Origin of the sequence: Pseudonocardia sp. HH130630-07 (genome assembly GCF_001698125.1) — a bacterium.
In the GTDB taxonomy this organism is placed as follows: domain Bacteria; phylum Actinomycetota; class Actinomycetes; order Mycobacteriales; family Pseudonocardiaceae; genus Pseudonocardia.
This window is the reverse complement of the sequence record NZ_CP013854.1, coordinates 4,610,143-4,666,387: the sequence shown is the minus strand read 5'-3', so window position 1 is coordinate 4,666,387 and position 56,245 is coordinate 4,610,143. Positions and strand designations below refer to the sequence as shown.

56 protein-coding genes and 3 pseudogenes (2 of these 59 running past the window's edge) are annotated in these 56,245 nt (G+C 74.4%); 39 read left to right on the top strand and 20 right to left on the bottom strand.

Annotated elements, in window-relative coordinates:
• Positions 1-481, bottom strand: partial view of an SDR family NAD(P)-dependent oxidoreductase gene (locus AFB00_RS22130; protein WP_068798786.1) — the 5' portion only. The gene continues 569 nt to the left of window position 1, outside the view; only the first 481 of its 1,050 coding nucleotides appear in the window; it begins with the start codon at positions 479-481; its stop codon lies beyond the left edge, outside the window.
• Between the two features lie 123 nt (positions 482-604).
• Between AFB00_RS22130 and AFB00_RS22125 the strand changes: the two genes are divergently transcribed.
• Positions 605-1,009 carry a MerR family transcriptional regulator gene (locus tag AFB00_RS22125; RefSeq protein WP_068798785.1) on the top strand — a complete coding sequence of 135 codons (405 nt, stop codon included), beginning with the start codon at positions 605-607 and terminating at the stop codon, positions 1,007-1,009.
• 150 nt (positions 1,010-1,159) lie between these two features.
• A complete protein-coding gene (locus tag AFB00_RS22120; protein WP_068798784.1) occupies positions 1,160-1,342 on the top strand; it encodes a YegP family protein in 183 nt (60 codons plus the stop codon).
• A 127-nt stretch (positions 1,343-1,469) separates the two neighbouring features.
• Here AFB00_RS22120 and AFB00_RS22115 read toward each other — a convergent pair whose 3' ends face one another.
• From AFB00_RS22115 to AFB00_RS22095, 5 genes are all read right to left on the bottom strand, one after another.
• Positions 1,470-2,267, bottom strand: a complete 798-nt coding sequence (locus tag AFB00_RS22115) for an SDR family oxidoreductase (RefSeq protein ID WP_068800557.1) — start codon at positions 2,265-2,267, stop codon at positions 1,470-1,472.
• Between the two features lie 265 nt (positions 2,268-2,532).
• On the bottom strand, positions 2,533-3,111 hold the full coding sequence (locus tag AFB00_RS22110) for a type 1 glutamine amidotransferase domain-containing protein (RefSeq protein WP_068798783.1): 579 nt from the start codon (positions 3,109-3,111) through the stop codon (positions 2,533-2,535).
• 92 nt (positions 3,112-3,203) lie between these two features.
• A complete protein-coding gene (locus AFB00_RS22105; protein ID WP_068798782.1) occupies positions 3,204-3,764 on the bottom strand; it encodes a hypothetical protein in 561 nt (186 codons plus the stop codon).
• A 70-nt stretch (positions 3,765-3,834) separates the two neighbouring features.
• Positions 3,835-4,587, bottom strand: coding sequence for an ABC transporter permease (locus tag AFB00_RS22100; RefSeq protein WP_068798781.1), 753 nt, complete (start codon positions 4,585-4,587; stop codon positions 3,835-3,837).
• Positions 4,584-5,507 carry an ABC transporter ATP-binding protein gene (locus AFB00_RS22095; protein ID WP_068798780.1) on the bottom strand — a complete coding sequence of 308 codons (924 nt, stop codon included), beginning with the start codon at positions 5,505-5,507 and terminating at the stop codon, positions 4,584-4,586. The genes AFB00_RS22100 and AFB00_RS22095 overlap by 4 nt, the downstream gene beginning before the upstream one ends.
• Positions 5,508-5,621: 114 nt before the next feature.
• Between AFB00_RS22095 and AFB00_RS22090 the strand changes: the two genes are divergently transcribed.
• The 3 genes from AFB00_RS22090 (at position 5,622) to AFB00_RS22080 (ending at position 7,747) form a co-directional block, all read left to right on the top strand.
• The gene (locus AFB00_RS22090) at positions 5,622-6,743 is read left to right on the top strand and encodes a sensor histidine kinase (protein ID WP_068798779.1); all 1,122 of its coding nucleotides are present in this window, start codon (positions 5,622-5,624) and stop codon (positions 6,741-6,743) included.
• Positions 6,740-7,405 carry a response regulator gene (locus AFB00_RS22085; protein WP_068798778.1) on the top strand — a complete coding sequence of 222 codons (666 nt, stop codon included), beginning with the start codon at positions 6,740-6,742 and terminating at the stop codon, positions 7,403-7,405. The genes AFB00_RS22090 and AFB00_RS22085 overlap by 4 nt, the downstream gene beginning before the upstream one ends.
• 141 nt (positions 7,406-7,546) lie before the next feature.
• Positions 7,547-7,747 (top strand): three-helix bundle dimerization domain-containing protein, encoded by a 201-nt coding sequence (locus AFB00_RS22080; RefSeq protein WP_068798777.1) that lies wholly within the window; start codon positions 7,547-7,549, stop codon positions 7,745-7,747.
• Positions 7,748-7,757: 10 nt separating this feature from the next.
• On the opposite strand, the gene AFB00_RS22075 is transcribed toward AFB00_RS22080, so the two are convergent.
• Complete coding sequence (locus tag AFB00_RS22075; RefSeq protein WP_083275743.1) at positions 7,758-8,531, bottom strand: FadR/GntR family transcriptional regulator; 774 nt, start codon at positions 8,529-8,531, stop codon at positions 7,758-7,760.
• A 253-nt stretch (positions 8,532-8,784) separates the two neighbouring features.
• Between AFB00_RS22075 and AFB00_RS22070 the strand changes: the two genes are divergently transcribed.
• From AFB00_RS22070 to AFB00_RS22035, 8 genes are read left to right on the top strand one after another with little or no spacing between them, the layout of a single operon-like run.
• Positions 8,785-9,309 carry a MaoC family dehydratase gene (locus tag AFB00_RS22070; RefSeq protein WP_068798776.1) on the top strand — a complete coding sequence of 175 codons (525 nt, stop codon included), beginning with the start codon at positions 8,785-8,787 and terminating at the stop codon, positions 9,307-9,309.
• Positions 9,306-10,517 (top strand): CaiB/BaiF CoA transferase family protein, encoded by a 1,212-nt coding sequence (locus AFB00_RS22065; protein ID WP_231974023.1) that lies wholly within the window; start codon positions 9,306-9,308, stop codon positions 10,515-10,517. The genes AFB00_RS22070 and AFB00_RS22065 overlap by 4 nt, the downstream gene beginning before the upstream one ends.
• Before the next feature lies 1 nt (position 10,518).
• Positions 10,519-11,682, top strand: coding sequence for an acyl-CoA dehydrogenase family protein (locus AFB00_RS22060; protein ID WP_068798774.1), 1,164 nt, complete (start codon positions 10,519-10,521; stop codon positions 11,680-11,682).
• Positions 11,679-13,250, top strand: coding sequence for an amidase (locus AFB00_RS22055; RefSeq protein WP_068798773.1), 1,572 nt, complete (start codon positions 11,679-11,681; stop codon positions 13,248-13,250). The genes AFB00_RS22060 and AFB00_RS22055 overlap by 4 nt, the downstream gene beginning before the upstream one ends.
• A gap of 38 nt (positions 13,251-13,288) precedes the next feature.
• Positions 13,289-14,677: an MmgE/PrpD family protein gene (locus AFB00_RS22050; protein WP_068798772.1), complete on the top strand. Its 1,389-nt coding sequence runs from the start codon at positions 13,289-13,291 to the stop codon at positions 14,675-14,677.
• A 44-nt stretch (positions 14,678-14,721) separates the two neighbouring features.
• Positions 14,722-16,830, top strand: a complete 2,109-nt coding sequence (locus AFB00_RS22045; protein WP_068798771.1) for a hydantoinase/oxoprolinase family protein — start codon at positions 14,722-14,724, stop codon at positions 16,828-16,830.
• The gene (locus AFB00_RS22040) at positions 16,827-18,638 is read left to right on the top strand and encodes a hydantoinase B/oxoprolinase family protein (protein ID WP_083275742.1); all 1,812 of its coding nucleotides are present in this window, start codon (positions 16,827-16,829) and stop codon (positions 18,636-18,638) included. The genes AFB00_RS22045 and AFB00_RS22040 overlap by 4 nt, the downstream gene beginning before the upstream one ends.
• Complete coding sequence (locus AFB00_RS22035) at positions 18,631-19,698, top strand: LLM class flavin-dependent oxidoreductase (RefSeq protein ID WP_068798770.1); 1,068 nt, start codon at positions 18,631-18,633, stop codon at positions 19,696-19,698. The genes AFB00_RS22040 and AFB00_RS22035 overlap by 8 nt, the downstream gene beginning before the upstream one ends.
• A gap of 39 nt (positions 19,699-19,737) precedes the next feature.
• Here AFB00_RS22035 and AFB00_RS22030 read toward each other — a convergent pair whose 3' ends face one another.
• Positions 19,738-20,568 (bottom strand): HpcH/HpaI aldolase/citrate lyase family protein, encoded by an 831-nt coding sequence (locus AFB00_RS22030; RefSeq protein WP_231974022.1) that lies wholly within the window; start codon positions 20,566-20,568, stop codon positions 19,738-19,740.
• 122 nt (positions 20,569-20,690) lie between these two features.
• On the opposite strand from AFB00_RS22030, the gene AFB00_RS22025 reads away from it, so the two are divergent.
• From AFB00_RS22025 to AFB00_RS22005, 5 genes are read left to right on the top strand one after another with little or no spacing between them, the layout of a single operon-like run.
• The gene (locus AFB00_RS22025) at positions 20,691-21,941 is read left to right on the top strand and encodes an amino acid ABC transporter substrate-binding protein (protein ID WP_197519620.1); all 1,251 of its coding nucleotides are present in this window, start codon (positions 20,691-20,693) and stop codon (positions 21,939-21,941) included.
• A complete protein-coding gene (locus AFB00_RS22020) occupies positions 21,938-22,822 on the top strand; it encodes a branched-chain amino acid ABC transporter permease (RefSeq protein WP_083275739.1) in 885 nt (294 codons plus the stop codon). Before AFB00_RS22025 ends, AFB00_RS22020 begins: the two co-directional genes overlap by 4 nt.
• A gap of 25 nt (positions 22,823-22,847) precedes the next feature.
• Entirely contained in the window at positions 22,848-23,975 is a 1,128-nt protein-coding gene (locus AFB00_RS22015; RefSeq protein WP_068798768.1) for a branched-chain amino acid ABC transporter permease, read from the top strand.
• Complete coding sequence (locus tag AFB00_RS22010) at positions 23,972-24,727, top strand: ABC transporter ATP-binding protein (protein WP_068798767.1); 756 nt, start codon at positions 23,972-23,974, stop codon at positions 24,725-24,727. Before AFB00_RS22015 ends, AFB00_RS22010 begins: the two co-directional genes overlap by 4 nt.
• Positions 24,708-25,472, top strand: a complete 765-nt coding sequence (locus tag AFB00_RS22005; protein WP_068798766.1) for an ABC transporter ATP-binding protein — start codon at positions 24,708-24,710, stop codon at positions 25,470-25,472. Before AFB00_RS22010 ends, AFB00_RS22005 begins: the two co-directional genes overlap by 20 nt.
• A gap of 6 nt (positions 25,473-25,478) precedes the next feature.
• Here AFB00_RS22005 and AFB00_RS22000 read toward each other — a convergent pair whose 3' ends face one another.
• The gene (locus AFB00_RS22000) at positions 25,479-25,871 is read right to left on the bottom strand and encodes a DUF5313 family protein (RefSeq protein WP_068798765.1); all 393 of its coding nucleotides are present in this window, start codon (positions 25,869-25,871) and stop codon (positions 25,479-25,481) included.
• Between the two features lie 48 nt (positions 25,872-25,919).
• Between AFB00_RS22000 and AFB00_RS21995 the strand changes: the two genes are divergently transcribed.
• The 3 genes from AFB00_RS21995 to AFB00_RS21985 all read left to right on the top strand — a co-directional run bounded on the left by AFB00_RS21995 (position 25,920) and on the right by AFB00_RS21985 (position 27,929).
• Entirely contained in the window at positions 25,920-26,384 is a 465-nt protein-coding gene (locus AFB00_RS21995) for a MarR family winged helix-turn-helix transcriptional regulator (RefSeq protein WP_068798764.1), read from the top strand.
• Between the two features lie 104 nt (positions 26,385-26,488).
• Entirely contained in the window at positions 26,489-27,349 is an 861-nt protein-coding gene (locus AFB00_RS35050; protein WP_231974021.1) for an excalibur calcium-binding domain-containing protein, read from the top strand.
• Positions 27,350-27,395: 46 nt separating this feature from the next.
• Complete coding sequence (locus AFB00_RS21985) at positions 27,396-27,929, top strand: isochorismatase family protein (protein ID WP_231974474.1); 534 nt, start codon at positions 27,396-27,398, stop codon at positions 27,927-27,929.
• On the opposite strand, the gene AFB00_RS21980 is transcribed toward AFB00_RS21985, so the two are convergent.
• Positions 27,922-31,458: an indolepyruvate ferredoxin oxidoreductase family protein gene (locus AFB00_RS21980; protein ID WP_068798762.1), complete on the bottom strand. Its 3,537-nt coding sequence runs from the start codon at positions 31,456-31,458 to the stop codon at positions 27,922-27,924. The genes AFB00_RS21985 and AFB00_RS21980 overlap by 8 nt on opposite strands.
• 201 nt (positions 31,459-31,659) lie before the next feature.
• Here AFB00_RS21980 and AFB00_RS21975 point away from each other — a divergent pair, with 201 nt between their 5' ends.
• The 3 genes from AFB00_RS21975 to AFB00_RS21965 all read left to right on the top strand — a co-directional run bounded on the left by AFB00_RS21975 (position 31,660) and on the right by AFB00_RS21965 (position 34,106).
• Positions 31,660-32,103, top strand: a complete 444-nt coding sequence (locus AFB00_RS21975) for an Lrp/AsnC family transcriptional regulator (RefSeq protein ID WP_068798761.1) — start codon at positions 31,660-31,662, stop codon at positions 32,101-32,103.
• Positions 32,104-32,190: 87 nt separating this feature from the next.
• Positions 32,191-33,384, top strand: a complete 1,194-nt coding sequence (locus AFB00_RS21970; RefSeq protein WP_231974020.1) for a glycosyltransferase — start codon at positions 32,191-32,193, stop codon at positions 33,382-33,384.
• Entirely contained in the window at positions 33,381-34,106 is a 726-nt protein-coding gene (locus AFB00_RS21965; RefSeq protein WP_231974019.1) for an alpha/beta fold hydrolase, read from the top strand. Before AFB00_RS21970 ends, AFB00_RS21965 begins: the two co-directional genes overlap by 4 nt.
• Before the next feature lie 9 nt (positions 34,107-34,115).
• Here AFB00_RS21965 and AFB00_RS21960 read toward each other — a convergent pair whose 3' ends face one another.
• From AFB00_RS21960 to AFB00_RS21945, 4 genes are all read right to left on the bottom strand, one after another.
• Positions 34,116-34,613 carry an Rv2732c family membrane protein gene (locus tag AFB00_RS21960; RefSeq protein WP_068798759.1) on the bottom strand — a complete coding sequence of 166 codons (498 nt, stop codon included), beginning with the start codon at positions 34,611-34,613 and terminating at the stop codon, positions 34,116-34,118.
• A 221-nt stretch (positions 34,614-34,834) separates the two neighbouring features.
• Positions 34,835-35,230, bottom strand: a complete 396-nt coding sequence (locus AFB00_RS21955; RefSeq protein ID WP_068798758.1) for a zf-HC2 domain-containing protein — start codon at positions 35,228-35,230, stop codon at positions 34,835-34,837.
• A gap of 50 nt (positions 35,231-35,280) precedes the next feature.
• Complete coding sequence (locus AFB00_RS21950; protein WP_068798757.1) at positions 35,281-35,934, bottom strand: GntR family transcriptional regulator; 654 nt, start codon at positions 35,932-35,934, stop codon at positions 35,281-35,283.
• Positions 35,935-36,366, bottom strand: coding sequence for a VOC family protein (locus AFB00_RS21945; protein WP_068798756.1), 432 nt, complete (start codon positions 36,364-36,366; stop codon positions 35,935-35,937).
• 456 nt (positions 36,367-36,822) lie between these two features.
• On the opposite strand from AFB00_RS21945, the gene AFB00_RS21935 reads away from it, so the two are divergent.
• Genes AFB00_RS21935 through AFB00_RS21920 form a run of 4 tightly spaced genes read left to right on the top strand, consistent with a single transcriptional unit; the run spans position 36,823 to position 38,573 of the window.
• Positions 36,823-37,311, top strand: coding sequence for a hypothetical protein (locus tag AFB00_RS21935; protein ID WP_068798754.1), 489 nt, complete (start codon positions 36,823-36,825; stop codon positions 37,309-37,311).
• Entirely contained in the window at positions 37,290-37,742 is a 453-nt protein-coding gene (locus AFB00_RS36400) for an IS5 family transposase (protein WP_442965817.1), read from the top strand. The genes AFB00_RS21935 and AFB00_RS36400 overlap by 22 nt, the downstream gene beginning before the upstream one ends.
• On the top strand, positions 37,666-38,187 hold the full coding sequence (locus AFB00_RS36395) for an IS5 family transposase (RefSeq protein ID WP_414706231.1): 522 nt from the start codon (positions 37,666-37,668) through the stop codon (positions 38,185-38,187). The genes AFB00_RS36400 and AFB00_RS36395 overlap by 77 nt, the downstream gene beginning before the upstream one ends.
• An 11-nt stretch (positions 38,188-38,198) precedes the next feature.
• On the top strand, positions 38,199-38,573 hold the full coding sequence (locus AFB00_RS21920) for a glycosyltransferase (RefSeq protein ID WP_068798753.1): 375 nt from the start codon (positions 38,199-38,201) through the stop codon (positions 38,571-38,573).
• A 47-nt stretch (positions 38,574-38,620) separates the two neighbouring features.
• On the opposite strand, the gene AFB00_RS21915 is transcribed toward AFB00_RS21920, so the two are convergent.
• Positions 38,621-39,097: a shikimate kinase gene (locus AFB00_RS21915; RefSeq protein WP_231974018.1), complete on the bottom strand. Its 477-nt coding sequence runs from the start codon at positions 39,095-39,097 to the stop codon at positions 38,621-38,623.
• 1,201 nt (positions 39,098-40,298) lie between these two features.
• On the opposite strand from AFB00_RS21915, the gene AFB00_RS21910 reads away from it, so the two are divergent.
• The 3 genes and pseudogenes from AFB00_RS21910 to AFB00_RS21900 form a co-directional block, all read left to right on the top strand.
• Positions 40,299-40,562, top strand: a complete 264-nt coding sequence (locus AFB00_RS21910; RefSeq protein WP_197519595.1) for a transposase — start codon at positions 40,299-40,301, stop codon at positions 40,560-40,562.
• A 194-nt stretch (positions 40,563-40,756) separates the two neighbouring features.
• A pseudogene (locus AFB00_RS21905) lies at positions 40,757-42,021 on the top strand (IS256 family transposase).
• Between the two features lie 59 nt (positions 42,022-42,080).
• Positions 42,081-42,992, top strand: a pseudogene (locus AFB00_RS21900) (IS3 family transposase); the annotation flags it as partial.
• A gap of 308 nt (positions 42,993-43,300) precedes the next feature.
• Here AFB00_RS21900 and AFB00_RS21895 read toward each other — a convergent pair.
• Together AFB00_RS21895 and AFB00_RS21890 are read right to left on the bottom strand one after the other, a co-directional pair.
• The gene (locus AFB00_RS21895; protein ID WP_068798752.1) at positions 43,301-44,449 is read right to left on the bottom strand and encodes a fatty acid desaturase family protein; all 1,149 of its coding nucleotides are present in this window, start codon (positions 44,447-44,449) and stop codon (positions 43,301-43,303) included.
• A 24-nt stretch (positions 44,450-44,473) separates the two neighbouring features.
• Complete coding sequence (locus AFB00_RS21890) at positions 44,474-45,604, bottom strand: ferredoxin reductase (protein WP_068798751.1); 1,131 nt, start codon at positions 45,602-45,604, stop codon at positions 44,474-44,476.
• A gap of 187 nt (positions 45,605-45,791) precedes the next feature.
• On the opposite strand from AFB00_RS21890, the gene AFB00_RS21885 reads away from it, so the two are divergent.
• On the top strand, positions 45,792-46,628 hold the full coding sequence (locus tag AFB00_RS21885) for a MerR family transcriptional regulator (RefSeq protein WP_068798750.1): 837 nt from the start codon (positions 45,792-45,794) through the stop codon (positions 46,626-46,628).
• Between the two features lie 175 nt (positions 46,629-46,803).
• Positions 46,804-47,391, top strand: a complete 588-nt coding sequence (locus AFB00_RS21880) for a L,D-transpeptidase (RefSeq protein WP_068798749.1) — start codon at positions 46,804-46,806, stop codon at positions 47,389-47,391.
• 44 nt (positions 47,392-47,435) lie between these two features.
• Here the strand turns inward: AFB00_RS21880 and AFB00_RS21875 are convergent, their stop codons facing one another.
• A complete protein-coding gene (locus tag AFB00_RS21875; protein ID WP_068798748.1) occupies positions 47,436-48,869 on the bottom strand; it encodes a DHA2 family efflux MFS transporter permease subunit in 1,434 nt (477 codons plus the stop codon).
• A 158-nt stretch (positions 48,870-49,027) separates the two neighbouring features.
• Complete coding sequence (locus AFB00_RS21870; RefSeq protein WP_068798747.1) at positions 49,028-49,675, bottom strand: TetR/AcrR family transcriptional regulator; 648 nt, start codon at positions 49,673-49,675, stop codon at positions 49,028-49,030.
• Positions 49,676-49,930: 255 nt separating this feature from the next.
• On the opposite strand from AFB00_RS21870, the gene AFB00_RS21865 reads away from it, so the two are divergent.
• From AFB00_RS21865 to AFB00_RS21840, 6 genes are all read left to right on the top strand, one after another.
• Positions 49,931-52,102, top strand: a complete 2,172-nt coding sequence (locus AFB00_RS21865) for a WD40 repeat domain-containing protein (protein WP_068798746.1) — start codon at positions 49,931-49,933, stop codon at positions 52,100-52,102.
• A gap of 71 nt (positions 52,103-52,173) precedes the next feature.
• Positions 52,174-53,442, top strand: coding sequence for a S8 family serine peptidase (locus tag AFB00_RS21860; RefSeq protein ID WP_156819678.1), 1,269 nt, complete (start codon positions 52,174-52,176; stop codon positions 53,440-53,442).
• 3 nt (positions 53,443-53,445) lie between these two features.
• Positions 53,446-53,676, top strand: coding sequence for a hypothetical protein (locus AFB00_RS21855; protein ID WP_068798745.1), 231 nt, complete (start codon positions 53,446-53,448; stop codon positions 53,674-53,676).
• 183 nt (positions 53,677-53,859) lie between these two features.
• Positions 53,860-54,063: a three-helix bundle dimerization domain-containing protein gene (locus AFB00_RS21850; RefSeq protein WP_068798744.1), complete on the top strand. Its 204-nt coding sequence runs from the start codon at positions 53,860-53,862 to the stop codon at positions 54,061-54,063.
• A gap of 3 nt (positions 54,064-54,066) precedes the next feature.
• Complete coding sequence (locus AFB00_RS21845; RefSeq protein ID WP_068798743.1) at positions 54,067-54,531, top strand: VOC family protein; 465 nt, start codon at positions 54,067-54,069, stop codon at positions 54,529-54,531.
• Positions 54,532-54,589: 58 nt separating this feature from the next.
• Positions 54,590-55,279, top strand: coding sequence for a DUF899 family protein (locus tag AFB00_RS21840; protein WP_068798742.1), 690 nt, complete (start codon positions 54,590-54,592; stop codon positions 55,277-55,279).
• 343 nt (positions 55,280-55,622) lie between these two features.
• Here the strand turns inward: AFB00_RS21840 and AFB00_RS35045 are convergent.
• Positions 55,623-56,245, bottom strand: a pseudogene (locus AFB00_RS35045) (MFS transporter) (its annotated part continues 319 nt past the right edge of the window); the annotation flags it as partial.

The window sequence follows — 56,245 nt, the reverse complement described above, 5'->3', positions numbered from 1 at the left end:
TGAACGCCAGCACCCGGGACCGCAGTTCGCCGTAGGCGTGCTCTCCGGACGACGGGTCCCCGGTGAGACCGGCGACGTTGAGGACGCCACCCCGGCCGCGCCCGCCCATCGTCGCGACGGCCACCCGGGTGAGCCGCACCAACGCGGCGACCTTGCCGTCGACCTCAGCGGCGCGGTCACCGGCCGGCGCGACGGCGGGCCTGCCGTCGCACTCCACGCCCGCGTTGTTCACCAGCAGCTCGATCGGCAGGTAGCGGTCGACGAGGCGGTGCTCGACGGCGGCGATCCCGGCCGGGTCGGCCAGGTCCGCCACCAGGGTCTCGACGATGGCGCCGGTGGCCCGCCCGACCCGCTCGGCCGCGGCATCGAGGGGTGCGCGGTCGCTCCCGACGAGGACGACGGAGTACCCGCGTTCGCCGAGCTCTCGGGCGTACGCCTCTCCGAGCCCGCGACTTCCCCCGGTGACCAGTGCTGTCGGCATGGGGATCACCGTAGGAACCGCTCGCTGTGCGAGCACTGAGAACGACGCCCCCGCTGAGAGCCCGCTGAACGCCGGCGCCGGACCGCGACGGTACCGTCGCCGTTCGCCTGCGAGGAGGGACGCGTGCAACAGATCGGCGAGGTGGCGGGCCGGGTCGGCCTGTCGTTGCGGACGATCCGGCACTGGGACGAGCTGGGCCTGGTGACACCGTCGGCGCGCAGCGCGGGCGGTTTCCGCCTCTACACCGAGGACGACGTGGAACGGCTCCGCTTCGTCAAGACGTTGCGCCCGCTCGACCTCGACCCGGAACAGATCCTCGACCTGCTGTCCACGATGGACGCGGCCAGGACCGAGCTGCGGGCCGGTGGCCCGGTGGACGACGACCGCCGTCGCCGGATCGAGCTGTACCGGACGGCCGCCGAGTCCCGGATCGAGGCCCTGCACGCCCGGATCCACGGCCTGGAGCTGCTCTCGCGCGAGCTGCGGGCGCTGACCCGTCCCGACGACGGCGCCGGCCGCGCCGGATGAGGAACGTCGGCTGCACGATCGTGCGTCACCCGAAAGGTATCCCGCACGGGCGGCCGTTCCGACCCGCATCGTTAGGCCGAATGGCCTAACGTCCAGGTCCGTCGACAGGAGCGACAGCCATCGCTCCGCACGAGGACGAGGAGGCCCGTCATGGCAGGCAAGTTCGAGGTGTACGAGGACCGCGGCGGCAAGTTCCGGTTCCGGCTGAAGGCCACCAACGGGCAGGTCGTCGCCGTCGGCGAGGCCTACGAGACGAAGGCGGCCGCGAAGAAGGGCTGCGAGTCGGTCCAGCGCGCGGCCGAGGGCGCCGAGATCACCGAGACGGACTCCTGACCCACCTCCCACACCCCGCCCCGGTTCCACTCATGGAGCTTCGGCCTCGGGTGACCGGGCCGAAGCTCCATGAGTGCGGGATCGGGCGGGAGCGGGGGCGGGTCGGGGAGAGCGGGGCCCGGTGGGGTCAGCCCGGCATGGTCTCGCCGCCGACCGGGGCGAGTACCTCGCCGGTGTAGTAGGACGACAGGGCCGGGGCGGCGAAGAACACGTACGACGGGGCGATCTCGTCGGGCTGCGCGGCCCGGCCCATCGGCGTCTGCTCGCCGAAGCCGGCCACGGTGTCCGCCGGCATCGTCGCCGGGATCAACGGTGTCCACACCGGACCTGGAGCCACGCAGTTGACCCGGATCCGGCGCCCGGTCAGCGACTGCGCGAGCGAGTGCGTCAGTGACTGCACCGCGCCCTTGGTCGCCGAGTAGTCGATCAGCGTCGGGTTGCCGCGCAGCCCGTTCACCGACCCGGTGTTGATGATCGCCCCGCCGTCCGGGAGATGGTCCAGCGCGGCCCGGGTGACCCGGAAGAAGCTGTGGATGTTCACCTCGAACGTGCGCAGCCACTTCTCGTCGGTGATGTCGGACAGCGAGTCGTACGGCTCCTGGGTGGCGACGTTGTTCACCAGCACGTCGAGCCGGCCCAGCTCGTCCACGGTGCGCCGGACGATCTCCGCGCAGTGCCCGGCGTCGCCGAGATCGCCGCGCAGGGTCAGGCAGCGCCGGCCCTGGGCCCGGACGAGCTCGGCGGTGTGCTCGGCGTCGCCGTCCTCGGACAGGTAGGCCAGCGCGACGTCGGCGCCCTCCTTGGCGAACGCCACACACACCGCGCGGCCGATCCCGGAGTCGCCGCCGGTCACCAGCGCGACCTGGCCGGCGAGCAGGTCCCGGCCCCGGTAGTCGCGCATCTCGTCGCGCGGGTGCGGGTTCATCGGTCCGGTGCCGCCGGGCGGGTCCTGCTGCTGGGCGGTCGGGTTGTCGGGCACGCGGTCTCCTCGCGGTCGTCCGTCCGTCCGATGGTCACCACGGACGAGTGCCGGCGGGTGCGGGCGGGGGGGACGGCACCGCACCCACCGGCACCACGGTCGGCTACCCGGCGGGCCACCGGGCAAACGGCCCGGAACACCGAACGGCCCGGAACACGGAACGGCCCGGATCCCGTGACCGGGACCCGGGCCGTGCCCGTACCGCCGTCGCTCAGGCGGTGGCTCCCTCGCGCAGCACCGGGTGCTTGCCCTCCTCGAACTCCTCGATCAGCTTCGCGCAGAACGCGTCGAGGTCGTCGGGGTTGCGGCTGGTCACCAGGCCCTCGTCGCAGACGACCTGCTCGTCGACGACCGTCGCGCCCGCGTTGCGCAGATCGGTGCGGATGCTCGGGAACGAGGTGAGCGTCCGGCCCCGCACCACGTCGGCCTCGATCAGGGTCCACGGTCCGTGGCAGATCGCGCCGACCGGCTTGCCCGCCCGGAAGAACGCCTGCACGAACGCCACCGCCGCGGCGTCGGTCCGCAGCGTGTCCGGGTTCATGGTGCCGCCGGGCAGCACCAGCGCGTCGTAGCCCTCGGCCGACACGTCGCCCACCGCGTGGTCGACGTCGAACGTGTCCGCCTTGTCGATGTCACCGTTCATCGCCTGGATCGACCCGGTGGACAGCGACACGAGATCGACCCGTGCCCCCGCCGCCTGCAGCTCCTCGCGGGGCTGGGTCAGCTCCACCTGCTCGACCCCGTCCGTGGCCAGGATCGCCACCGTCCGGCCCTCGAGTTCGTTCGCCACCGTGGATTCCTCCGTCGCGTTCGGGTCGTGTGCTTCCGACCGCAGCGTTCCCGTTCCGCGGCCGTCCAACCCTGCGCCGCGGGACGGGCGGATCAGCGGCCGCCGGCGGGCGAGACCCGCTCGGTGACCCGCTGCGCGGCCTCGACGCAGCTCGCCGCCCGGACCACACCCGGCGACGACGGGTCCAGGGCGTAGATCCGCGGGCCCGGCAGGCCCGGTGACAGGGCCCTGGCGTCCTCGGTGACGGCGGCGAAGCCCTGCCGGCCGTAGGCCCAGACCGCCCGGTCGCCGTCGTTCTCACCCTCGGTCCCGACGATCGGGGCGGCGAGCAGGACGACCTCGCCGTCGGCGACGGCGTAGCGCGCCTCACCCGCCCGTGCCCCCGGCGGCAGCGCCCCGGCGAGCGCGTCGAAGTCGGTGCCGCGGGCCGGGCTGCACGACACGAGCGCGGCACGCGGGTCGGTCTCGGCGAGCCGGGCGAAGTCCCGCGCCGCCACCGCGGCGGTGTCGATCTGCTTGTCCGCCTCCGCCTCGGCCGGTCCGACGAGCGCCCCGAAGCCCACGACGGCCGCGGTCAGCACGGCGGCGCCCACCAGCACGGCGCCGGCACACCAGGCCACGGTCCGCAGGACCAGCGACCCGGTTCCGCTCATGGATCCCAAACTAGCCCGGTTCGGCGCCCGTGGCCCGATGACCACCGGATCGGTGGCACCGCCGGGCACATCAGTCCCAGCGGAACCAGCGGACGGCCCCGAGCCCGGCCAGGACCGCCGTGCCCAGGAGCCCCAGCACCGGCGCCACCCCCGGCGGGACGCCCTGCCAGGCCGCGCCGAGCAGCTGCACGGTCGCCCCGAACGGCAGCACCCGGCCGGCGTCGGCGAGCGGGCCGGGCAACGCCGCCGGGTCGCCGAACATGCCGCCCAGCGCCCCGGTGCCGAGGAACAGCACGAGGCCGGCGGCGATCGCCGCGTTCGCCGTACGGGCCAGCGCCGCGACCAGCGCGCCGAGCCCGAAGAAGGCCGCCGTCGCCAGCAGCAGCCCGCCCGCCGCCGTCCACGGGGCCGCCGGCAGCCCGGCCCCGAACCCCGCCACCGCGACGACCAGTGCCAGCCCCGCCCCGGCGAGCACCTGTCCGAACCCGACGACCGCCTGCGCGACGAGCACCGGCACCGGGCCGGCCGGGGTGACACCGAGCCGGCGCAGCACCCCGCTGCGCCGGTAGGTCGCCAGGAAGCTGGGCACGTTGACGATCCCGACCAGGCCGAGCACCGTCGCGATCGCCAGCGGCAGCCCCGTCACCTCCAGCGCGGTGCCGTCGCCGAGGGCGGCGAAGCCGACCATGGTCAGGATCAGCAGCGGGAGCGCGAGCGGGACGACCAGGCCCGCGGTGTCCCGGGCGACCATCCGGGTCTCGGCACCGACCAGTGCGAGCCACCCGGCCGCCGGCAGCCCCCCGGTACGGGTCCCGGCCCTCATGCGGGCACCCCGGCCTCGGGCAGCTCCCGGCCGGTCAGGGCCAGGAACGCGTCGTCCAGGCTCGGACGCTGCTCGCGCAGGCCGGTCGCGAGGACCCCCTGGCGCACCAGCTCGGGGCCCACCGCGCCGAGCAGGTCGCCGTCGCCGGAGACCACGATCTCCTCCCCCACCCGCTCCAGCGCGCGGACGCCGGGCAGGGCCCGCAGCGCCGGCCGGTCCAGCGGGCCGGTCGTCCGGAACCGCACCCGGACGGCGACGCCGGCCGCGGCCACCAGCTCGGCCGGCGCGGCGTCGGCGACCACCCGGCCGCCGTCGAGCAGCAGCACCCGGTCACAGAGCCGCTCGATCTCGTCGGTCCGGTGCGTGACCAGCAGGACCGTCGTCCCGCTCGCCGCCAGCCTGCGGACGAGATCGAGCACCTCCTCCCGGGACCGCGGATCCAGGCCGGTGGTCAGCTCGTCGAGGATCACCACCCGTGGGTTCCCGACCAGCGCCAGGGCCACCGACAGCCGCTGCTGCTGGCCGCCGGAGAGCCGGTCGAACCGGGTCGCGGCGACGTCGGTGAGCCCGACCGCGGCGAGCAGCCGGGCCGGGTCGGCGCCGTCGCGGTGCAACGCCCGGTGGGTGCGCACCAGCTCCCCGGCGGTGAGCATGTCGTGCAGCGCCGCGGCCTGCAGCTGCACGCCCAGCACCGCACGGACCGCCCGGCGGTCCCGGCGCGGGTCGAGTCCGAGCACCCGGACGTGCCCGCGGTCGGGCCGGCGCAGCCCGGCCACGCACTCCACGGTGGTCGTCTTCCCGGCACCGTTGGGCCCGAGCACGCCGGTCACCGATCCGGCCGGGACACCGAAGCCGATCCCGTCGACCACGGTCCGGTCGCCGTAGCGCTTGTGCAGGTCGTGCACCTCGATCGCGTCCATGACCGGAGATCGTGGCGGCGGGGACCCGGCCGGCGGCAGTGCCGGACGTCGTGCGAACCGCCCATGACTTCCGGCACTGACCCCTCGCCGCCCGGTCGCCCTACCCTGTCCGTCGTGCGCCGGATCGAACCCAGCATCGTCGCCGGAGCGACCATGACCGTGCTCTGCGCCGTGCTCGCCGTACCGGTCGCGCTGGAACAGCTGGCCGACGGCGGCGGCCGCACCCTCGGCCCCCCGTGGCTGTGGTGGTCGGTCTACGCGGTGTTCCTCGGCGGGCTCGTCGTCGCGGGCTGGCTGGAGGACGTCGTCGGGCGCGGCCCGGCCCGCGCCGTGCTGGCCGTGCTGGTGGCCGCGGCCGCGGCGCTGGTCCTGCTGGCGCCCGGGTTCGGCTGGGTCCCGATCCTGCTCGTGGTCACCGCGGCGCTCTCGGTGCACCTGTGCCCCGGCCGGGTGACGGCGGCGATCGTGCTGGTCAACGTCGGCGTCGTCGCGCTCGCGGGGGTGCTGTCCGGCAGCGGCCCGGTCGCCGTGCTCACCGTGGCCGTGATCTACCTGATGCTGCAGACGGCGTCGGTGCTGCTGACCGTCGCGCTCGTGCGCGAGGAGGCCGCCCGGCGCGAGCTCGCCGTCGCCCACACCGAGCTCGCCGCCGCCGGCGCCGCGCTCGCCGAGTCCAGCCGCGCGCAGGAGCGCCTGCGCATCGCCCGCGAGCTGCACCACCTGGTCGGGCACCAGCTCACCGCGCTCACCCTCGAACTGGAGATCGCCGCCCACGGACGGGACACCGCCGAGCACGTCGACCGGGCCCGCGGGATCGCCCGCGAGCTGCTCGCCGACGTCCGGTCCACCGTCGGCGAGGTGCGCCGCCGGGCACCCGACCTGGCCACGACGCTGCACCGGATCTCCGCCCGGCTCCCCCGCCCGGTCGTGCACGTCCGGGTCGCCGACGGCGTCGAACCCGACGAGGACCGCACGGTCACCGTCGTCCGGTGCGTGCAGGAGATCCTGACCAACGCGATCCGGCACGGCGACGCCGCCACCGTCTGGATCGAGGTCGACGCCGAGCCCGGCGGCGGCCTGCGCCTGCGCGCCCGCGACGACGGCCGCGGCGGCCCCGTCGGGGTCCCCGGCAACGGCCTGCGCGGGATCTCCGAGCGCGCCGCCGCTCACGGCGGGACCGCCGAGTACGGACCGGCCCACCCGACCGGGTTCGCGGTGACGGCGGTGCTGCCGTGACCGTCCGGGTGTGCCTGGTCGACGACCAGACGCTGGTCCGCCACGGCATCCGCGGCCTGCTCGGGCTGGCCGAGGGCATCGAGGTGGTCGGCGAGGCCGGGGACGGCGCCGAGGGGGTGGACGCCGTCGTGCGGCACCGGCCCGACGTCGTCCTGCTCGACCTGCGCATGCCCCGTCACGACGGGCTGTGGGCGCTCGGCGAGCTCCGGGCCCGCGGGATCGACGTCCCGGTGCTGGTGCTGACCACGTTCGACGACGACGAGCTCGTCCTGCGCGCGCTGCGTGCCGGTGCCCGCGGCTACCTGCTCAAGGACGTGACCCTGGAGCAGCTCGTCGGCGCGGTCCGCACGCTGGCCGACGGCGGCACCCTGATCAGCCCGGCGGTGACCGAGCGCCTGCTGAGCGCCGTGCGCGAGACACCCCCGCCCCCCGACGACGCCCGGGTGCAGCCGCTGACCGGCCGCGAGCTGGAGGTGCTGCGGCTGCTCGCCGCCGGTTACGCCAACCGGGAGATCGCCCGGACGCTGTTCCTGGCCGAGGGGACGGTCAAGAACCACGTCTCGAGCGTGCTGCTCAAGCTGGGCACCCGGGACCGCACCCGGGCCGTCCTGCGCGCGCTGCACCACGGGCTGCTCGATCCCGATCATCGGATCGGCGGTTAGACCGTCGCCGGACGGGGTACCCCACCACGGACGAACGAGCTTGTCGGCGATGGAGGTCTGTATGTGCGGAACACGGTTGCGACTCGGTTCGGACCGGTTCCCTGTTCCCTCCCGCCCGGCGGCGCTGCCGCGGAGCGGCCGGTGACCCCGGACCTGGCGCTCGCCACGGACGCCGTGGCCCGGCTCCTCGAGGAGCTCGGCCCCGGTACCTGCCCGGACGCGGTGACCGCGGCCGTCCGGCAGGCCTGCGACGACCTGCGGGGCAGCCCGGTCGGCGCACTGCCCGAGCTGGTCGAGCGGCTCGCCAGGGTGCGGCTGTCCCCCGCCACGGCGGACGTGTGAGCGTGCGCGCTCAGTCCGCCTTCCAGGCCCCCGGCCGGGAGTAGAGCTCCCGCAGGTCGAGCAGGTGGCTGCGCATGGCCTCCTCGGCCTCGGCCGCCTCGCCGCGGGCGATGTGCTCGGTGATCTCGGCGTGGCAGGAGTCCACCTCGGTCCACCGTTCCGGCGCCACCGCGGCGCGGTCGAGCCGGGTGCGGAGCACGTCGCCCACCGGCTGGCCCATCATCGTCAGCATCAGGTTGCCGGTCGCCATCAGCACCGTGGTGTGGAAGTCCATGTGCTCGACGAAGCCACTGGGGTCCCGCGGGTCCCGCGGTGAGGACGCGGCGATCCGCAGCGCCTCGATCGTCTCCGGGGCCGCCCGCTGGGCGGCGAGACGGGCCGCGGCCGGTTCGAGCAGCAGGCGCGCCTCCAGCAGGTCGGACATCCCCAGCCGCGGCGTCGCGACCAGCACGCCGAGCGCGCCGCCCACGTCCTCCACGACCTGGGCGGGGTCGGGCGCGGCGACGAACGAGCCACCCTGCACCCCGCGCCGGGTGTCGATCAGGTGCTGGCTGGTGAGCACCCGCAGCGCCTCGCGCACGGTCGACCGGCTCACACCGAACATCCCGGTCAGCTCGGACTCGGCAGGCAGTCGCGTGCCGGGCGCCAGCGCGCCGCGCATGATCTGCGAGCGCAGCTCGTCGGCGACCTGCCGGTAGGCCGGGCGGACCCGCTGCACCTGGAGCCGCGCGGCCGGCGGACCGGCGGGTCGCGCGGTGCCCGCGCCGTCCGCACTCGGGCTCATCGTCACGCTCCGCGGTTCGCTCTCCGTCCCGCCGCACGCCGGTGGGAGTGCCCAACCCTACCGAGTCCGCCCCGCCGACGCCGACCGGACACGGGCAATCATCAGACTTCACTCCACCAGGCTCGTCATGGCTCCTTACTGGGCTTTCGACGAGGACGACCCCTTGCGACGAAAGTGTCTGACGTTTAACGTCCGAACTCGGTCCCGGTGGCTGTGACGGCGCCGGGGACGCGACGACGAAGGGGTCGAGCACGTGACGATCAAGCCGGGCTGGCAGGGACGGTTCTTCGAGGACTTCGAGGTGGGCGACGTCTACCAGCACCCCCTCGGGCGCACGATCACCGAGACCGACAACACCTGGTTCACCCTGCTGACGATGAACACCAACCAGGCGCACTTCAACGCCCAGGTGGGTGCCTCCTCGGAGTTCGGCCGGATGCTCGTCGTCTCGCCGTTGACGATCTCCATCGCGATCGGGCAGTCGGTCACCGACCTCACCCAGAACGCGTTCGCCAACCTCGGGCTCGACGACGTGCAGCTCACCGCCCCGGTGTACGCCGGGGACACGCTCTGGTCGGAGTCGATCGTGCTGGAGAAGCGCGAGTCGCGGTCCCGGCCGACGGCCGGGATCGTCACCGTCCGGACCCGCACCCTGAACCAGGACGCGGCCGAGGTGCTGGGCTTCCGCCGGACCTTCTACGTCCACAAGAGCTCGGCCGAGGGCGCGGCGTCGTTGTTCCCGCAGGCCGAGAAGCCGCTCACGGTGGAGGACGCATGAGCATGCGACCGCTGGCCGACATCCGGATCGTCTCCCTGGAGCAGTACGGGGCCGGGCCGTTCGGGTCGATGCACCTGGCCGAGCTCGGCGCCGAGATCATCAAGATCGAGGACCCCGCGGCGGGGGGCGACGTGGGCCGCACGGTCCCGCCCTACACCGCGGACGCCGACTCGCTGTTCTTCCAGTCCTTCAACCGGGACAAGGCCTCGATCACCCTCGACGTGCGCACCACCGAGGGACGCCGGGTGTTCCACGATCTCGTCCGCGGCGCCGACGCCGTCTACTCCAACCTGCGCGGCGACGTCCCGGCCAAGCTCGGCATCCGCTACGCCGACCTCGCCGAGATCAACCCGCGGATCGTGTGCTGCTCGCTGACCGGGTTCGGGATGACCGGGCCGCGCGCCACCGAGCCCGGCTACGACTACGTGCTGCAGGCGCTCGGCGGCTGGATGTCGCTGACCGGCGAGCCGGGCGACGCCCCGCAGAAGACCGGCCTGTCGCTGGTCGACTACTGCGGCGGCTACGTCGCGGCCATCTCGCTGCTGGCCGCCGTGCACGCGGCCCGGCGCGACGGCGTCGGCACCGACTGCGACCTCTCGCTCTACGACACCGCGATCAGCCTGCTGACCTACCCCGGGACCTGGCACCTGACCGAGGGCTACGAGCCGGGCCGCACCCGGCGGTCCGCGCACCCGTCGCTGGTGCCGTTCCAGGCGTTCGAGAGCGCCGACGGCTGGCTGGTCGTCGGCTGCGCCAAGGAGAAGTTCTGGCAGCGCCTCACCGTCGTCCTGGACCGCCCGGACCTCGCGCAGGACCCGCGGTTCGCGACGTTCGCCGAGCGCGGCCGGCATCGGGAGCAGCTGATCCCGCAGCTCGAGGCCATGTTCCGGACCCGGACGACCGACCAGTGGCTGGCGCCGCTGTACGCGGCGTCCATCCCGTGCGCCCCGATCCGGGACGTCGCCGGCGCCCTGACCGACCCGCACACGCTCGAGCGCGACCTCATCGCCGAGACCGACCACGAGGCGTTCGGGACGGTCCGCACCCTGCGCAGCGCGGTCCGGGTGGGGCCACCCGGCGCCGACCGCGCCCCGACCCGACCGGCACCGGCGATGGGTGCCGACACCGACCGCGTGCTGCGCGGGCTCGGCTACGACGACGCGACGATCACCGCGCTCCGCGACTCCGGTGCGCTGGGGAAGGACTGAGATGGACTTCCGCCTCACCGACGAGCAGCGGCTCTACCGGGAGACCCTGCGCGGCTTCGTCGACAAGGAGATCGTGCCGGTGGCCCGGGAGTGGGAGCACTCCGGCCGCTACCCGACCGAGATCGTCGAGGGGATGAAGCAGCTCGGCCTGTTCGGGCTCGCCGTCCCCGAGGAGTTCGGCGGTCTCGGCGCCGACACCGTCTCCTTCGCGCTGACCTTCGAGGAGATCTCCCGCGGCTGGATGGGCATCGCCGGGATCCTCGGCAGCCACTCGGTGTCCTGCTTCCTGCTCGCCCGGCACGGCACCGACGAGCAGAAGCAGCGCTACCTGCCGGAGCTGGCCACCGGGGCGCGGCGGACCGGGATCGCGCTGACCGAGCCGGGCGCGGGCACCGACCTGCAGGGCATCCGCACCACCGCGCGCCGCGACGGGGACGACTACATCGTCGACGGCACCAAGATGTGGATCACCAACGCCCGGCACGCCGATCCGCTCCCGGTGCTGGTCAAGACCGATCCCACCGTCTCCCCCGCGCACAGGGGCATGAGCATCCTGCTCGTCGAGGCCGGCACCCCCGGCTTCGAGGTCACCGCGGACATCGGCAAGCTCGGCTACAAGGGCACCGAGTCCTGCGAGGTGGTGCTCTCCGGGGTCCGGGTGCCGTCGTCGCAGCTGCTCGGCGGGGTCGAGGGCCGGGGCCTGCAGCAGGCGCTGTCGTCGCTGGAGACGGGGCGGATCAACATCGCCGCACGCAGCGTCGGCATCGCCCAGCGGGCCTACGACGAGGCGCTGGCCTACGCCCGTGACCGCACCGCGTTCGGCCAGGCCATCGGGGAGTTCCAGGCCGTCCAGCAGCGGATCGCCCAGGTGGCGGTGCGGCTGCAGGCGGCCCGGCTCATGACCTACTGGGCGGCGTCGCGGATGGACGAGGGCGTCCGGATGGACACCGAGTCCGGCATGGCCAAGATCTTCGCCTCCGAGCAGGCGCTGGAGTGCGCGATCGACGCGATGCGCATCCACGGCGGCTACGGCTACTCCACCGAGTTCGAGATCGAACGCCTCTACCGGGACGCACCGCTGATGTCGATCGGCGAGGGCACCAACGACGTGCTCCGCGGCGTCGTCGCGAAGGCGCTGCTGGCCGGGAAGGCGACCGTGCGGTGACGACCGCCGACGAGATCGGCGCGGTCGCGGCCCGGCTCGGCTACACGCTGTCCCCGGACCAGCTCGCGACGGCCGCCGAGGCGGTCGCCGGGGCCGAGCCCGCGCTGGCCGCACTGCGGGCGGTGCCGGTCCCCGCCGAGGCGGTCGACCCCGCGTACGGCGACGCCTGGCTGCGCCCGGACCCGGGTGCCTGCGGCGCCGCGGCGCCGGGGCCGGACCCGCACGCCGCGACGCTGCGGGCGGCCTGGACCGGGCGCGCCGAGGAGGCGGTCGCGGCGCTGGAGCGCCTCGACGCGCAGCTGCACTGCACCATCCGGCTGCTGCCCGGGCGGGTCCGCGACCGGCGCGTGCCCGGCGGGCCGGCGCGGCCGCTGGAGGGCGTGCCGTTCTCGGTCAAGGACGTCATCGACGTCGCGGGCGCGCCGACCACGGCCGCGTCGCGCACCCGGGCCGATCGGGCCCCGGCCACGGAGTCGGCGACGGCCGTCGCCCGGCTGGAGGCCGCCGGGGCGGTCCCGGTGGCGAAGGACGCCACCACCGAGTTCGCCGTCGGCGGTCCGCACGCCCCGCTGACCGGGGCCTGCCGCAACCCGTGGGACCCCGCGCGGTGGGCCGGCGGGTCGTCCAGCGGGACGGCCGCGGCCGTCGCCGCCGGGGCCGTGCCGTTCGGGCTGGGCACCGACGTCGGCGGCTCGATCCGGCTGCCGGCCGCCTGGTGCGGTCTCACCGGGCTCAAGCCGACCGCGGGCGCGGTCCCGCGGACCGGTTCGGTGCCGCTGTCCCCCACCACCGAGACGATCGGCCCGCTCGCCCGCGACGCCCGCACCGTCGGGCTGGTGTTCGGCCTGCTGCGCGGCCCGGACGGCCGGGACCCGCGGGTGCCCGCCGCGCTGGCGCCGCGGCCCCCGACCACGGTTCCCGCCGACCTGCGCGGCCTGCGGATCGCCCGGCCCGGCGGGTACCTGACGGAGTTGTGCGACGGCGCCGTGCGGGCCGGGGTCGAGCACCTGCTCGACGTGCTGACCGACGCCGGGGCCGAGTCCGTCGCCGGGGAGGTCCCCTCGGCGCGGTGGGCGCTGCCGGTCGGCTACCAGCTCGTCTTCACCGAGGCCGCGGCCGTGCACCGGGCCGGGGCGGACCGGTGGGGTTCCTACGACCCGGTGACGGTGGCCCGGATCGCCCAGGGCGTCGCCACCCCCGCCGTGGACCTGCTGCGCGCCCACCGGTTCCGGGCCGAGCTGCAGGCCGAGCTGGACGCCGTGTTCGCCGGCGCCGACCTGATCGTCGTGCCGACGACCCCGGCGACCGCGCCGCGGCTGCCGGACTGCACCGTCGTCGTCGACGGGCAGGAGTACCCGCTCTACGCCGCCCAGTCCCGCGCCACCATGCTCGCCAACCTCACCGGGATCCCGGCACTCGCCGTCCCCACCGGCCACGGCCCGGACGGCTGCCCGGTCTCGGCACTGCTGATGGCCCGCCCGCACCACGAGCACACGGCGCTGCGCGCCGCCGCGCTGTTCCAGGACCGCACCGGGCACCACCGGCGCATCCCGCCGGTCCACGCCTGAGGACATCCCGCACCCGTCCCACGACCCGGAGGTCGACGATGAACCCGGATCCGTCGCAGCCCGACCACCTCGCCGCCGCGGTCGGCGCGTTCGCCGCCCGCACCACGCTCGACGACGTGCCGCCCGAGGTCCTGGACCGGGCCCGGCACCTGGTGCTCGACGCGGTCGGGCTGGCGTTCGCCTCCACCGCCTACCCGTTCTCCGGCGTCGCGGCCCGGGCGCTGTCCGCGTTCGGCACCGGGGACCAGGCCGTGCTCGGGCTGCCCGACCGGCTACCGGCCCGCGACGCCGCCGTGCTCAACGGCGTGCTCATCCACGGCATGGACTTCGACGACACCCACATCCCGGCCGTCACCCACGTCTCGGCCGCCGCGCTGCCCGCCGCGCTCGCGGCCGCCGTCGCCGCCGGGGCGGACACCCGGGAGCTGCTGCGCGCCTACGTCCTCGGCGTCGAGGTCTCGGCCCGGGTCGGGATCGGCGGGGCGGGCGGCTTCCACGACGTCGGGTTCCACCCCACCGCGGTGGCCGGTGCGTTCGGCGCCGCGGTCGCCGCCGGGACCGCGTCCGGGCTCGACGCCGCGACGCTGACCACGGCCCAGGGCGTCGTCGGGTCGATGAGCGCGGGACTGCTGGAGTTCCTCGCCGACGGGGCCTGGACCAAACGCCTGCACCCGGGCTGGGCGGCGATGTCCGGACTGACCGCGGCCGGGTTCGCCGCCGCCGGCTGGACCGGCCCCGGCGCGGTCTACGAGGGCCGGTTCGGGCTCTACAACACCCATCTCGCCGGCCGCGAGACCCGGCCCGAGGCGGTCGTCGACGGGCTCGGGGAGCGCTGGGAGCTGATGCGGACCGCGGTCAAGCCCTACCCGGTCTGCCACTTCGTGCACGCCTTCGCCGACGCCGCGCTGCTGCTCCGGCCGCAGATCGGCGACACCGCGGTCACCGGGATCCGGTGCGCCATCCACCCGGTTCCCGGCAAGGTCGTCTGCGAACCGCCGGAGTCGAAGTGGGCCCCGCGCGACGAGTACGACGCCAAGTTCAGCCTCCCCTACGTCGTCGCGACCGCCCTGCTCCGCGGCCGGTTCACCCTGGCCGAGCTGGAGGACGAGGCACTCGCCGACCGCGAGGTGCTCGACCTCGCCCAGCGGGTGCGGGTCGGCGAGGACCCGGACAGCGCGTTCCCGGCCGCCTACTCCGGCGCGATCGAGATCGAGCTGGCCGACGGCCGCGTGCTCCGGCACCGCGAGCAGGTCAACCGCGGGCACGACGAGCGCCCGCTGAGCGACGACGAGATCGTCGCGAAGTACCGCGGCACGATCGGCCGGGTCGCCCCGGACGACGTCGCCGACCGGGTGCAGGCCGCCGTGCTCGGCCTGGGGGACGCCACCCCGGCCGCGGACTTCGCCGAGGCCTGCCGGGGCCGGTAGCTCCCCGCGGCACCCGACCACCAGCTGATCAAGGAGGACCGGCCGTGAAACGAGTCGGAGTCGATGTCGGCGGCACGTTCACCGACATCATGTACAGCAGCGACGACGGCGGGATCGCCGTGCACAAGGTGCCCTCGACACCGCACGACCCGTCGGTGGCCACCGTCGACGGGGTGCGCGAGCTGGCCGACCGGCTCGGCGTCGGGCTCGGTGAGCTGGACCAGTTCCTGCACGGCACCACGGTCGCGACGAACATCGTGCTGGAGCACAACGGTTCCGACGTCGGGCTGATCACCACCGAGGGTTTCCGCGACATCCTGCACATCGCCCGCAAGAAGCGGCCCTACAACTACTCGTCCTACCAGGACCTGCCGTGGCAGAAGTGGCAGCTGGTGCGCCGCCGCAACCGCCGGGTGGTGCCGGAGCGGGTGAACGCCGCGGGCGAGGTCCTCGTGCCGCTCGACGTCGACGCCGTCCGCGAGCAGGTCCGGGTGCTGCGGGACAACGGCGTCGCGGCGGTCGCGGTGTGCTTCCTGCACTCCTACCGCAACCCCGCCCACGAGCAGATCGTGAAGCGGATCCTCGCCGAGGAGGCCCCGGAGGTCTTCGTCTCGCTCTCCAGCGAGGTCGCCCCGCAGTACCGCGAGTACGAGCGGTTCTCCACGACCGCGCTGAACGCGTTCGTCGGGCCGAAGGTCTCCGGTTACCTGAACCGGCTGGCCGAGACCACCCGGTCGGCCGAGGTGCGCGGCGACGTCGGCCTGATGACCTCGGCGGGCGGCCTGGTCACCGCGCGGCGGGCCGCGGAGAACCCGGTGCTGCTGCTCACCAGCGGCGTGGTCGCCGGACTGCTCGGCGGCTGCGCGATCGGGAAGGCGTCCGGGTACCCGAGCGTGATCACCCTGGACGTCGGCGGCACCTCGGCCGACGTCGGCGTCGCACCGGACGGCGGGCTGCGGATGAAGCACCTGCTGGACACCCGGATCGGCGACTACCACGCGATGGTGCCGATGGCCGAGGTCGACACGATCGGCGCCGGCGGCGGGTCGGTGGCGTTCGTCGACGAGGGCGGCATGTTCCGGGTCGGGCCGCGCAGCGCGGGCGCCACCCCCGGCCCGGCCTGCTACGGCCGCGGCGGCACCGAGCCGACCAGCACCGACGCCATGGTCGTGCTCGGCTGGCTGCGCGCGGACAGCTTCCTGTCCGGCAGCATGCGGGTCGAGCCGCAGCTGGCCGGCAAGGCGGTCGGCGAGCACGTCGCAGACCGGCTCGGCACCTCGGTGCCGGAGGCCGCGGTCGGCATCTTCCAGATCCTGGCGCACGCCATGACCGAGGCGATCAGCCTGCACTCGGTGCGCAAGGGCTACGACCCGCGGGACTTCTCGCTGGTCGCCGAGGGTGGCGCCGGTCCGCTCTACGCCTGGCACATCGCCGAGCAGCTGGGAATCCCGCGGGTGATCGTGCCGCACCACCCGGGCATCGCCTCGGCGATGGGCCTGCTGGCCACCGACATCCGCTCGGAGATCCCGGCGACCGTGTGGACCTCCAGCGACGACCCGGACATCGACCGGATCACCGCCGAGTTCGACCGGCTGGCGGCCCAGGCCGTCGAGCAGCTGGGCGCGGACGGGCTGGACCCGGCCGACGTCGTCGTCGAGCGCAGCCTGGACTGCCGCTACCTGGGCCAGGGATACGAGCTGCGGGTCCCGGCACCGGACGGGCCGGTGGACGCCGGCTGGGTGGCCCGCGCCGCCGAGGCGTTCCACGAGGTGCACGAACGCACCTACCGGCAGCGCTTCGACGACAAGCCGGTGCACATCGTCAACGTCCGGGTCACCGCGATCGGTGCGGTCGGCGAGGTCCCGCTGAGTGCGGTGCAGACCGGCGGGCCGGACCCGTCCGGCACGGTGAAGTCCACCGTGGACGCGATCTTCTGGACGGCCGGGAACCGGGTGTCCACGTTCCCCACCACCGTCTACGACCGGGACCGGCTGCGGGCCGGGAACGTCCTCACCGGACCGGCGATCGTCGAGCAGTTCGACTCGACCACGATCGTCGGCCCCGGTCAGCGGGCCGAGGTCGACCACGTCGGCCATCTCGTCATCACCACCGGGGACGCCCGGCAGCAGCAGGACGGAGGGGATCAGCTGTGACCGCACTGGACCCGCGCGGGGTGTCCCTCGCCGGCGAGGCACCCGGTATCCACCGCACGGTCGAGGTCGACCCGATCACGCTGCGGGTGATCGGCGGCGGGCTGAACTCCATCGCCAAGGAGATGGCCCAGATCCTCTACCGGATGGCGTGGTCGAGCCTGATCCGCGAGTCCGAGGACCTCGGCGCCGGCATCTTCGACGTCAACGGCCGCGAGCTCTGCGAGTCCGACTCGACACCGATGCACTGCGGCTCCATCCCCGCCTACATCCGGGGCATCGACCGCAAGCTCGCCGGCACCTACCGGCCCGGCGACGTCATCCTGCACAACCACCCGTACCACGGGGCGGCGCACAGCCCGGACTACGGCGTCGTCGTGCCGATCTTCGTCGACGACGTGCACGTCGGGTTCGCCGGCTGCACCGGGCACGTGTCCGACATCGGCGGGAACTTCCCCGGCCTGTGCATGGACGTCGTCGACGTCTGGGCCGAGGGCAAGCTGATGGACTCGCTCAAGATCTACGACGCCGGCGTCCGCAACGACGTGCTGATCGGGCACATCCTGGACAACGTCCGCACCCCGGAGCAGAACCTCGGTGACCTCGAGGCACTGATCGCCTGCGCCCGGCTCGGCGAGCGGCGGTTCACCGACCTGCTGGCGCGCTACGGCCTCGACGTCGTGATGTCCGCGGCCGAGCGCTGGATGGACTACTCCGAGCAGATGCTCCGCCGCCGCATCGCCGAGTTGCCCGACGGCGAGTACGCCGCCCCGGTGTCCTACCTCGACGACGACGGCAAGAACCGCGACGAGCCGCTGGCCGTCGCGGTGACGGTCCGGGTCGACGGCGAGGAGATCGTGGTCGACCTGACCGGCTCGCACCCGCAGGTGCCGACCGCGTTCAACGTCCCGTTCGAGGGTTCGGTGCTGCCCACCGTCGCCTCGGCGGTGCGGACCCTGCTGCTCGACGAGGCACTGTCGGAGGAGTTCGTCCCGCAGAACGACGGCTGCTTCCGCCCCGCCAAGGCGTACGCGCCGGAGGGGACGCTGTTCAACCCGGACTTCCCGGCGTCCTGCTTCGCCCGGTTCTCCCAGATCAACCGGATCTTCGACTCGATCAACCTGGCGCTGGCCGACGTGCTCCCGGAGCGGGCGGTCGCCGGGTCCTCGGCGGCGCTGTGCGCGATCGCCTACTCCGGCCTGGCCCCGGACGGGCGGTCGTACTGGGTCTACATCGAGATCAACGAGGGCTCCTACGGAGGGCGCAACGGCAAGGACGGCATGGACTGCGTCGACTCGCTGATGGCGAACACCCGCAACAACCCGATCGAGGAGCTGGAGCTCAACCACGCGATGCTCGCCGAGCGCTACGAGCTGCGCGACGAGCCCCCGGCCCCCGGCGAGTTCCGCGGGGGCATCGGCAGCGTGAAGACCTGGCGGATGCTCACCGACACGTTCATCGGCTCCGAGGCGGACAACCGCACCGACCCGCCGAAGGGGCTCGACGGCGGGCACGACGGCGTCGCCGGGTCGTTCGTCCGCAACGCCGGCACCGACCGCGAGGAGCCGCTGTACTCCAAGGTCACCCAGGAACGGTGCGCCGCGGGCGACACGCTGGAGATCCGGATGCCCTCGGGTGGTGGCTACGGCGACCCGCTGCGCCGCGACCCGGCCGCCGTCCGGGAGGACGTGCTCGACGACTACCTCTCCGTCGGCGACGCCCTCGCCCACTACGGCGTCGTGCTGGACCCGGCGACCCGGGAGCTCGACGCCGCGGGCACCGCCCGAACCAGGGCGGCGCACCGTGGCTGAGCGGGCGGTGCAGGTGGGGGTGTTCCTCACCCACCAGCAGCCGGCGGGCCGGGACCCGCTGCGTGCGCTGGACGAGCAGCTGCAGCTGCTGCGGGCGGCCCGCGACGGCGGCCTCGACTCGGTGTTCGCCGGGCAGCACCACCTCCCGGAGTCGTTCTCGCACATCCAGCCGCTGCCCTGGCTGGCCCGGGTCGCCGCCGAGGCGGGCGGCATGCGGATCGGCACCGGCATCCACCTGCTCGCGCTGCACAATCCGGTGGACACCGCGGAGAGCTACGCCGGGCTGGACGTGGTCGCCGGCGGGCGGTCGGTGTTCGGCGTCGGGCTCGGCTACCGGGAGACCGAGTACGCCGCGTTCGGCATCGACCCGCGGGACAAGGTCCGCCGGTTCACCGGGAACCTGCGGATCGTGCGGGAGCTGTGGTCCGGCGAGGACGTGCACGCGGACCTGCCGTGGTGCCGCCTCGACGGGGTGCGCGCGACGACGCTGCCCGCGTCGGCACCGCCGGTGTGGATGGCGGCGAACTCCGACGGCGCCGTCCGCCGGGCGGCCCGGCTCGCCGACACCTGGATGATCAACCCGCACGCCACGACCGCCACGGTGCGCCGCCAGCTGGGGTTGTTCCACGACGAGCGCGCCCGCCACGGGCGCGGGCCGCTGGGCGAGCTGCCGCTGATGCGCGAGGTCTACTGCGCGCCCACCCGGGAGCGGGCCGTCGAGCTGGCGCGGCCGTTCCTGGGCGCCAAGTACGAGGTCTACGCCGACTGGGGCCAGGACCGGGTGCTGCCCGGCAACGAGTCGTTCCGCACGGGGTACGACGACCTGGCCGCCGACCGGTTCGTGATCGGCACGCCGGAGGACTGCCTCGCCGCGCTGCTGCCCTGGCGCGACGAGATCGGGGTCGACCACCTCGTGCTGCGCACCGACTGGGCCGGGATGCCGGTCGCCGACGCGCTCGCCTCGCTGGACCTGCTGTGCCGCGAGGTGGCACCGGTCCTGCGGGCCGCACCCGCGGCACGGCCGGAGCCCGCCGGGGGCGCGGCCGACCGTGCCCGCTGACCCGTCCCGTGCGGGGCCCGCACGGCGCCGGGCCGGGGGTCAGTGCGTCCCGTCGGGGTCGACGCTCTCCCCCGCCCTGGCCAGCAGCGCACGGGCCCGGTCGACCACCGGCTTGTCGACCAGCGCCCCGTCGAGCACCGCGACGGCGCCCGCCCGCGCCGCCCCGACCACGGCCCTGGCCCGGTCCAGCTGTTCCGGTGTCGGACGCAGCGCCGCGGCGACCACGTCGACCTGCGCGGGGTGGATGCAGAGCTTGGCCGTCAGCCCGAGCGCGAGCCCGGCGACGGTGTCGGCCCGCAGCCGGTCGGCGTCGCGCACCGCGGTCGTCACGCCGTCGACCGGGGCCGACACGCCGGCGGAGCGCGCGCCCAGCACCAGCTCGCTGCGCGCGGTCCGCAGCGCGTCGTCGTCGGTGTGGTCGACCTGCAGGTCCACGGCGAGATCGACGCTGCCGAAGGCCGGCCGGACGACACCGGGCGCGGCACAGATCTCCTCGGCCCGCCGGACGCCACGGGCGGTCTCGACCAGCGGGACGATCGACGTCCCGGGCGGCAGCGCGGCCGCCAGCTCCGCGACCTGGCGGCCGGACTCGGCCTTCGGCAGCATCACCGGGCAGCCGGCCCGGGAGACCGCGGCGACGTCGTCGGCGTGCCAGGGGGTGCCGGTGCCGTTGAGCCGCACCATCGCCCGGGCACCCGTCGCGAGCCAGGCCGCGACGTCGGCGCGGGCGGCGTCCTTCCCGTCCGGGGCGACGGCGTCCTCCAGGTCGAGTACGACGACGTCCGCCCCGCTGGCCACCGCCTTGTCGAAACGGTCCGGCCGGGCACCGGGTACGAACAGGAACGTGGCCGAGGCGGCGATGGTCAGCACTCCTCGACCATAAAGATCTGACTTTTTGCTGTCCAGCTCAGATCCCGACCCGAAACCCTTGTTCGCAATACATCTGATATTTAACGTGTCGGCCATCACCGCCAACGATGACGGGAGTGGGGATGCGCGCTCGGATACCGCTGGTACTCGCGACGATCGCCTGCATGGCCGTGACGGTCGGCTGCATGAAACCGTCGGAGATCAGCCACCGGGTGGACGACGGGGGGCCGGTGCGCGTCGGCGTGGCCGTCTCCCGCACCGGCACCTACAGCGTCGAGGGGACCTCGGTGCGGCACGGCTACGAGCTGTGGGAACAGAAGGTCGCCGAGTCCGGCGGCATCATGATGGACGGCGTCCGCCGCCCGGTCGAGGTCGTCTACTACGACGACCAGTCCGACCCGGAGACCGCGATCCGCCTGGTCCAGCGACTGATCAGCGAGGACGAGGTCGACTTCGTCTTCGGGCCCTACTCCTCCGGGCTGACCATCGCCACGTCGGCGATCGCCCGCCAGTACCGCACGATCATGTTCGCCGGTGGCGCGGCGGCGAACAGCGTCTTCGAGCAGGGCAACGACTACGTCTTCAGCCCGCTCAGCCTGACCTCGCAGTACACGACGTCCGGCCTGGACCTGCTGCACGCCCGCGGCGCGCGCTCGGTCGGGATCATGCACACCGACGACGCCCCGATGATCGACGTCCGGGACGCCACCCTCGCCAACGCCCGGCGCCTCGGGATGACGGTCACCTCCGTGCAGGCGGTCCCCTCGACCGCCACCGACGTGCGCGGCGCGCTGACCCAGATCGCCGCCGACCGGCCGGACGTGTTCGTCGAGGCCGGCACCAGCGTGCTGGGGGTGCTGGCGACCCGCACGCTGCGCGACATCGGCTGGGCCCCGGAGACCCTGATGGTGCAGGCGCCGACCGAGAGCGCGTTCGTCGAGCAGCTCGGGCTCGACGTCGCCGCCGGGATCATGGCGCCCACCCAGTGGGAGCCCTCGGTCGCCTACGCCGACCCGTTCTTCGGCACCGCCGAGCAGTTCGCGCAGGAGTACCGGACGCGGTTCGCCGAGGACCCCTCGTACCTGTCCGCCGGGGCCGCCGCGGCCGCGTACTCGCTGCAGCGCGCGCTGGAGACCGCGGGCACGACCGACACCGAGACCGTCCGGCGCACCCTGGTGGACCTGGAGTTCACCTGCTTCTTCGGACCGATCGACTTCTCCGGGCCGGACGACCCGAGCGGGCTGGCCGGGGCGAACATCGGCCGGGAGATGCTGACCCTGCAGGTCGGCCCGGACGGCCGGCGGCAGATCATCGCCCCGCCGGACGCGGCCGGTGCGGAGTTCCGCCCGATGCGCGACTGGAGCGAGCGGTGAGCGGCGCGGTACAGGTCCTCGTCGACGGGCTGGTGATCGGCGGCTTCTACGCGCTGATGGCGCAGGGCCTGTCGCTGGTGTTCGGCGTGATGCGGGTGATCAACCTGGCGCACGGCGAGATGGTGCTGGTCGGCGCCTACCTGGCGTGGAGCGCGCACACCTGGCTCGGGCTCGACCCGCTGCTCGCGCTGCCCCTGGTGATGGTCGCCGGGTACGGGGCCGGGCTGCTGCTGGCCAGGGTCACCGTCCTGCGGGTCGTCGAACGGCCCCGGCTGATGGCGCTGCTGCTCACCTTCGGCCTCGCGTTCGTGCTGCAGGGCCTGATGGTCCGGCTGTTCACCACGACGCCGAAGCTGACCCCGTCGGTCTTCTCCGACGGTGTCGTGGAGGTGCTCGGCCTGCGCGTCGTCACCCCGCGGCTGGTGATGCTCGGCGCCGCGCTGGTCGTGATGGTCGCCGTCGTGGCGCTGCTGCGCCACACCCGCACCGGCAAGGCGATGCGGGCTGCCGCGCAGAACACCGAGGCGGCCCGGATCGTCGGCATCGACATCGACCGCACCTACGCCAGGGCGTTCGCGTTCGGCACGGCGCTGGCGCTCGGCGCCGGGGTGCTGTTCAGCGCCACCCAGAACTTCACCCCGGCGATGGGTCCGCTGTTCACGCTCAAGGCCTTCGTGATCATCGTGCTCGGCGGGGCCGGCCGGGTCGGCGGGACGGTGGCCGCGGCGCTGGTGATCGGCATCGTCGAGGCGACGCTGGCGTCCTACGTGCCGGGGATCGGCACCGGGCTCGGCGTCGCGGCGTCGTTCGTGCTGGTCGTCCTGGTACTCGCGGTCCGGTCCGACGGGCTGAACCGGTCGTCCGCACAGGCGCGCGCATGAGGCCGCCGGCGAAGGAGGAGACCTCATGACCTCGACCGCGAACTCCGCCGCCACCGCAGGCGGTGTGCGGGCCCCCGGCCGGGCCCCGGCGCGCCGCGGGCCGGGGCGGGCGACGCTGCTGCGGCTCGCCCTGCTCGCCGCCGGGGTGACGGCGCTGTGGCTGTTCCCCTGGTACGCGCCGAACGACAGCGCGGTGCTGACCGTCAGCACCATCCTGATGTGGGTGATCATCGGGACGAGCTGGAACCTCATCTCCGGTTTCACCGGCTACGTCGACTTCGGCCACGGCGTGCACTTCGGCGTCGGCGGCTACGTGACCGGCTACCTCATGACCCGCCACGACTGGGGCTTCGGGGCGACGCTGCCGGTGGCCGCGCTGGGCTGCGCCGCGTTCGCCGCACTGATCGGCTGGCCGCTGCTGCGGCTGCGCGGGGTCTACTTCTCGATCGCGATGCTCGGCGCGTTCCTCAGCATGCGCGAGTTCGCGTTCATCTGGAAACCGGTCACCGGCGGCGCGAGCGGGCTGGTCATCGACGCGCTCGTCGACCGCAACTGGTTCTTCTACATGTTCCTCATCGGCGCGGTCGCCGTGGTCGCGCTGGCCGTCGGGCTGCGACGCAGCCAGCTCGGTGCCTCGCTGCTCGCGATCCGCGACGACGAGGCCGGCGCGGAGGCCCGCGGCATCAACACCACCGCGGTCAAGCTCGTCGTGTTCTCCCTGGCCGCCGCGATCACCGGCGTCGTCGGGTCGTTCTGGGCGTACCAGACCACGTTCGTCGACCCGAACATCCTGTTCCGCGAGGACTTCCTGATCACCGTGGCCGTGATGGCCACGCTCGGCGGGCTCGGGACCACCTGGGGGCCGGCGGTCGGCGCCGCGGTGTACCTGGTGCTGCAGGACACCTTCTGGGCCAACGACTCCAGCGGGCTGTTCCTCGTCTGGTTCGGCCTGACGCTGGTGCTGATCGTGCTGTTCCTGCCGGAGGGCATCGCCGGGACCCTGCAGCGGGGCGAGCGCAGCGCCGCCGGCCGGGCGGTGCTGCGGCTGCGCCGGCGGTTCGGGATGCGCGACCACGCCGCGTACGACCCGGTGGCCGATCCCGGCTCCGGCGACAGCGACAGCGACAGCGACGATCGGGAGGCCCGGCGATGACCGGCACGACGGCGGAGCCGCTGCTGCGCGCCAGCGGGGTCCGCAAGCGGTTCGGCGGCCTCGTCGCCGTCGACGGGGTGGACCTGCACGTCGACCGCGGCGAGATCGTCGGGCTGATCGGGCCCAACGGCTCCGGCAAGTCCACGATGCTCGGCTGCGTCTCCCGCGACCTGCCCCTCGACGGCGGCTCGATCGAGTTCGAGGGCCGGTCGCTGGACCGGCTGCGGGCGTCGAGGGCGGCCCGGCGCGGGATCGGGCGCACCTTCCAGAACGTCCGGGTCTTCCCGGAGCTGACCGTCCGGGAGAACGCCCTGCTGGCCAGGGACTGGACGACGGTCCCGGCGCTCGGCCTGCTGCGCGGGCCGGAGGCGGCCACCCGCGAGCGGGTGGCCGAGCTGCTGGAGACCACCGAGATGACCCGGCTGGCGCGCACCCCGGCCGGGAACCTCTCCGGCGGGCAGAAGCGGTTGCTGGAACTGGTCATGGCGCTCGTGGCGCGGCCCCGGCTGGTGCTGCTCGACGAGGCCGCCTCCGGGGTGAACCCGACCCTGGTCCAGAAGCTGCGGCAGTACGTGCTGACGATGCGCGAGCAGGAGCGGGTCGCGTTCCTGGTCGTCGAGCACAACGTCGACTTCATCTTCGGCCTCGCCGACCGGATCGTCGTCATGGAGACCGGGACCGTGCTGGCCGAGGGCACCCCGGCCGAGATCCGCGAGAACCAGGAGGTCGTCGATGCCTATCTCGGAGCCTGAGACCGGCCGGGCCGCCGCCGGGGCGACCGGCGCACCGCTGCTGGACGTGCAGGGGGTCACCGGCGGGTACGGCGGGTTCGACATCCTGCACGACGTCTCGCTGCAGGTGCACCCGGGCGAGATCGTCTGCATCGTCGGTCCGAACGGGTCCGGGAAGTCGACGGTGTTCCGGGCCATCTACGGCCTCGTCCGGCCCCGGCTGGGCCGGGTGTCCTTCGCCGGCCGCGACGTCACCGGCCAGGCTCCGGACCGGCTGCTCCGCTCCGGGATGGCGCTGGTCCCGCAGCTCTCCACGGTGTTCGGGGAGATGAGCGTGCACGAGAACCTGGAGCTCGGCATGTACCTCGAACGGGACCGGGCCCGGATCCGGCGGCGCATCGACGAGGTGTTCGACCTGTTCCCGCGGTTGCGCGAGCGGCGCGACCAGCTCGCCGGGTCGCTGTCCGGGGGCGAGCGGCGGGCGCTGGAGATCGGCCGGTCGCTGATGCTCGACCCGACGATGATCCTGATGGACGAGCCGTCGGTCGGGCTGTCGCCCAAGCTGGTCGGCGAGGTCTTCGCCCAGCTCCTCGAGCTGCGCGATCAGGCGGGGCTGACCTTCCTGATGGTCGAGCAGAACGCCCGGTCCGCGCTGGCCATCGCCGACCGCGGCTACGTCGTCGAGCGCGGCCGGACCAGCCACACCGGTACCGGCCGGGAGCTGCTCGACGACCCGGAGGTGCGGCGGGCGTTCCTCGGCGGCTGAGCCCGCTCAGCCGCGCCAGCGGCGTTCGTAGCGCTCCTGCGCCGCGGTCCGGTCGGCCGCGCCCGCCGCCGCCCGGACGGCGGCGGCGTGCCCGACCGGGTACCCGGCCTTGAGCACCCGGTGCTCGGCGGACTCCTGCATGTAGGCGAGCGAGTAGAAGTAGCCGATCAGCGCCCCGGCCAGCACCGACAGCGCCCGGACGTAGGCCGGGCCGGGGATCGCGAGGTAGAGCACCACACCGATCGGCGCCAGCTGCACGGTCGTCCGCAGCAGGTGGCGCAGCTGCCAGGTCGGCACGGTCACGTCGTGCACGACCCACGTCCGGTGCCGGTCGGGCAGCCCGGCGCCGAACGCGTACAGCAACCAGCGCAGCGGGTTCGGCCGGATCGGCACGTCCACGGTTGGTCCCCCAATCCTTGGTGCACCAACAATGTACGATGCCGGACCGTGGACAGCGACACCGACCTCCTCCGGCTGGACCGGCAGGTCTGCTACGCGCTCGCCGTCGCGGCGCGGAACGTGATCGCGCTGTACCGGCCGCTGCTGGAACCGATGGGCCTGACCCACCCGCAGTACCTGGTCCTGCTCGCCCTGTGGGAGCGCTCGCCACGTTCCGGGAGCGATCTGGCCCGGGAGCTGGCCCTCGATCCCGGCACGCTGTCCCCGCTGCTCAAGCGCCTGGAGGCGGCCGGCCTGCTGGAGCGCGGCCGGGCCGCCGGCGACGAGCGCACCCTCGCCGTCACGCTCACCCCCGCCGGGCGGGCGCTGCGGGCGCGGGCGGAGGCGATCCCCGCGGCGATCGTGGAACGGCTGGGGATGCCGCTGGGCGAGCTGGAGGAGCTGCGCACGGTGCTGGACCGGGTGATCACGGCGTCCCGCACCCCGCCACCGCGGTCCGGTCATCAGTTCTGAGGACCGTCGTCGCCCTCGGTTAACGAGCGGTCACGGGTAGCCGACGAAGCGGGCGTCTCCGGCGTCCGCCGGACGCCGCAACCCGCTCCCCCGGAGGAACCACCGTGTCCCAGCTCGGCCTGTTCGGCACCGTCCTCGTCCTCGCCGTCACCGCCGCGGCCACCAGCGCCTGCGGGGAGCGCCCGGCCACCGACGCCGCCGCCCCGGCGGGGGCGGTCGTGGCCGAGCCGGCCGCCGGGACGCTCGCACCCGCGGCCGACGCCGAGACCGTCGTCGTGACCGCGGTGACCGGTGGCGACACCTTCCGGGCCGGCGAGCGCCGGTTCCGGGTGATCGGCATCGACTCCTGCGCCGGTGCCACCCCCGGCGGCCGGGACGCCACCGCGGCCGCCCGGCGCCTGCTGTCCGGGGCGACGGTGACCCTGACCCGCGAGCCCGGCGTCGACCGCGACCACTACGGCAACGAGGTCCGCTACGTCGAGACCGCGGCGGGCGACGTCGGACGCCTGATGGTCCCGGCCGCACACACCGGCGTCCACCGCGGCTCGAGCACCGCGTCGGCGGCCTACCTGGCCGATCTCGCGCTGCTCGACTCGACCGGGCGGAACTGCGGGGACGCGCCCGCCCCGGTCGCACAGGCGCCCGCCACCCGGGAACCGGTCACCCCCCGGACGGCGGCACCGGAGCAGGGCGTCACGCAGTCGGCACCGCAGACCGAGGCCCCCCGGCCGGCACCCAGGCCCGCGCCCCGGCCCGCACCGGCCCCCGCTCCGGCACCGGCCCCCCGGCCCGCACCGGCACCGGCACCGGCACCGGAGGCCGCGCCCGCCCCGTCCGCCGGGGGCGCGACCTACTACAAGAACTGCACCGCCGTGCGCGCGGCCGGAGCGGCCCCGCTGTACCGCGGACAGCCCGGGTACGCCGCGAAGCTCGACCGCGACGGTGACGGCGTCGCCTGCGAGTGACGCGGGCGCCCGGCCCGCCCCGCCGGGTTAGCCTCGGGCCGTGCTGATGAACGCCGACGACGCCGTCCTGCTGCTGGTCGACCTCCAGGAGCGCCTCGTGCCCGCCGTGCACGACGGCGACGAGGTGGTCGCCAGGGCGGTCCGCCTCGCCGAGGCGGCCGCCCTGCTCGGCGTCCCGGTGCTCGCCACCGAGCAGGTGCCGGACAAGCTCGGCCCGACCGTGGCGGCGCTGTCCGGCCACCCGCACCTGGTGACGCCGAAGTCCCGGTTCGCCGCCGACGCGGCGGGGCTGTTCCCACCGGGGCGCAGCGAGATCGTGGTGGCCGGGGTGGAGGCGCACGTCTGCGTGCTGCAGACGGTGCTGGAACTGCTCGACGGCACCGGCACCCGGGGAGCCGGGCGCCGCGTGTACGTCGCCGCGGACGCCGTCGGCTCCCGCTCCCCGGCCGACCGGGACCTGGCGCTGGCCAGGGCCCGGTCGGCCGGGGCCGGGATCGTCTCCTCGGAGATGGTGCTGTTCGAGTGGCTGCGCGACGCCGCCCACCCGCGGTTCCGCGAGGTGCAGAAGCTGCTCAGATAGCGACCGGGCCCGGCACCCGGGTCAGGTCGGCCAGCCGGGCGGCGGCCTCGCCGCGGAAGCGTTCGACGTTCGCCAGCTTGATGTCCTCGTACCCGCGCACCAGCGACGCCGTCTCGGCGACCGCGACGACGCCGTCCGCGGTGTCCGGGGCCAGGTGCTCCAGGGCGGCGCGCACGATCCCCTGGTACTCCCCCACCAGCGCCCGCTCGGTCCGCCGGACCCCGGCGAGGCCGAACACGTCCAGCGGCGTGCCGCGCAGCCGTCGGGCGGCCCGCAGCGCCCGGAACGCCGGGCCCGCCGTGCGGGCCCCGAGCGCGATCTTGCGGCGCATCCCCAGCGCCCGCAGGACCGGCGGGTGCAGCAGGACCGAGACCCGGGCGTCCGGCCCGTACTCGCGCTCCCGCCGGGCGGTCTCGACCGGGTCCAGGTGCAGCCGGGCGACCTCGTACTCGTCCTTGTAGGCCATCAGCGTGTGCAGGCCGCGGGCGTAGGCGGCGCCGATCCGCTCACCGGCCCCGGCACCGGCACCGGCGGTCGCGATCGTGACGACCCGGCGGACCTCCTCGGCGTAGCGGCGCGCGTAGCCGGCGTCCTGGTACCCGGTGAGGTCGGCGATCCGGGTGGCGAGCAGCTGCTCGAGCCCGGTCTCACCGGCGCCGCCGGCACCGGCGACCGAGCGGGCCAGCGCCGCCGACCCGCCGTCCACAGCGACGACGGCCGGTTCCGGCGCCACGACCGCCGCGTGCACCGCGGCCGGGTCCAGCGCGGCGGCCCGGCCCCAGCGGAACGCGGTCAGCGTCCGCTCGACCGCCGCCCCGTTCCACCGGATCGCCTCCTCGATCGACGCGGCCGACACCGGCAGCACGCCGTGCTGGTAGGCCGCGCCGAGCAGCAGCACGTTGGTCGGCAGGTGGTCGCCGAACAGTGCCTCGGCCAGCGTCTGCGCATCCACGGTCAGCAGGTCGCGGGTGACGGCGGCGACCCGGTCCACGGCGTCCTCGACCGACCCGGGCAGCACCACCCGCCCGGTCACCATGGCCGCGGTCGGCATCAGCGAGGTGTTGACGACGGCGACCGTGTGCCCCGGCCGGGCGACGGCGAGGTTGGCCTCCCCGGCCGCGCCGACCAGGTCCATCCCGATGATCACGTCGGCGGTGCCGCGGGACGCCCGCAGGATCCCCACGGCGGGCTGCTTCGAGATCCGGACGTCGGAGACGACCGGCCCACCCTTCTGCGCGAGCCCGACCTGCTCCAGCCCGGCGGCGAACAGGCCGTCGAGGTGCGCGGCCGCCTGCAGGATCGCCGACGCGGTGACGACCCCGGTCCCGCCGATCCCGGGCATCCGGATCAGCGTCGCGTCGCCGTCGGTCCGCGGCTCCGGCTCGGTCAGCGCCACCGGCAGCGACGGGATCTCCCGGCGCACCGGGGTGCCCGGGGTGACCATGAGGAACGACGGGCAGTCCCCCTTGAGGCACGAGAGGTCGGAGTTGCACGACGGCTGGTGGATCCGGGTCTTGCGGCCGAACTCCGTCTCCACCGGCAGCACGGACAGGCAGGTGCTCTTCTCCCCGCAGTCCCCGCAGCCCTCGCAGACCCGCTCGTTGACCACGACCTTCTCGGCCACGGCCGGCAGCTTTCCGCGCTTGCGCAGGCGGCGTTCCTCGGCGGCGCAGCGGTCGTCGTGGATCAGCACGGTGACGCCGTCGACCTCGGCCAGCTCGCGCTCCACCGACGGCAGGTCGTCACGGTGCCGGAGACTCGCGATCGGGTCCAGCGCGATCCCGCGGTAGCGCGCCGGCTCGTCGGTGGTCACCACGATCCGGCGCACGCCCTCCAGCGCGAGCGAGCGGGTGATGTCCGGGACCGCCATCCGGCCCTCCGCCCGCTGCCCGCCGGTCATGGCGACGGCGTCGTTGTAGAGCAGCTTGTAGGTCATCGTCACGCCCGCCGCGACGGCCGCGCGGACCGCCAGCGACCCGGAGTGGTGGAACGTGCCGTCACCGAGGTTCTGCACCAGCGTGCGGTCGTCGGTGAACGGCGCGAGGCCGATCCACTGCGCGCCCTCGCCGCCCATCTGGGTCAGGCCGACCTGCCGTCCGCGCTGCTCGCCGTCGAGGGCGATCATCGCGTGGCAGCCGATGCCCACCCCGACCAGCGTGTCGTCCGACGTCCGGGTCGAGGTGTTGTGCGGGCACCCCGAGCAGAAGTACGGCGTCCGGTTCCCCAGCAGGTCCAGCCCGATCCGCGACGGCTTCGCCGGGGCGAGCCGGTCGAGGTGCTCCGCGGCCCGGGCGGGCAGCGTCGCACCGCCCGCGGTGAGCCGGGCCGCGATCGCCCGGGCGACGTCCTCCGCCCCGAGCTGGCCGCGCGCACTCAGCAGCGGCCGGCCGCGGTCGTCGCGGCGGCCGGTGACCAGCGGGCGGTGCTCGCGGCCGTAGAGCGCGTCACGCAGGTGCCCCTCCAGGAACGGGACCTTGTCCTCCACGACGAGGACCTCGGCCACGCCGTCGACCAGACCGGCGAGCGCGTCGCCGTCGATCGGGAACGGCATCGCGAGCCGGACCAGCCGCACCCCGAGCGCGTCCAGCTCGGCCTCGCCGAGCCCGAGGTCGTCGAGCGCCCGCAGCACCGTGGCGTAGCCGGTGCCCGACGCCAGGACCGCGATCCGGGCGTGCCGGGCGTCGAAGGTGACCCGGTTGAGGCCGGTCTCGCGGGCGTACTGCCGGGCGAGGTCCAGGCGGCGGGTGAGCTGGTCGTGCTCGGCCTCGACGGCGGCCGGGCCGACGAGCGCCCCCGCGGGCGCCCGGTCGGTCGCCGGGGGCCGCGGGATGCCGAGCAGCTCCGGGTCCAACGCACCGAGGTCCACGGTGGCCGAGGCGTCCGCGACGTCGGCGATGATCTTGAGTCCGGTCCAGAGGCCGGTGGCCCGGGACAGCGCGACCGCGTGCAGCCCGAACTCGACGACCTCGGCCACCGAGCCGGGCGCGAGCAGCGGCAGGCACAGGCTCTGCGCGATCGGCTCGCACGAGCTGGGCACGGTGGAGGACTTGCAGGACGGGTCGTCGCCGATGATCGCGACGGCGCCGCCGAGCCGCGCGGTACCGGCCAGGTTGCCGTGCCGGATGGCGTCCGCCGCCCGGTCCAGTCCCGGGTTCTTCCCGTACCACCAGCCGACGACGCCGTCGTGCCGGCGGCCGGGGACGGCGTCGAGCATCTGGGTCCCGGCGACCGCGGTGGCGGCGAGTTCCTCGTTGAGCCCGGGCCGGAAGACGATCCCGGCCTCGTCGAGGTGGGTGCGGGCCCGGCCGAGCTCGGTGTCCAGCCCGCCGAGCGGTGAGCCCTGGTAGCCGGAGACGAACGACGCGGTGTCCAGGTCACGGCCGGCGTCGAGCCGGGCCTGGGTCAGAGCGAGCCGGACGAGTGCCTGCACGCCGGTGAGGGGGGCACGCCCGGTGCGGGCGGCGTAGCGGTCCACCGGCGCCGGCTCGGGGCGGCGCTCGGGGTGCGGCGCGATCGTCGGACCGGTCATGGTCGCGGCTCCTCGGTGAGACGGTCGGCTCGGTGGTGGTGACGCGGCCGGTGGCCGCGGCGTCCGGCGCGGTACCCCCAGGACACGTGACCACCGCCACGCACGCAATATCAATGGCAGTACTCTCGACGAGAACGCAAAGAACCGACCCGATAAGACGACATGACGTCGATACGTTGCACGAGATCGACCGGAGGCGACGTGGCCGAACCCGAGATCGACGACATCGACCACGCCCTGCTGCGCCTGCTGCACGCCGACGGGCGCCGCACGTTCGCCGACATGGCCGAGCGGGTCGGGCTCTCCACCGCGGCGACGAAACGCCGGGTGGACCGGCTGCGCGAATCGGGCGTGATCATCGGTTTCACCGTCCAGGTGGACCACCGCAAGCTCGGCTGGGCGGTGGAGGCGTTCAGCGAGGTCCGGTACGCGGGCACCTCGACGGTGACCGACATCGTCGAGACGGCGTCGCGGCTGCCCGAGGTGCAGGCGGTCTACACGATCGCCGGGGACCTCGACGCGCTCGTCCAGATGCGGGTGCGCGATCTCGAACACCTGCAGGACGTGGTGGACCGCCTGCGCCGCACCGGGACCGTCACGGGTACCCGCACCCTGATGGTGCTGGGACGTTGGACACGCTCCTGATCACTTGCACGCCGCAACCACGCCGGTGATCGTGGAGGGATGCGCGTCGTCTGCAGTGTGACCGGTTCCCCATCGCACGGACGGGCGGTGCTGCCGTTCGCGCGGGCGCTCGGCGTCGCGGGCCACGACGTCGTCGTCGCCTGCCCGCCCGACGTCGCCGCCGTGTTCGACGGTGCGCCGGTCCGGGTCGAGCCGGTGCTGCCCTCGATGACGACGGCCGTCGAGCACGTCCGGCCGGTGCTCGCGACGCTGGGCGACCCGTCGTCGATGACGTCGGCCGAGCTGACCACGGCCCTGCTGCCGACCCTGTTCGGGGGGCCGCAGGTCACCGGCTCCGCGCGGGCCCTGCTGGAGCTGTGCGACCGCGACGGCAAACCCGACCTGGTGCTGCGCGACGGCGGCGAGACGGCCGGGCTCCTGGTCGCCGAGCACCTCGGTGTGCCGTGCGTGGCGGCCCCGTCGGGGGCGGCGAACGTGCTGACCCCGGACCTGCTCGGCGACGTGCTGACCGCGCGGCGCGAGGAGCTGGGGTTCGCCGTGCCGGACGTGCCCGGCGAGCTGCACCCCTGGGGGCGGCTGGACTGCATGCCGGCGGAGTTCTCGCTGGCCGGGCCGGGGGTCGCGGCGGCACGCGGCTACCGGCAGGACGACCAGGTGGCCCGCGGGGAGCGACTCCCGGCGTGGATCGCGGAGCTACCCGCCGGGCGGCCGCTGGTGCTGGCGGCGCTCGGGACCGCGATGCCGATGATGGCCGAGCGGGCGGCCGCCGGTGACGCCCCCCGCGCGGCCCCGGTGGACCCGCACCGCGCGCTGCGGACCGTCGCCGAGGCCGTGTCCGGGCTGGACGCCGAGGTCGTGCTGGCCACCGGCGGGGTCGAGCTCGGCGACCTGTCGCTCCCCGGCCACGTGCACGCCACGCCGTGGGTGCCGCAGCCGCTGCTGCTGCAGTGCGCCGACCTGTTCCTCACCCACGGTGGCTACAACGGGGTCCGGGAGGCGGTCCGGCACGGCGTCCCGCTGGCGGTGCGCCCGCTGTTCGGCGACCAGGAGCACAACGCGGCCCGGGTCGCCGAGCTCGGGATCGGGGTGCATTGCCCGGCCGACGCCGAGCCCGCCGCCGTCACCGACGCCTGCGCCGGCCTGCTCGGACCCGACGGCGCGGCGGTGCGGGCCCGGGTGCGCGGCGCCCAGCGGGCGATGCTGGCGCTGCCCGCGGTCGACGCCGCCGTCGCCGACCTCGAGGAGCTCGCGTCCGGCCGGCGCACCACGCTCGCCCCATGACCGCCGGCACCGTGCCCGTCGTCGCGCTGCCGGGGACGCTGTGCTCCCCGGCCGTGTTCGACGCGCTCGCCGGCGCCCTCGGCCCGGCCTTCGCGCTGCGCACGGTGGACTGGCTGGGCGGCACCGGCCCCTGGACCGTCGAGGCCGTCGCGGAACGCACCGGCGCCGGGATCGCCGCGTCCGGCCGGGCCCCCGTCCTGCTCCTGGGCCACTCCACCGGCGGGGCGATCGCGCTGGCACTGGCGCTGCGGCGCCCGGAGCTCGTCGCGGGCCTCATGGCGGTCGGGACGGGCGCCGACATGCGCGGGCACGGTGACGTCGACGCGATCATCACGCGGGTCCGTACCGGGTGGGGCCCGGAGCTGCGCGACGCCGTGCTCGACCGCTCGTTCGCGACACCGCCGGCACCGGCGTTCGCGGCCGTCCTGCGGGACTACGCCGCCGGCGTCGCGCCGGAGGCGGTGGCCGAGGTGCTCGCGAGCCAGCGTGACCTGGACCTGGGCCCACGGCTGTCCGAGCTGACGATGCCGGTCACCGTCGTGCACGGGCGTCACGACCCGACCCGCCCGGTGCGGCGGGCCCGCGAGCTGTCCGCCGCGGTGGGCGACGGGGACCTCGTCGTGCTCGACGCCGGGCACACGCCCGTGCACGAGACGCCGCGGGCGGTGGCCGAGGCGGTGCGGGACCTCGCGGTACGGGCCGGTCTGCGCCGCCCGTCGTAGCCCCGGGGCTCAGCTCGGTGGCGCGCCCGGGACGTGCGTGTCCGCGGTGACGACGATCCGGGCCCAGGTCGCGAACAGCACGCAGACCGCGAGGACCGTCACGACGAGCCCGGGCCCGATCTCCGCGCCGGGGGTCGACGTCTGCTGCGCCCAGACCGCCCACAGCCCGGTCACCGCCCCGATCGCGCTGCAGGTGGCCGCGGTCCAGGCGAGCGGCCAGAACCGGGTCAGCAGCGCCAGCACCGAGACGACCAGCCCGGTGAGCGCGACGACGGTGAACAGCCGCGGCAACGGACCGAGCACCACGTGCCCGGTCAGGATCTGCCAGCCCGCGGTGCTGCCGGACCACGGCATGAGCAGCGACGCCGTGACCGCGGCGACCGCCGCGCCCGCGACGACGGCGGCCGGACCGGGATCGATCCACCGCTCCACCCGCCAGGCGATCCGGGTCAGCTCGTGCTCGAGTTCACGGGTGGCGGCGGAGTCGGGCCGGGGACGTTCGCTCATGCGGTCCTCTCCTGCTCCGCGCGGTGGGCGCCTCCGGGGCGCAGGCGACGCCCTGCACCGGGTCCCTGCCGGATCCTGCCGCCCGGTTCGACGGCCGCTGCCGAGCGTACGGGCCCGTGCGGCGCGCGTCACTGCCCGTTCCCGGAACCCGGCCATCGCCCGGCGGTTGCGGCACCGGCGCTCCGGGTCGTCCGGGATTCGATCGACGGAGCGGCACGCACTCAGGCGGCGCGGGTGCCGCAGCGGCAGGGTGCGCCCTCCTGGCAGCCGCACCCGCAACTGGCGAGGCAGCCGCACGCGCTGCCCGCCGGGGCGGGCCCGGCGTCGGCGGCGTCGCAGCAGCCGCCGGACACACAGGTCAGCACGGGCTGCTCGACCGGCGCCGGAGCCGGGGCCGGTTCGGTGACGCCGAGGGCGGCCAGCACGGTCCCCGCGACGTCCGGCATCTGCTCGGCGGGTCCGACGCGGGCCAGCCGGGTGACCCGGTCGGCGTCGGCGGCGTACCGGGAGCAGTCCGGGCACCCGGCGGCGTGCGCACCGGCCGCGGCGCGCTCCGCCGGGGCGGCCTCGCCGTCGAGGGCAGCGGACAGTACCTCGCGGCACTCCTGACAGTCCATACGCCCACTGTCGTACACCGACGCCGTCCGGTTCCACCCGGCACCCGGTCTCACTCCGGCCGGGTGGTGCGGCGCTCCCTCGGACCCACGTCGTGGATGTGCTCGGCGAGCGCCGCGCGCAACGGTTCCGGGTCGCGTGCGGCGAGCAGGTCGAGGAGCCGTTCGTGCTCGTCGGCCAGGGCGACCATGTGCGCGGTGTCGGTCGGGACCCCTTGGCGGGCCAGCCGGACGAACGGGCCGAGCTGGTCGAGGAGCAACGTCAGCGTCGGCATCCGGGCGAGCGCGGCGAGCGCGCGGTGGAACTCCTCGTCCAGCGCGAGGAAGGCCTCGACGTCGCCGGTCGCGGCGGTCCGCCGCTGCCGCAGGACGGCGACCCGCAACGGGTCGATCTCGTCGTCGGTGTGCACCGCGCACGCCTCGGCCGCCGCCGTGCCCTCCAGCGACACCCGCAGCAGCGCGATCTCGCGGCGGTACCCGTCGCTGCGGTGGCCGGAGAGATCGACGACCCGCATCTGACGACGGCTGCCGCTGGTGAGCAGGCCCTCGCTCTGCAGGCGGCGCAGTGCCTCCCGGACCGGGGTCCGGGAGGCACCGAAGCTCTCGGCGAGCTCGGCCTCGTCGAGCACCGAACCCTGCGCGCGGCGACCGGCGACGATCTCGTCGCGCAGGGCGTCGTGGATCGTGTCGGCCTTGGTGACGGGCATCTACCGGGCGAAGATCTGCGACTCGTCGGCGAACGCCTTGAACTCCAGGTTGTTGCCGGCCGGGTCGGTCAGGAACATCGTCCACTGCTCACCGGGCTCCCCGGCGAACCGCTGGTACGGCTCGATCACGAACGTCGTCGCGGCGGCCCGCAGCCGCTCGGCGAGCTCGTGGAAGGCGGGCACCGCGAGCACCAGCCCGAAGTGCGGGACCGGAACGTCGTGCCCGTCGACGGGGTTGTGCGCGGGCGGCGTCGACCGCGGCGCGACGTGCGTGACGACCTGGTGACCGTGGAAGTCCCAGTCCACCCACATCTCCGACGAGCGCCCCTCAGCCAGCCCGAGGACCTCCCCGTAGAAGCGGCGGGCGGCGACCAGGTCGTCGACCGGGATCGCGAGGTGGAAGCAGGGACGGGTGGGCGCTGCGGTGCTCATGCTGACCTTCCGGGAACGACGACCGGCCGCGTTCGGCGACCTGAACCCAGCATACAAAACCACGTTATGTATACAAATAGACTGTCACCGGCGCCACAGTCACGACGCCCGCCGGCGTCCGGGCCCGGACGACCGTGGTCCGGACTCGGCCCATGACGTCGAGCCGGCAGCCGTCGATCGCGTTGGTCGCCGCCCCGCTCGTCGGCCACGTCGGGCCGCTGCTCCCGCTGGCACGGGCCGCGGTGGCGGCGGGGCACCGGGTGTGCCTGCTCACCGGAGGCGACGCCCTGGGGATCGACGTCCCCGGGGTCCGGATCGTCGGGGTGGCCGGCGTGCCGCGGGTGACGACCGGGCTCTCCGGTCGCACTGCGCCATCCACGGCTGTCGCTGCGGGAGGCCTCCGGCCGGGCCGGGATCCCGCTGGCCGGCCACATCGTCGGAGCGCTCGGCGCCGAGATGCTCGACCGGGTCCTGGCCGAGCTCCGCGGCTTCGGCCCGGACGTGGTCGTCCACGATCCGTTCGCCCCGGCCGGGCTCGTCGCGGCCCGGCACCTCGGCGTGCGCACCGTGCTGCACCAGATCAGCCTGTGGGACCCGTGGGAGGTGCACGGTGCGGCGCTGGCGGCGCTCGCCCGGCACCGGCGCGTCCCCGGTGACGGCCGGCCCGACGCGACCCTCTCCATCACCCCGGCCGGGCTCGCCGACGTCGACCGGGACTCGCGGATCCGGGCCGTCCCGGCCTCCGGCGAGGGCTCCCTGCCCGGCTGGCTCGACCGCCCGCCACGGCGTCCGCGGATCCTGGTGAGCCGCAGCACGACCAACAGCGGGCCGGGCCACGACGTCGTGCGCCGGGTCGTCGCCGCGGCGCCGGGCCTAGGGCGTGTCTCCCAGATAGGCGGAGCGGGGTGCGCGATGCTTGATCGGTGCCGCGTACCGCTGTCCTGACTGATGTCCAGTGGGCCCGTCTGGCGCCGCTGTTGCCCTCTTCCGAGGGTCGTCGCGGGCGCCCGTTCCGCGATGACCGCCGGGTGCTCGAGGGGATCATCTACCGGTATCGGTGCGGGCTTCCCTGGCGCGACGTCCCAGCCGAGTTCGGGCCGTGGCAGACGTTGTGGAAGCGGCACCGCCGCTACAGCGGCGACGGCACCTGGGACCACATCCTGGCTGCTCTTCTGATCGAGGCCGACGCCGCCGAGGTGCTCGGGTGGGCGGTCAGCGTGGACTCCACGATCATCCGTGCCCACCAGCACGCCGCGACCCTCAAGCGCGACACAGGGGGCCGGATCGAACTACACGAATCTGCTCGCCGAACCAGCAGATCACGCGCTGGGACGGTCCCGCGGAGGGCTGTCGACGAAGATCCACCAGCTCGTTGACGGGCACGGCCGCCCGCTGGTGGTCCTCCTCGGCCCCGGCCAGGGCGGCGACTCGCCAATGTTTCCGCACCTGATGGCGCACCTGAGCATCGCCCGACCGGGCCCGGGACGACCCCGGACCCGGCCTGAACGCGTGCGCGCGGACAAGGCCTACTCCTCACGCGCGATCCGCCGGCACCTGCGCGAGCGCCGGATCATCGCTGTCATTCCGGAGCCCTCTGACCAGCAGGGACACCGCAAACGACGCGGCTCACGCGGCGGCCGACCGCCCGCATTCGATCCGGTCGACTACCGAAACCGCAACGTCGTCGAGCGCGGGTTCTGCCACGTCAAGCAGTGGCGCGGGCTGGCCACCCGTTACGACAAGCTCGCCCTGACCTTCCGCGGCGGCGCCGTCCTGAAGGCAATCGTCACCTGGCTCCGCGCATTGGGAGACACACCCTAGACGTCGACATCGTGCTGCTCCGCGCCGGACGGGTACGCCGGCTGCCCCCGAACGTGCACGCCCTGGACCGGGTGCCGCTGGACCGGGCGCTGCGGCACGCGACCGCGTTCGTGCACCACGGCGGTTCCGGCGGTCTGCTGCAGGCGCTCGCCGCCGGGGTTCCGCAGCTGGTCACCCCGGGCATCGCCGACCGCCGGCACAACGCGACGGTGCTCGCACGGACCGGTGCGGGCATCGGCGCGGAGACCCGGCACGTCACCGCCGCCGTGCTCGGCCGCCTGGTCCACGACCCCGCGCTACGGAGCGCCGCCGAGGAGTGGCGGCACCGCATCGACGCCCTGCCCGCACCGTCGACGGCGCTCCCGCTGCTCGTACACGAGGGGTGACCTGCTCCTCCGCTCGATCCTCCGGCCCGGGACCGGCCCGTCGGGGCCTACTGCCCGGCGAGGGCGAGCACCCGGACGACGACGTCGTGCACGGGCCGGCGGGTGTCGATCTCGACGGTGGCACCGGCCCGCAGCACCGGCTCGACGTCCCGCAGGTCCGCGGCGATGCGGGCGCGATCCGGCTCCGTGCGCCCGAAGGGGTTGGTCGTCCGGGCGCGCACGCGGTACCGAACGGTCTCGAGTGGAGCGCTGAGCAGCACGACCTCGTTGAAGCGCGGGGAGAACCGGCGCTGGTCGACGACGCAGCCGGAGAGGAACAGCGGACCGCGCCGGGCCTGGTCGAGCAGGGCCCGGATCCGGTCCTCGCGCCAGATCGGCTCCGGGTCGCCGTGGCCGTCGAGCGCGGCGTGCTCGATGTAGCCGCCGTGGTCGGTGTCGACGGCGTCGAGTCCTCGCCGGGCGAGCGCGTCGATCACGGTGGACTTGCCGGTACCCGACATCCCGGTCAGCAGGATCGCCGTCACGACGTGAGCATAGGGCGAGCCGGGACCGGGATCCCTGATCGAGCCGCCACCCACCGGTGGTGCGTCAGCGCGGGACGCGCGCCGCGGCACCCCGTGTGCCGCCCACTTCCTGTCCGCCGGAGCGCCGTGGCGCGAGGAACCGGATCGGGGCGTGCAGGGCTCACCTCGTGCCGGAAGCCGGCACGTGCTCGATCGGGCCGACTCCCTCGACTCGTGTCGCGTACGCCCCCGCGAGTGGATCCCGGCCACTCGGCACTCGGCCGCAGACCCCTACCGCGGAGACCGCGCCGAGGTGCACATCAGCGGGCCGTTTGGCCGGGCGAACCCCGCTGATGTGCATCTCGGCGCGGGCGGCGGCTCCACCATCGTCACGGATGCGCGCCGATCCGCACGGCTTCGCGCGACCAGCGTGTCCGGCAGGCCGTGGCGAGCCGGCGTGACCGACGCGCAGCGGTGTGCGACGGCCCGAATGTCCGACCTACACGGCAGGCCGCATCCGGCACCAGACGCAGCGCCTCTGCTCCTCCAACCCCGCCGATGTCCCGGGTCCCCACCTCGGCCTACCGCCACCTCGCAGCCCGTACCGCGACCTCGCAGCTGCGGTGCGGTCTGCGAGGTCGTGGGGTGCGCTGTGAGGTCGGGTATCGATGGCGGTGCCCGCGGCGGAACTTGGCGACGCCGGTCTGGGCACCGGAACCGGGCGGGGCCGGTGTGGTGTCGGCTGTCGGCCCCCAGCGCGACGAGTCGTCGGTGGTTCCGGCAGCAATGGGTCGAGACCGTGAGCGTCAGTGTCACCGGTGACACCGGTGACACCGGTGTCGGCGCCGGTGTCGTCTCGGCTGTCGGCTGGCAGCGCGATGCTCCGTCAGTGGTTCCGGCAGCAAAGGGTCGAGACCGTGAGCGTCGATGTTGCTTGTGCCAGCGTAGGCGCCGGTGTCCGCGCCAGTGTTGGCGTTGGTCTCGGCGCCGGTGTCGGCGGTGGTGTCCGCGCCGGTGTCGGTGTCGGTGTCACGCTTGCCGGTGTCGCCGCCGCTGAAGGCCGGGCGCCATGCTCGACAGCACACAGCCCCGAGTCGATGTTCGTCAGCATCCCGGGTGAACCGTCCCGGCTTCTCTGCCGCTCCGTTGTGAGCAGGCTGAGAGGATGGGTGTCGTGCCCAAGAAGATCGACCCAGCGGTTCGGAGCCAGGCTGTGCGTCTGGTGACCGAGCATCGTTCGGCGTACTCGACCGAGCGTGCCGTGCATGTCCAGGTCGCTGAGTCACTCGGGGTGTCGCGTGAGTCCGTGCGTCGCTGGGTGTCCCAGCACGACGTCGACACCGGCGTCGTAGCGGGCGTGACCAGCGATGACCGCGAGGAGCTGCGGCGGTTGCGGGCGGAGAACAAGCGCCTGCGCGAGGTCAACGAGGTCCTCAAGTCGGCGACGATTTTCTTCGTGGGGGAGCTCGACCCCCGAAACCGCTGATCGTCGCGTTCGTCGATCAGATGCGGGCTGCTGGTCATGCCGTCGAGTCGATCCTTGCTGCCCTCAACACCCTGGGGAGTGGCGTCCACCAAGGTGGTGTGCGACCGGCCCGGTGACGAGCTGGTCGAGCTGTAGGGCGGCCACCGCGTGATCTTCTGAACGCCTCTCACAGCCCACAGAAGATGGATCACGCGATGACCGCACCCTCCAGTATCGACCCCACCGAGTTCCTGCACGAGCAGCTGTCCCAGGCGAGCCCGGATCTGCTGCGCCACATGTTGACCACGTTCATCAACACCCTGATGTCCGCCGACGCCGACTCGGTGTGCGGCGCGGCCTGGGGCGAGCGTTCCGAGGCTCGCACGAACACCCGCAACGGCTACCGCCACCGCGACTTCGACACCCGCGCCGGCACGATCGACGTGGCGATCCCCAAGCTGCGCAACGGCTCCTACTTCCCCGACTGGTTGCTGGAGCGTCGTCGCCGGGCGGAGCGGGCCCTGACCACGGTGGTCGCGACCTGCTACCTGCTCGGGGTCTCGACGCGGCGGATGGAGAAACTCGTCGACTCCCTGGGCATCACGAGGTTGTCGAAGTCGCAGGTCTCAGAGATGGCCCGGGACCTCGACGGCCAAGTCGAGCAGTTCCGGACGCGTCCGCTCGACCAGGGCCCCTACACCTTCGTCGCCGCCGACGCGCTCGTGCTCAAAGTCCGCGAGGGCGGCCGGGTCGTGGCAGTCCACGCCCTGCTCGCCACCGGGGTCAACGGCGACGGACACCGGGAGATCCTCGGCCTGCAGGTCAGCTCCGCCGAGGACGGCGCCGGCTGGCTGGGGTTCTTCCGCGACCTCACCGCCCGCGGTCTGACCGGCGTCGCGCTGGTCACCAGCGACGCCCACGCCGGCTTGGTGTCCGCGATCGGGGCGACCCTGCCCGGCGCCGCCTGGCAGAGGTGCAGGACGCACTACGCGGCGAACCTGATGGCTGCGACCCCGAAGCAGTCCTGACCGTGGGTGCGGGCGTTGCTGCACTCGGTCTATGACCAGCCCGACGCCGCAGCAGCATATCGGTGCAAGCCCAGTTCGACCGGGTCCTCGACGCCTTGGCCGACAAGCTCCCGAAGGTCGCCGAGCACCTCGACGCCGCCCGAGCCGACGTCCTGGCCTTCACCGGCTTCCCGAAAGAACTGTGGCGCCAGATCTGGTCGAACAACCCCTCCGAGCGCCTGAACCGTGAGATCCGGCGCCGCACCGACGTCGTCGGGATCTTCCCCGACCGCGACTCCCTGATCCGCCTCGTCGGCGCGGTCCTGGCCGAGCAACACGACGAATGGGCCGAAGGACGCCGCTACCTCGGCCTCGACGTCCTCGCCCGCTCCCGCGTCACCACGATCCCCGACACCGCCACCAGCGCTGAGGAGGCGACCTCGACCACCACCATCCCGGCGCCCAGCGCCTGACCGAACAAGAAGATCACGCGGTCGTCGTCACACACCACGCCAGCGGACTTGACCCCCTGGGGCTCACGATCGCGGCACGAACCTTGCGGGCCTGGTGCGCTCGGACCGGCACCAGGAACGGCGCCGCCGGCCGGGTCGCGGCCCGGACCGTCACCGACGCCCTGGTCGAAGACGCCGTCCGTGCGGCGGCGTTCACCACCAACCGCGCCGGCGAACCGGTGCTGGCCCCAGAGGGACTTTATGGGCGTCGCAAGATGCTGGCCCTGATCCGTCGAACGGTGCTGCCCGAGGCTGGGTTCGGAGCGGTCGACCGGGCGATGCGCTCGGTGGGGCTGGCCGGAGTGGTCCGCGGGAAACGGCCGCGCACGACCATCCCGGACTCGACCGCCCAGCGGGCCGCTGATCTGCTCGACCGCAACTTCACCGCCTCAGCACCCGGCAGCAAGTGGGTCACCGACTTCACCTACGTGCGCACGTATCAGTCGTTCACCTACGTGGCGTTCATCGTGGACTGCTTCTCGCAGAAGATCGTGGGCTGGCACGCCGCGCTCACTCGTGACGTCGAGCTGGTGGACGTGCCGTTACGGATGGCGCTGTGGCGACGTGCCCACGAGGGCAAAGCCGTGGCCCGGGACCAGCTGATCTGCCATTCCGATGCCGGGTCGCAATATACGAGTCTGCGGTTCACCGAGCACCTGCACCTCGAGGGCATACAGCCCTCGGTCGGCAGCGTCGGCGACGCCTACGACAACGCCCTGATGGAGACCATCAACGGCCTCTACAAGGCCGAATGCATCCGCACCCGAGTCTTCCACGACGGCCCCTACCGCACGATCGCCGACGTCGAGTACGCCACCGCCAGCTGGGTCGAGTGGTACAACAACCGCCGACTGCACTCAAGTCTGGGCATGATCAGCCCCACCGAGTTCGAGGCAGCCCACTACGCTGACACAGAACCATCGGCCAGATGATCACTGGCCACCAAACCACCGGCAGTAAAGCCGGGACGGTTCACCATCACCACACCCCCGACAAGGGGCAGGATCCAGAAGACGGATCGCCTTGACCCCACAACCGTAAACCCTCAAGAAACTCTCGGGCCGACCGGGGGGTCGTAGTGGCCAGCGGGCCTGTTGACCGGGCTCTGAGGCCCGTTCTGTCCGGCTCACTCGCTGACAGGAAGAAAGTTACAGCACCGCGAGAGGCCCGTGAACAGGGGGGTCCCTCTGTGACGTTTCCGCTGGTCGCAGCGGGTTTCGCGACGCGGGCGGTGCTCCGGTCAGGCTGCCGCGACGACGTCCGCCCGGCTCGGCAGTCCTCGGCGCTCGCGACGGTGCTCGCGCTCGCGGATCCCGCGGGCCGGCAGCGCGAGCCGCCAGATCGACCGGGTCGCCTGCCAGAACTGCCGGGGGAACGGGCCCGTCGTGTAGGGCAGGGCGTAGGCGTCGCACACCGCTCGCACCCGGACCGCGATCTCGGGGTACCGCTTCGACGGCAGGTCCGGGAAGAGGTGGTGCTCGATCTGGTAGCCGAGGCTGCCCGACATCACGTGCATGAGGCGGTTGCCGCCGAAGTTCGCCGACCCGAGCAGCTGGCGCAGGTACCACTCGCCACGGGTCTCGCCGTCCAGCTCGTCCTCGGTGAAGACCTCGGCCCCGTCCGGGAAGTGCCCGCAGAAGATGATCGCGTAGGACCAGACGTTGCGGACGACGTTGGCCGTCGCGTTGGCCGTCAGCGTCGGCAGGAACCCCGGGCCGGACAGCAGGGGGAAGAGCAGGTAGTCCTTGCGCATCTGGCGGGCGTGCTTGCGGCCGACGTCGCGCAGCTTGCGCCGGAACTCCGCCGGATCCGACACCTGCAGCTTGAGCAGTCCCTCGACGTCGAGGTCGTGCAGCGAGACACCGTGCTCGAACAGCAGCATCAGCGCCACGTTCCAGATCGGCTGCCCGAGATAGACCGGGTGCCACGGCTGGTCGGCGCGGACCCGGAGGATCTCGTAGCCGACGTCGCGGTCCTTCCCGATGACGTTGGTGTAGGTGTGGTGGATGTAGTTGTGCGAGTGCCGCCACTGCTCGGCCGGGCACACGTTGTCCCACTCCCACGTCGACGAGTGGATCTCCGGGTCGTTCATCCAGTCCCACTGGCCGTGCATGACGTTGTGGCCGATCTCCATGTTCTCCAGGATCTTGGCCACGGCCAGCGCAGCGGTCCCGGCGCACCACAGGGCCGGCACCCGGCTGCCGAGCAGGGTGACGCGGGCAGCCACGTTCAACCGTCGCTGCCAGGTGATCAGGCTGCGGATGTAGTCGGCGTCGGCCTGCCCGCGGTCCCCCTCGACGTCGGCACGGATCGCGTCGAACTCGCGCCCGATCGCCTCGACGTCGGCGGCGGTGAGATGGGCGAACTCCTTGACGTCGGCGATGGCCACGGGAGGTCCTCCTTGGGTGTCCGGTCAGATCTCGAGCACGCAGTCACCGGCTGCCGCGGTGACGCAGGTCTGCACCTTCTCGGCCGGGGTGTCCGGGTCGGCCCGGCGCTCCGAGCCGTCCCGCAGGTCGCGCACCGTCCCCGACCGCAGGTGGACGACGCAGGTGTGGCAGATACCCATCCGGCAGCCGTAGGGCAGGTCGATCTCCGCCGACTCCCCCGCCTCGAGCAGCGTCGTGGCGCCGTCGACGTCGACGGTCGTGCCGTCGTCACCGGTCCCGGTCGCGGCCGACTCCCGGCGGCGGAACGTCACCGTGCCGCCCTCGGCCTCTCCGCCACGCAGGGCCGCGGAGAACCGCTCGACGTGCAACCGGTCGGCGCACCCGGCGTCGGCCCACAGGTCCTCGGCCTCGTCGAGCATCGCCGACGGACCGCACGCCCAGGTGCTGCGCGACCGCCAGTCCGGGCAGTACCCGGCCAGCCCCTCCGGTGTCAGCCGCCCGTGCTCGCCGGTGAGGTGCAGCTGCACCCGCAGCCCGGGATGGCGCTCGGCGAGCCGGCCCAGCTCCTCGGCGAACAGCACGTCACCGTCGCGCGGCGCGGAGTGCACGAGCACGGCGTCCCCGACGGCGCCGCGCCGGTCCAGGGTCCGCAGCATCGCCATGATCGGGGTGATGCCACTGCCCGCGGTGAGGAACAGCAGCTGCGACGGCGGTGGGTCCGGCAGCACGAACTCGCCCTTCGGCAGGGCCAGCCGCACGATCGTCCCGGGTTCGACGCCGTCCACCAGGTGCTTGGACAGGAACCCCTCGGGCATCGCCTTGACCGTCACCGTGATGTGCCGGCGGTCGCGCCGGGGCGCGGACGTGAGCGAGTAGGAGCGCCAGTGGAAGCGCCCGTCGACCTGTACGCCGATGCCGACGTACTGCCCCGGCTCGTGGTCGAACCGCCACCCCAGCCCGGGCCGGATCACCAGGGTCGCGGCGTCCGGCGTCTCCGGGACGACCTCGACGACCCGGCCGCGCAGCTCCCGCACCGACCACAGCGGGTCGAGCAGGACCAGGTAGTCGTCCGGCAGCAGCGGGGTCGTGAACCGGGCCGCGGCCCGGCGGGCGCGCCGCAGACCACGGGGCAGCGCGATGCCGGTGTCACCCATGCCCGGTCGACCTCCTCGTCGTGCCGTCGTGTGTCCCGACCATCGGACCCGATCGAGATCGATATGGCAAGCTGAAGTTCGCCTGGCTCTGTGAGCTGCTCCGATACCGGGATCGAGGATCCGCATCGGATGTTACACAGAGTTGGCGGGAGAACGTGTCACATGTGGTGGCACTAAGCTCGGCCGCGTGCCGGACTTCCCCATCGAGGAGCTGGCCCACCGGGCCGGGATGACCGTGCGCAACGTGCGCACCTACATCTCCCGCGGGCTGCTCCCCGCCGGCCGGATGGCCGGCCGCGCCGCCCGCTACACCGACGAGCACCTCGCGCGCCTCGATCTGGTCAACGGCCTGCGGCGGCGCGGGTTCAGCCTCGCGGCGATCGAGGTCCTCGTGCACCAGGAGCCCGACCGCGCGGCCGAGGACGCGCTGCGGCTCTACCGCGGGATGCTGGCGCCCTGGGAGCCCGAGGAGCCGGTCGAGATCGACGACGACGACCTCCCCCGGTGGATGGGGCTCGATCCCGGCGGCCCCGGCGCGGCGGAGGTTCACGAGCGCACGGACGAGATGCGGGCGGCGGGGCTCGTCGAACCCGCCGGGCCGGGGCGGCTGCGCATCCTGCGCCCGGACCTGGTCCGCGCCGGTGGTGACGCGGTGCGGCTCGGGATCGGCGTCGACGCGGTGCTGGCGTTGCGCGCCGAGCTCGATGTCCACACCGGGCGGATCGCCGAGCTGTTCGTCGCCCTGTTCGCCGAGCAGGTGTGGGCCGAGCACGTCCGGGCCGGGCTGCCGGCCTCCGGGGCGACCCGGATCCAGGACGTCGTCGGGTCGTTGCAGCCGGTCGCGACGACCGCGTTGCTGAGCTCCTTCCGCTCACGGATGCAGACGACGATGGACGCGTTCGTCGAGCGGATCTCCGGCGAGATCAGCGAACCGCCCGACGCCCGCGCCGCGGCGCGGCGCGGATGGCGCCACGACCGGGCCACCGGCTCCACCGGACGGGACCCCGGCCCGGACGGGGACTGACCGGCCGGTCGGTGGCCCGGCCGGTGCGCGGACGGTGACCCGGCCGTACCGACCGCTCCCCGTCCGCCACCCGATCGGGGCTCAACCCCGTCACGTCCGGGGCGTCCACCGTCACGGAGACCGAGCCCCGGCGTTATTACCGGCGGGGGACCCGAACCACGAAGGAGCCGCGCCCGTGCCGAGCAGGACGACCCGCCGCGAGCGCACGACCGCCGCTCTGGCGGGACTGGTCGTCGTCGCCGGGATCGCGACGGCCGGGGTCGCCCTCGCCGACGGCGAGGCCGAGACCACCGACGTCGCCCGCCAGACGCACGCGGAGCAGCAGGTCGAGGGCACACCCTGCTCGATCTCGGCGCAGGCCTGTGTCGATCTGGAGACCCAGCGCGCCTGGTTGATCGAGAACGGCGCGGTCGTCCACGGCCCGGTGCCGATCGCCTCCGGCGGCGCCGGCCAGGAGACGCCGATCGGGCACTCGTTCCGCGTCTACCGCAAGGACGCCGAGCACACCAGCGGCGAGTTCACGACGCCCGAGGGGCAGCCGTCGCCGATGCCGTTCTCGGTGTTCTTCGCCGACGGCGGGGTCGCCTTCCACGGCGGTGACCGGGACCGGGCGTCCGCCGGCTGCGTCAAGCTCGATCTCGATCAGGCGCAGCGGTTCTTCTCCGGCCTGGAGGTCGGCGACAAGGTCCAGGTCCTCGACGCGAGCACCGAGCGGGACGAGCGGGACGAGCGGGACGAGCGGGCCAGGCTCACCACCCGCTGACGAACCCCGCCACCTCAGTCCCGCCGGAACGGGACCGAGCCCGCTCAGTGCGCCGGGACCGTACGCCGGACCGCGCCGGACCGGCCCCGCACCAGCAGCGACAGCAGCACCGCGAGGACGCCGATCCCGCCGGCCACCGCGAACGCGGCGTGCAGGCCCGCCGCGTCCGGTGACGCACCGGCCGTACCGGAGCCCAGTGCGGCCACCGTCACGAACAGCGCGGTGCCCATCGCGCCGGCGACCTGCTGCAGCGTGGACAGGATGGCGCTGCCGTGCGAGTAGAGGTCGTCCGGCAGCGATCCCAGTGCCTCGGTCATCAGCGGCGTCATCATCAGCGACAGCCCGGCCATCAGCACCAGGTGGAACCCGATGACCACCGCCAGCGGCGTGCCGGGACCCATGGTCGAGAACAGGCCGAGCCCGGACGCCATCAGCACCGCGCCCGGGATCACCAGCGGCCGGGCCCCGAACCGGTCGAACAACGCGCCGACCGGGCGGCCGAGCAGTCCGAGCAGCAACCCGCCCGGCAGCACGGCGAGACCGGAGACCACGGTGCTCGTCCCCAGCACGGTCTGCAGGTAGAGCGGCAGCAGGACGGCCGCGACACCGATCAGCGAGAGCAGGACCAGGGCCGTCAGCACCAGCGCGACCACGAACGGGCGCCGGGTGAAGGGACGCAGGTCGAGCAACGCCCGGTGCTCACGCTGCAGCCGCAGCTGCCGGGTCACGAACAGGGCGAGCGCGACGACACCGACGACGACCGGCACCCACGGCGGCAGTCCCTCGCCGCTGCCCTTGCCGATCGCGGACAGGCCGTAGACGAGACCGCCGAAGCCGACCGCCGACAGCAGGACCGACGCGACGTCCAGCGGGACCGGGCGGCCGCCGCCGTCCAGCCGCAGCCAGCGCGCGCCGACCGCGAACGCGGCCACCGACAGGGGCAGGACCAGCCAGAACATCCAGCGCCAGCCGAGCCCGGACAGCACGGCGCCGCCGATCGTCGGCCCGATGGCCGGCGCGACGGCGATGACGATGGTGATCGTGCCCATCGTCGCCCCGCGGCGCTCCTCCGGGACCAGGCGCAGGATCGTCGTCATCAGCAGCGGGAGCATCAGCGCTGTGCCGACGGCCTGGACGATCCGTCCGGCGAGCAGCACCTCGAACCCGGGCGCGAAGCCGGAGACCAGGGTGCCGACGGAGAACGTCCCCAGCGACGCCAGGAACACCTGGCGCGGGGTGAAGCGGTCGAGCAGGTACCCCGTCGTCGGGATGACGACCGCCATCGTCAGCAGGAAACCGCTGGTCAGCCACTGCACGGTCGTCGTCGGGACGGCGAGGTCGACGCTCAGGTCGCGCAGCGCCACGCTCAGGATCGTCTCGTTGAGGATCATCACGAAGGCGGCGCCGACCAGCACGCCGATCAGCAGGCCGGTCCGGGTCGCCGGCACCGGGCCGGTACGGGACGGGGTGGTGGTCACGCGGGGTCTCCTGGCCGGTGGTGGGTGGTCGAGGAGTCGGAGGGGCCGGACGCGTGGTGCGTGTCCCGCCCTGTCACTCACTGCTTTGTTGTCACTCACTGACACTATCGACGACGGCCCGGGGCGTCGACGAGACGCGCATCTCAGCCGGTCCCGGCTCAGACCGGTCGGTCGCCCTCGATGCCGTGGGTCGCGGCGCGGACCGCCGCGGACAGTGCCCGCACCAGGTCGTCGACCGGCGGCCGATGGCCGTCCGCGGTGACCGCGGCGACGTCCTCGGTGGTGATCCGCAGCGCGGCGTTGAGCGCCGCGGCCTGCACCCGGATCTCGACGTCGGACGCGGCGCGCCCCAGCCGGTCGGCGAGGATCTGCGCGAGCACGGGCTCGGCGCGTTCCTGCACCACGAGCCAGATGGCCCGCAACGCCGGCTCGTGCCGGGCGAGCCGCAGCACGGCGAGCACGAGCTCACCGTCGTCCGGGCCGGCGTCGACGTGTCCGCCGAAGTCGGAGAGCAGGTGCTCGTCGAGCGACTTCCCGGCCGGCCACCGGCGCAGGCACGCCGTGAAGGTGTCGGTCGACAGGCTCAGGACCGGTTCGACGCAGCTCTCCTTGGTCCGGAACCAGCGCCACAGCGTGCGCGCCGACAGGCCGACGGCGTCGGCGATCTGCTCGCCGCTGGTCCCGGCCAGACCGTGGGTCCGGAACAACCGGATGGCGACCCGCGAGATCTCGAGCCGCTGCAGCGCCCGGCGCCGCTCGCTCGTCGGCCGGCGCCCGCGCCGGGCCGCCGCTGCCGTGTCGGTCACCCCGGGCCTCCTCCGGACGGGTCGGGCGCGCAGCGTACCGGCCCGAGCACGGGGTGAACGGCACGGGAGCGCCGCTCGTCGTCCGCCGGACGGTCACCACACACCTCCGGGCGCCACTCGTCCGGCGTAGGACCGGTCACCGAATGACTGCGACCGGTCACCGCGGGTTCACCGGCGATACCCCCTCGCGTCGCAACGATGGTCGTCGGGGTCGCGACACATCGACCATCGTCGACCCCCGGGGAGGACCACCGCATGCCCGTCGAGACGTTCTGGGACGGCCTGGAGCACCGTGTCGTCGCCGGCGACGCCCTGCACGGCGCGGCCGTCGACCTGGCGCCGCCGGCCGGCGTCAGCCCGGCGACGGTGCACCGGCTGCTGGCGCTGGAGGCGCACCACCTGGGCCGTCCGGAGCTGGCCGGGCAGACCGGCGCGGTGGCCCAGCAGCTGCTGTCGCGGGCCGCCGTCACCGGTGAGTCGGCGCTGGCCGGGGCGGCCCGGGCCCGGATCGCCGCCGTCGCGGCGCCGGCGCTGGCCACCCGCTGGCGGACCCGGCCCCCGGCACCGGCCCTGCGCCGCGTCCTCGACGGCCACGGCGACGCGGTCGCCGGTCTCGCGGTGGACCCGGACGGTCCCCTGCTGTCGGTCGACGCGGCCGGCGGGGTCTGCGCCCGGGACGCGGTGACCGCGCTGCCGGTCGCGCATCCCGTGACCGGACCGTGCGGGCCGGTCACGGCGGCCGGCCCGGACCCGGTGCTGGCCGTCGCGGTCGCCCCGGACGGCGGGCTCGTCGCCCTGGCCGGGCCCGGCGGGATCGTGCGGGTGCTCGCCGCGAGCGGCGCCCGGGTGGCGACGCTGCGCGGCTACCCCGGCGAGGTGACCGTGCTGGCGTTCGCCGAGGGCCCGACGGGCGCCACCCGGCTGCTCGGGACCGGAGCGGACGGCGCGATCCGGGTCTGGGACGTCGCCCGCGGGACGACCGTGCACCTCACCGGGCACACCGGACCGGTGCTGACGATCGCCGGCACCGCCGCCGGCCGGGTGGTCACCGGGGCCGCCGACGGCACCCTGCGGGCCTGGGACACCGCGACCGGTGAGGCGCTCGCGACCCTGCGTACCGACGCCGCGGTGACCGGCGTGGCGGTGACCGGGCCCGGGGAGCTGGTGGCCGTCACCGCCGACGGCGCCGTGCACGCGTTCACCCTGGCCGCGGGGGTGCCCCGGGACGCCGTCCTGCTCGACAGCTCCCCCACCGCTCCGGCCACGGCGGTCGTCGCGGCCGGAACCGGCCGCGCGCTCGTCACCCGGGCCGACGGGGCCGTCGAGCTGTGGCGGACCGACGTCCCGGGCGGGCGCACGGTACTGGGCGGGCACGGTGTCGCGGCCCGGGCGGCGGCCGCGAGCACCGACGGGTCGCTCGTCGCGACCGGCGACGACCACGGCCGGGTACTGCTCTGGGACCCGGCGGCGACCGGCATCGCCGGGGACGAGCCGGTCCCGGCCGGGGCGGTGGACTCGGTGGCCGTCGCCGCCGGGCTGGTCGTCTCCGCCGCCCGGGACGGTGGCGAGCTGGTGACGCGGGACCTGCGCACCGGCGAGGAACGCTGGCGCAGCGCCGGCGGGCCCGGTGGCGCCACGCACCTGTGGTCCGACGCCGGGGGCACGCGGGTCTTCGCGGCCGCGGGCGGCACGGTCACAGAGTGGCACGCCGTGACCGGGATGCCGGTCGGCTCCGCCGCCCCGGCCGGGCGGGTGCTCACCGGGCGGGGGACGCTCGTCGTGCTCGGCGACGGTGACCGGGTGCGGGTGGCCGACGCCCGGACTGCGCGGGTGCTCAGCACCGTCACGCCGCCGGCCCCGGCCCGGCACGCGGCCCTGACCCCCGGTGGGGCCACGGTGCTGCTGGGTTCCGACGACACCCTCACCGCGTGGCGACCGGCCGGCGGGGCCCCGGTGACGGTCCCGCTGCCCGGTGCGCGGCTGACCGGGATCGCGATCGACGACGACGGGTGCCATGCCGTCGCGACCGACGCCGACGGCACGGCGCACGTCTGGGACCTCGGCGACACCCGTCCGGTCGCCGTGCGGGCCGACCCGGTCCAGGTCTCGGCGGTCGCCGCCGTCACCGGGCACCGGGCGGTCACCACGGGGACCGGAGGCGACGCCGTGCTCTGGGACCTGACGTCGGCCACCGTGCTCGGCCGGGCGCCGCTGGACGCGCCGCTGACCGCGCTGGCGACCGCGCACGGCTGCGTCGTCGCCGGTGACGGGTGGGGCGACACGCACTGCCTGGACCTGTTGGACGGTGCCGGCGAGCCGGTCGTCGTCCCCGTACCGCGGGCCGGGGCACCGGCGCAGGGCCCGGGGACGGAGACCGTCCCGGAACAGCCGGCCGGAGCGCTCCGGCGGTTGCTCGGCCTGGGTTAGGCGATCGCGTGCCGTAGGCGCCCGGTTACGGCACGATGTGAATCGGACCGACACCGATCATCGGAGACGACATGACGGACCCGCGGACGACCGGGACGGGCCGGGCCGGCGGCACCCACACCGGCCGCTACCTGATGGTGCTCGACGACGACCTGCTGGGCGACGACGACACCGCGGCCCGCGCCGCGGTGCAGGAACTGACCGGCCTGACCGAGATCACGAGCAGCCGGGACGCCGGCGCGGGCGTCCGCCCGACGCTGTTCTCCCGGCTCGGCGTCGCGGTCGCCGAGCTGGACCCCGACCGGCTGCGGTCGGCGCGGGCCGACCGGCGGATCGTGAGCGTCGAGCCGGAGCGGGTACTGCGCGCGCTCACCGGGCCAGGGCTGTCCGCGGAGTACCTGAAGGGCTTCGCCGACGCCGCGGGGTTCCTCGCCGACACCGCGGCGTCGGCAGCGGCCGCCGACGCCCCGGCGGCCGCCCAGTTCGCCGACACCGACCAGCTGACCTGGGGGCTGGCCGCCACCGGCGTCGACGCGTCGCCGGAGACCGGGGCTGGCGTCGCCGTCGCCGTCCTCGACACCGGCCTCGACCTGGGGCACCCGGACTTCGCCGGGCGCGAGATCGAGTCGCGCTCGTTCGTCGACGGTCAGGAGGTCGCCGACGTCCAGGGGCACGGGACGCACTGCATCGGTACCGCCTGCGGACCGCTGACCCCCGGCTCGGGCCGCCGGTACGGCATCGCGCACGGGTCCCGCATCCTGGTCGGCAAGGTGCTCGGCGACGACGGGTCCGGCACCGACGCCGGGATCCTCGAAGGCATCGAGTGGGCGATCGGCGCCGGGGTGCAGGTCGTGTCGATGTCGCTGGGCGCGGACCTGAACGAGGTCTCCGCCGCCTACGAGAACGCCGGCCGGCGGGCACTGGACGCCGGTGTCCTGATCATCGCCGCGGCCGGGAACAACGCCGAGCGGTCGGCGGGGAACGTCGGGTTCGTCGGCGTCCCCGCCAACAGCCCGTCGATCATGGCCGTGGGCGCGGTCGACGCCGCGCTCGCGATCGCGGACTTCTCCGCCGCGTCCTCCGCGGTGGAGGGCGGCCAGGTCGACATCGCCGGTCCCGGGGTCGACGTGTACTCCTCGTGGCCGATGCCGCAGCGCACCAACACGATCTCCGGCACCTCGATGGCCACCCCGCACGTCGCCGGGATCGCCGCGCTGTGGTCACAGCGCACCGGTGCCCGCGGCCGTGACCTCTGGACCCAGCTCACCCAGGCCGCGCAGCGGTTGCCGCTGCCGTCGGGCGACGTCGGCGCGGGTCTCGTCCGGGCCCCGGGGAACTGAACCGTGTCCGGACGGGTGCTGGTGTCGGTGACCGACGGTCACGCCATCGACGACGTCGCCGCTGCCTGCGCGGCGGCGGGCCTGCAGGTGGAGAAGGTCCTGCGCGGGGTCGGCGTCGTGGTCGGCACCTGTGACGACGCGCAGCGGGCCGGGCTGGCCGGGATCGCCGGGGTCGGGTCGGTGGAGCCGGACCGCGAGATCCGGCTCCCTCCGCCCGGCTCCGACGTGCAGTGACACGCACGGGTTAGTCGGTCGACTCCGGCGGGCCGGGCGCCTATCGTGGCGCCCGGCCGCCGTCGGAGGCCGGACGACCATCGGGCACCCGCCCGGGTCGGACTCCGCCCGGCGCAGCGACCACGACCTCCGCCCGCACCGGCGTCCTGCCGCCCGGGCCCCCTCGACGAATCGAATCCAGACGTGCACGCGCCCCTGCCCCACACCTCCGATCCCGCCGTCCTCGACGCCGTCGACCGGCTGGTCGCCGAGTTCGGCGACCGCTTCCCCGCCCGGCTCGTGGACTCCGCCGTCCGCGGCTCGCGCGACGACCTCGACGCGGTCCCGGTGACCGCCCTCCCCGAGCTGGTCGAGCGCCTCGCCCGCCAGCGGCTGCTGGATGCGTAGGAGATGGCCGACGAGCCGCACCCGCCGCTGACCGAGGCCCGGTGGACGCACGTGGCGTTGCCGACCGGGGACCTCGATGCGGCGATCGCGTTCTACACCACGATGACCCCGCTGACCGTCGTCGAGCGGTTCTCCGACGACGCCGGTCGCAGCGCGTGGCTGTCGAACCCGGGTCAGGTGGCGACGCCGATGGTGCTGGTGCTCGTCTCGTTCGACCAGGACCGCGGCGGGCAGCTGGGCCTGCTCCGGCCGTTCGCCCACATCGGGATCGAGGTTCCGCAGCGGTCCGACGTCGACGCGGCCGCCGACCGCGCCCGGGCCGCGGGCTGCCTGCACTGGGAGCCGCGGCAGATGCCCGGTCCGGTCGGCTACATCTGCGCGCTCACCGACCCCGACGGCAACGTCGTCGAGTTCTCGCACGGCCAGAAGGTGTTCACCTCGGTCCGGGAGCGCTGGGGCGGCCGATGAGTTTCCGGCCGCGGGCGGGTCGTCACGGGTAGAGGAACCACCGACCACCGGAGGAACCATGCCCCCCAGCACCGCCCTGCCCCCCGTCGTCGACACCGCGACCTGGGAACGTGAGCTCGCCGCGCTCCGCCGCCGGGAGAAGGCGGCCACCCGCGAACTCGACGCGGTCGCCGCGCAGCGCAGGCGGATGCCCATGGTGGAGATGCCCGACTACGTCCTCGACGGGGCCGACGGACCCGTCCGGCTGGCCGACGTCTTCGGTGAGCACCCGCAGCTGATCGTCTACAACCACATGTGGCACGCCGGCGCCGAGTGGCAGTGCGGCGGCTGCACCGGCTTCACCTCGCAGTTCACCCGGCTGGCCGGGCTGGAGAAGTTCGACGCCCGGTTCGTCGTCGTCACCCAGGGCCCGATCGAGGAGGCGCTGGCCTACCGGCGCCGGGTCGGCAACACCATGACCTGGTACTCGACGTCGCGCAGCTCCTTCGGCAGCGACGTCGGCGCGCCGCCGGACGCCGGGTTCGCGGTCAACGTGTTCCTGCGCGACGGCGACACCGTCTACCGGACCTGGCACACCGACGGACGCGGGACCGAGCAGCTCAGCTACCTGTTCGGGCTGATCGACGTGCTGCCCTACGGCCGCCAGGAGGAGTGGCAGGACAGCCCGGAGGGCTGGCCCCAGCAGGCCGCCTACAGCCGGTGGGCCGAGCCCGAGGAGATCGCCGCCGCCTACGGGCAGGGCGGCTGACCGGCGTCGCCGTGCGGTGCATGATCCCGTGGGCCACGTGGAACCCGCGCAGCAGGCCGATCACGGCTCCGGCGAGGTCACCCCACGGGTCGTCGTCCGGGTCGGCCGGGCGGCGGGCACCGGCGCGCCGGGCACCGGCCACGCCGCCCGCTCCGTCTTCTCCGCCCGCACCGCCCACGACGAACGCGGCGGCCACCGCGGCGACCAGCAGCGCACCGGCGAGCAGGCCGGTCGCCGTGGCGAGCGGGACCACCGACGACCACACCCCGACCAGCAGGGTCGGCAGCCCCGCACCGAGGTAGTAGACGACGTACGTGCCGGCCGTGACGGACGCGGCCCGCGGCCCGACGGCCTCGGCCTCCATCGCGGTGTGCGCGCCGCCGTAGGCGAGGCCGTGCCCGAGCCCGGCGACGACCGCCGTCACGAGCGCCGGCACGGGAGCCGGCGCCGCGTCCACCGCGACGAGGGCGGCCAGCCCGGCGCCGAGCAGCGCTAGACCGCCCAGCTGGGCACGGCGCGGACCGAGCCGGGCCAGCAGGAACTGGGCCGGTACCGCCGCGAGGACCACCACCGCGGCGAGCGCGCCGAGCACCGCGGGACCGGCGCCGGCGGATCCCCGGGCCAGCACGCTCGGCAACAGCCCGAGGAAGAGTCCCGCGACCGCCCAGGAGACGAACCCGGTCGTCGTCGCGGCGAGCCGGGTCCGGCTCCACCCCGTTCCGGGCCGCACCGCCGGTGCGGGATCCGGTACCGCGACCGCCGGGTCCGGCCGTCGCGGCCGCTCCGGGTCCGCCGGGCCGGGCCGGGCGAGCCGCACCAGCACGGCGAGCAGGGCGAGGGCGTGCAGCAGGTGCACGACGACCGCGGAGACCGCGGGGCCCGGCAGCACCTCGGCGAGCAGACCGGTGAGACCGGGACCGGCCGCCGTCCCGGCGAGGAAGGCGAGGGCACCGGCCGCGGCGACCC

What these genes read in the sequence shown, in the direction of transcription:
- AFB00_RS21845 (WP_068798743.1), top strand. Translation starts at nt 54,067, where the DNA reads ATGGCCGACGAGCCGCACCCGCCGCTGACCGAGGCCCGGTGGACGCAC.
- AFB00_RS21840 (WP_068798742.1), top strand. Translation starts at nt 54,590, where the DNA reads ATGCCCCCCAGCACCGCCCTGCCCCCCGTCGTCGACACCGCGACCTGG.
- AFB00_RS21985 (WP_231974474.1), top strand. Translation starts at nt 27,396, where the DNA reads ATGAACGCCGACGACGCCGTCCTGCTGCTGGTCGACCTCCAGGAGCGC.
- AFB00_RS21965 (WP_231974019.1), top strand. Translation starts at nt 33,381, where the DNA reads ATGACCGCCGGCACCGTGCCCGTCGTCGCGCTGCCGGGGACGCTGTGC.
- AFB00_RS22075 (WP_083275743.1), bottom strand. Translation starts at nt 8,531, where the DNA reads ATGAGCCCGAGTGCGGACGGCGCGGGCACCGCGCGACCCGCCGGTCCG.
- AFB00_RS21960 (WP_068798759.1), bottom strand. Translation starts at nt 34,613, where the DNA reads ATGAGCGAACGTCCCCGGCCCGACTCCGCCGCCACCCGTGAACTCGAG.
- AFB00_RS22050 (WP_068798772.1), top strand. Translation starts at nt 13,289, where the DNA reads ATGAACCCGGATCCGTCGCAGCCCGACCACCTCGCCGCCGCGGTCGGC.
- AFB00_RS22095 (WP_068798780.1), bottom strand. Translation starts at nt 5,507, where the DNA reads ATGGACGCGATCGAGGTGCACGACCTGCACAAGCGCTACGGCGACCGG.
- AFB00_RS22015 (WP_068798768.1), top strand. Translation starts at nt 22,848, where the DNA reads ATGACCTCGACCGCGAACTCCGCCGCCACCGCAGGCGGTGTGCGGGCC.
- AFB00_RS22005 (WP_068798766.1), top strand. Translation starts at nt 24,708, where the DNA reads ATGCCTATCTCGGAGCCTGAGACCGGCCGGGCCGCCGCCGGGGCGACC.
- AFB00_RS21980 (WP_068798762.1), bottom strand. Translation starts at nt 31,458, where the DNA reads ATGACCGGTCCGACGATCGCGCCGCACCCCGAGCGCCGCCCCGAGCCG.
- AFB00_RS22065 (WP_231974023.1), top strand. Translation starts at nt 9,306, where the DNA reads ATGAGCATGCGACCGCTGGCCGACATCCGGATCGTCTCCCTGGAGCAG.
- AFB00_RS22120 (WP_068798784.1), top strand. Translation starts at nt 1,160, where the DNA reads ATGGCAGGCAAGTTCGAGGTGTACGAGGACCGCGGCGGCAAGTTCCGG.
- AFB00_RS21865 (WP_068798746.1), top strand. Translation starts at nt 49,931, where the DNA reads ATGCCCGTCGAGACGTTCTGGGACGGCCTGGAGCACCGTGTCGTCGCC.
- AFB00_RS22100 (WP_068798781.1), bottom strand. Translation starts at nt 4,587, where the DNA reads ATGAGGGCCGGGACCCGTACCGGGGGGCTGCCGGCGGCCGGGTGGCTC.
- AFB00_RS21890 (WP_068798751.1), bottom strand. Translation starts at nt 45,604, where the DNA reads ATGGGTGACACCGGCATCGCGCTGCCCCGTGGTCTGCGGCGCGCCCGC.
- AFB00_RS21955 (WP_068798758.1), bottom strand. Translation starts at nt 35,230, where the DNA reads ATGGACTGTCAGGAGTGCCGCGAGGTACTGTCCGCTGCCCTCGACGGC.
- AFB00_RS22115 (WP_068800557.1), bottom strand. Translation starts at nt 2,267, where the DNA reads ATGAACCCGCACCCGCGCGACGAGATGCGCGACTACCGGGGCCGGGAC.
- AFB00_RS22060 (WP_068798774.1), top strand. Translation starts at nt 10,519, where the DNA reads ATGGACTTCCGCCTCACCGACGAGCAGCGGCTCTACCGGGAGACCCTG.
- AFB00_RS21935 (WP_068798754.1), top strand. Translation starts at nt 36,823, where the DNA reads ATGCTCGACCGGGTCCTGGCCGAGCTCCGCGGCTTCGGCCCGGACGTG.
- AFB00_RS22010 (WP_068798767.1), top strand. Translation starts at nt 23,972, where the DNA reads ATGACCGGCACGACGGCGGAGCCGCTGCTGCGCGCCAGCGGGGTCCGC.
- AFB00_RS21945 (WP_068798756.1), bottom strand. Translation starts at nt 36,366, where the DNA reads ATGAGCACCGCAGCGCCCACCCGTCCCTGCTTCCACCTCGCGATCCCG.
- AFB00_RS21950 (WP_068798757.1), bottom strand. Translation starts at nt 35,934, where the DNA reads ATGCCCGTCACCAAGGCCGACACGATCCACGACGCCCTGCGCGACGAG.
- AFB00_RS22025 (WP_197519620.1), top strand. Translation starts at nt 20,691, where the DNA reads ATGCGCGCTCGGATACCGCTGGTACTCGCGACGATCGCCTGCATGGCC.
- AFB00_RS22105 (WP_068798782.1), bottom strand. Translation starts at nt 3,764, where the DNA reads ATGAGCGGAACCGGGTCGCTGGTCCTGCGGACCGTGGCCTGGTGTGCC.
- AFB00_RS21860 (WP_156819678.1), top strand. Translation starts at nt 52,174, where the DNA reads ATGACGGACCCGCGGACGACCGGGACGGGCCGGGCCGGCGGCACCCAC.